Origin of the sequence: Streptomyces enissocaesilis, from assembly GCF_039533765.1 — a bacterium.
GTDB classification, from domain to species: domain Bacteria; phylum Actinomycetota; class Actinomycetes; order Streptomycetales; family Streptomycetaceae; genus Streptomyces; species Streptomyces enissocaesilis.
On sequence record NZ_BAAAUD010000041.1, the window covers coordinates 1 to 56,782 of the forward strand.

The 56,782-nt window shown below is 71.4% G+C and carries 52 protein-coding genes, 2 pseudogenes and 1 riboswitch (1 of these 55 cut by a window edge); of the genes and pseudogenes, 24 read left to right on the forward strand and 30 right to left on the reverse strand.

From position 1 onward, the window contains the following. Together ABD374_RS20335 and ABD374_RS20340 are read left to right on the forward strand one after the other, a co-directional pair. On the forward strand, positions 1–3,535 hold a 3,535-nt coding region (locus tag ABD374_RS20335; RefSeq protein WP_344497006.1), incomplete at its 5' end, for a multifunctional oxoglutarate decarboxylase/oxoglutarate dehydrogenase thiamine pyrophosphate-binding subunit/dihydrolipoyllysine-residue succinyltransferase subunit. 545 nt (positions 3,536–4,080) lie between these two features. Continuing rightward, positions 4,081–4,266 (forward strand): DUF6104 family protein, encoded by a 186-nt coding sequence (locus ABD374_RS20340; protein ID WP_010061466.1) that lies wholly within the window; start codon positions 4,081–4,083, stop codon positions 4,264–4,266. Positions 4,267–4,275: 9 nt separating this feature from the next. Here the strand turns inward: ABD374_RS20340 and ABD374_RS20345 are convergent, their stop codons facing one another. After that, a complete protein-coding gene (locus ABD374_RS20345) occupies positions 4,276–5,175 on the reverse strand; it encodes a hypothetical protein (protein ID WP_344497007.1) in 900 nt (299 codons plus the stop codon). Positions 5,176–5,325: 150 nt separating this feature from the next. On the opposite strand from ABD374_RS20345, the gene ABD374_RS20350 reads away from it, so the two are divergent. Both ABD374_RS20350 and ABD374_RS20355 read left to right on the forward strand, forming a co-directional pair. Next, positions 5,326–6,315 (forward strand): DUF4097 family beta strand repeat-containing protein, encoded by a 990-nt coding sequence (locus ABD374_RS20350; protein ID WP_344497008.1) that lies wholly within the window; start codon positions 5,326–5,328, stop codon positions 6,313–6,315. 1 nt (position 6,316) lies between these two features. Next, the gene (locus ABD374_RS20355) at positions 6,317–7,345 is read left to right on the forward strand and encodes a PadR family transcriptional regulator (RefSeq protein WP_344497009.1); all 1,029 of its coding nucleotides are present in this window, start codon (positions 6,317–6,319) and stop codon (positions 7,343–7,345) included. A gap of 243 nt (positions 7,346–7,588) precedes the next feature. On the opposite strand, the gene ABD374_RS20360 is transcribed toward ABD374_RS20355, so the two are convergent. From ABD374_RS20360 to ABD374_RS20380, 5 genes are all read right to left on the reverse strand, one after another. Next, complete coding sequence (locus ABD374_RS20360) at positions 7,589–8,155, reverse strand: Clp protease N-terminal domain-containing protein (RefSeq protein WP_344497010.1); 567 nt, start codon at positions 8,153–8,155, stop codon at positions 7,589–7,591. Then, complete coding sequence (locus tag ABD374_RS20365) at positions 8,155–8,364, reverse strand: RNA polymerase sigma factor sigma-70 region 4 domain-containing protein (RefSeq protein ID WP_344497011.1); 210 nt, start codon at positions 8,362–8,364, stop codon at positions 8,155–8,157. The genes ABD374_RS20360 and ABD374_RS20365 overlap by 1 nt, the downstream gene beginning before the upstream one ends. Positions 8,365–8,396: 32 nt before the next feature. Continuing rightward, positions 8,397–9,800, reverse strand: a complete 1,404-nt coding sequence (locus tag ABD374_RS20370) for a cellulase family glycosylhydrolase (RefSeq protein WP_344497214.1) — start codon at positions 9,798–9,800, stop codon at positions 8,397–8,399. A gap of 65 nt (positions 9,801–9,865) precedes the next feature. After that, positions 9,866–10,831 carry a zinc-binding dehydrogenase gene (locus tag ABD374_RS20375; protein ID WP_344497012.1) on the reverse strand — a complete coding sequence of 322 codons (966 nt, stop codon included), beginning with the start codon at positions 10,829–10,831 and terminating at the stop codon, positions 9,866–9,868. 161 nt (positions 10,832–10,992) lie between these two features. Next, entirely contained in the window at positions 10,993–12,216 is a 1,224-nt protein-coding gene (locus ABD374_RS20380) for an NAD(P)-dependent malic enzyme (RefSeq protein ID WP_344497013.1), read from the reverse strand. Between the two features lie 522 nt (positions 12,217–12,738). Here ABD374_RS20380 and ABD374_RS20385 point away from each other — a divergent pair. The 3 genes from ABD374_RS20385 to ABD374_RS20395 are packed head-to-tail and all read left to right on the forward strand — an operon-like array spanning position 12,739 to position 15,448. Beyond that, positions 12,739–13,716 carry an ABC transporter substrate-binding protein gene (locus ABD374_RS20385; protein ID WP_344497014.1) on the forward strand — a complete coding sequence of 326 codons (978 nt, stop codon included), beginning with the start codon at positions 12,739–12,741 and terminating at the stop codon, positions 13,714–13,716. 29 nt (positions 13,717–13,745) lie between these two features. Continuing rightward, positions 13,746–14,690 carry an amino acid ABC transporter permease gene (locus ABD374_RS20390; protein WP_344497015.1) on the forward strand — a complete coding sequence of 315 codons (945 nt, stop codon included), beginning with the start codon at positions 13,746–13,748 and terminating at the stop codon, positions 14,688–14,690. Continuing rightward, complete coding sequence (locus tag ABD374_RS20395) at positions 14,687–15,448, forward strand: amino acid ABC transporter ATP-binding protein (protein WP_344497016.1); 762 nt, start codon at positions 14,687–14,689, stop codon at positions 15,446–15,448. The genes ABD374_RS20390 and ABD374_RS20395 overlap by 4 nt, the downstream gene beginning before the upstream one ends. A 139-nt stretch (positions 15,449–15,587) precedes the next feature. Here the strand turns inward: ABD374_RS20395 and ABD374_RS20400 are convergent, their stop codons facing one another. Together ABD374_RS20400 and ABD374_RS20405 are read right to left on the reverse strand one after the other, a co-directional pair. Next, positions 15,588–16,085 carry a SigE family RNA polymerase sigma factor gene (locus ABD374_RS20400; RefSeq protein ID WP_425577285.1) on the reverse strand — a complete coding sequence of 166 codons (498 nt, stop codon included), beginning with the start codon at positions 16,083–16,085 and terminating at the stop codon, positions 15,588–15,590. Positions 16,086–16,148: 63 nt separating this feature from the next. Then, on the reverse strand, positions 16,149–16,931 hold the full coding sequence (locus ABD374_RS20405; RefSeq protein ID WP_344497017.1) for a class I SAM-dependent methyltransferase: 783 nt from the start codon (positions 16,929–16,931) through the stop codon (positions 16,149–16,151). Positions 16,932–17,017: 86 nt separating this feature from the next. Here ABD374_RS20405 and ABD374_RS20410 point away from each other — a divergent pair, with 86 nt between their 5' ends. Then, positions 17,018–17,647 carry a CGNR zinc finger domain-containing protein gene (locus tag ABD374_RS20410; protein WP_344497018.1) on the forward strand — a complete coding sequence of 210 codons (630 nt, stop codon included), beginning with the start codon at positions 17,018–17,020 and terminating at the stop codon, positions 17,645–17,647. Here ABD374_RS20410 and sodX read toward each other — a convergent pair. Further along, complete coding sequence (sodX, locus tag ABD374_RS20415) at positions 17,551–17,976, reverse strand: nickel-type superoxide dismutase maturation protease (RefSeq protein WP_344497019.1); 426 nt, start codon at positions 17,974–17,976, stop codon at positions 17,551–17,553. The genes ABD374_RS20410 and sodX overlap by 97 nt on opposite strands. Positions 17,977–18,120: 144 nt before the next feature. Between sodX and sodN the strand changes: the two genes are divergently transcribed. Beyond that, positions 18,121–18,516, forward strand: coding sequence for a superoxide dismutase, Ni (gene sodN / locus ABD374_RS20420; RefSeq protein WP_344497020.1), 396 nt, complete (start codon positions 18,121–18,123; stop codon positions 18,514–18,516). 278 nt (positions 18,517–18,794) lie between these two features. Continuing rightward, positions 18,795–19,472, forward strand: coding sequence for an HNH endonuclease family protein (locus ABD374_RS20425; RefSeq protein ID WP_344497021.1), 678 nt, complete (start codon positions 18,795–18,797; stop codon positions 19,470–19,472). 46 nt (positions 19,473–19,518) lie between these two features. On the opposite strand, the pseudogene ABD374_RS20430 reads toward ABD374_RS20425, so the two are convergent. The 7 genes and pseudogenes from ABD374_RS20430 to ABD374_RS20460 form a co-directional block, all read right to left on the reverse strand. After that, a pseudogene (locus tag ABD374_RS20430) lies at positions 19,519–20,723 on the reverse strand (winged helix DNA-binding domain-containing protein). Between the two features lie 30 nt (positions 20,724–20,753). Further along, positions 20,754–21,635: an SDR family oxidoreductase gene (locus ABD374_RS20435; RefSeq protein ID WP_344497022.1), complete on the reverse strand. Its 882-nt coding sequence runs from the start codon at positions 21,633–21,635 to the stop codon at positions 20,754–20,756. 330 nt (positions 21,636–21,965) lie between these two features. Continuing rightward, positions 21,966–22,715, reverse strand: a complete 750-nt coding sequence (locus ABD374_RS20440; protein WP_344497023.1) for a DUF6304 family protein — start codon at positions 22,713–22,715, stop codon at positions 21,966–21,968. A gap of 48 nt (positions 22,716–22,763) precedes the next feature. Further along, positions 22,764–23,342: a dihydrofolate reductase family protein gene (locus ABD374_RS20445; RefSeq protein WP_344497024.1), complete on the reverse strand. Its 579-nt coding sequence runs from the start codon at positions 23,340–23,342 to the stop codon at positions 22,764–22,766. A gap of 234 nt (positions 23,343–23,576) precedes the next feature. Then, complete coding sequence (locus ABD374_RS20450; protein ID WP_344497025.1) at positions 23,577–24,209, reverse strand: GNAT family N-acetyltransferase; 633 nt, start codon at positions 24,207–24,209, stop codon at positions 23,577–23,579. Between the two features lie 127 nt (positions 24,210–24,336). Then, the gene (locus ABD374_RS20455; protein ID WP_344497216.1) at positions 24,337–25,380 is read right to left on the reverse strand and encodes a family 2 encapsulin nanocompartment cargo protein polyprenyl transferase; all 1,044 of its coding nucleotides are present in this window, start codon (positions 25,378–25,380) and stop codon (positions 24,337–24,339) included. A gap of 85 nt (positions 25,381–25,465) precedes the next feature. Continuing rightward, a complete protein-coding gene (locus tag ABD374_RS20460) occupies positions 25,466–26,881 on the reverse strand; it encodes a family 2B encapsulin nanocompartment shell protein (RefSeq protein ID WP_344497026.1) in 1,416 nt (471 codons plus the stop codon). 252 nt (positions 26,882–27,133) lie between these two features. Here ABD374_RS20460 and ABD374_RS20465 point away from each other — a divergent pair, with 252 nt between their 5' ends. Further along, positions 27,134–27,724, forward strand: a complete 591-nt coding sequence (locus ABD374_RS20465) for an N-acetylmuramoyl-L-alanine amidase (RefSeq protein WP_344497027.1) — start codon at positions 27,134–27,136, stop codon at positions 27,722–27,724. A gap of 34 nt (positions 27,725–27,758) precedes the next feature. Continuing rightward, complete coding sequence (locus tag ABD374_RS20470) at positions 27,759–28,814, forward strand: 1-aminocyclopropane-1-carboxylate deaminase/D-cysteine desulfhydrase (RefSeq protein ID WP_344497028.1); 1,056 nt, start codon at positions 27,759–27,761, stop codon at positions 28,812–28,814. On the opposite strand, the gene ABD374_RS20475 is transcribed toward ABD374_RS20470, so the two are convergent. Next, the gene (locus ABD374_RS20475; protein ID WP_344497029.1) at positions 28,793–30,391 is read right to left on the reverse strand and encodes a Na+/H+ antiporter; all 1,599 of its coding nucleotides are present in this window, start codon (positions 30,389–30,391) and stop codon (positions 28,793–28,795) included. The genes ABD374_RS20470 and ABD374_RS20475 overlap by 22 nt on opposite strands. Before the next feature lie 47 nt (positions 30,392–30,438). Here ABD374_RS20475 and ABD374_RS20480 point away from each other — a divergent pair, with 47 nt between their 5' ends. The 3 genes from ABD374_RS20480 to ABD374_RS20490 all read left to right on the forward strand — a co-directional run bounded on the left by ABD374_RS20480 (position 30,439) and on the right by ABD374_RS20490 (position 32,359). Beyond that, positions 30,439–30,699, forward strand: a complete 261-nt coding sequence (locus ABD374_RS20480; RefSeq protein WP_344497030.1) for a UBP-type zinc finger domain-containing protein — start codon at positions 30,439–30,441, stop codon at positions 30,697–30,699. Between the two features lie 227 nt (positions 30,700–30,926). Next, positions 30,927–31,340: an ATP-binding protein gene (locus tag ABD374_RS20485; protein ID WP_028811722.1), complete on the forward strand. Its 414-nt coding sequence runs from the start codon at positions 30,927–30,929 to the stop codon at positions 31,338–31,340. Beyond that, positions 31,337–32,359: an RNA polymerase sigma factor SigF gene (locus ABD374_RS20490; RefSeq protein WP_425577287.1), complete on the forward strand. Its 1,023-nt coding sequence runs from the start codon at positions 31,337–31,339 to the stop codon at positions 32,357–32,359. The genes ABD374_RS20485 and ABD374_RS20490 overlap by 4 nt, the downstream gene beginning before the upstream one ends. A 54-nt stretch (positions 32,360–32,413) precedes the next feature. Here the strand turns inward: ABD374_RS20490 and ABD374_RS20495 are convergent, their stop codons facing one another. Further along, the gene (locus ABD374_RS20495) at positions 32,414–32,845 is read right to left on the reverse strand and encodes a hypothetical protein (protein ID WP_344497031.1); all 432 of its coding nucleotides are present in this window, start codon (positions 32,843–32,845) and stop codon (positions 32,414–32,416) included. 73 nt (positions 32,846–32,918) lie between these two features. On the opposite strand from ABD374_RS20495, the gene ABD374_RS20500 reads away from it, so the two are divergent. Continuing rightward, positions 32,919–33,887 carry a diacylglycerol/lipid kinase family protein gene (locus tag ABD374_RS20500; protein WP_344497032.1) on the forward strand — a complete coding sequence of 323 codons (969 nt, stop codon included), beginning with the start codon at positions 32,919–32,921 and terminating at the stop codon, positions 33,885–33,887. Between the two features lie 317 nt (positions 33,888–34,204). After that, a complete protein-coding gene (locus tag ABD374_RS20505) occupies positions 34,205–34,462 on the forward strand; it encodes a WhiB family transcriptional regulator (RefSeq protein WP_004937597.1) in 258 nt (85 codons plus the stop codon). A gap of 177 nt (positions 34,463–34,639) precedes the next feature. On the opposite strand, the gene ABD374_RS20510 is transcribed toward ABD374_RS20505, so the two are convergent. Continuing rightward, positions 34,640–36,106: a sensor histidine kinase gene (locus ABD374_RS20510; RefSeq protein ID WP_344497218.1), complete on the reverse strand. Its 1,467-nt coding sequence runs from the start codon at positions 36,104–36,106 to the stop codon at positions 34,640–34,642. Between the two features lie 276 nt (positions 36,107–36,382). Continuing rightward, on the reverse strand, positions 36,383–36,793 hold the full coding sequence (locus tag ABD374_RS20515) for a hypothetical protein (protein ID WP_344497231.1): 411 nt from the start codon (positions 36,791–36,793) through the stop codon (positions 36,383–36,385). Positions 36,794–37,177: 384 nt separating this feature from the next. On the opposite strand from ABD374_RS20515, the gene nagB reads away from it, so the two are divergent. Then, a complete protein-coding gene (nagB, locus tag ABD374_RS20520) occupies positions 37,178–37,963 on the forward strand; it encodes a glucosamine-6-phosphate deaminase (RefSeq protein ID WP_344497033.1) in 786 nt (261 codons plus the stop codon). Positions 37,964–38,054: 91 nt separating this feature from the next. Here the strand turns inward: nagB and ABD374_RS20525 are convergent, their stop codons facing one another. The 4 genes from ABD374_RS20525 to ABD374_RS20540 form a co-directional block, all read right to left on the reverse strand. Next, on the reverse strand, positions 38,055–39,581 hold the full coding sequence (locus ABD374_RS20525; RefSeq protein ID WP_344497034.1) for a glycoside hydrolase family 3 protein: 1,527 nt from the start codon (positions 39,579–39,581) through the stop codon (positions 38,055–38,057). Between the two features lie 9 nt (positions 39,582–39,590). Beyond that, a complete protein-coding gene (locus ABD374_RS20530) occupies positions 39,591–40,397 on the reverse strand; it encodes a carbohydrate ABC transporter permease (protein ID WP_344497219.1) in 807 nt (268 codons plus the stop codon). Positions 40,398–40,456: 59 nt separating this feature from the next. Beyond that, a complete protein-coding gene (locus tag ABD374_RS20535; protein WP_344497035.1) occupies positions 40,457–41,485 on the reverse strand; it encodes a carbohydrate ABC transporter permease in 1,029 nt (342 codons plus the stop codon). A 133-nt stretch (positions 41,486–41,618) separates the two neighbouring features. Continuing rightward, on the reverse strand, positions 41,619–42,905 hold the full coding sequence (locus ABD374_RS20540) for an extracellular solute-binding protein (protein ID WP_344497036.1): 1,287 nt from the start codon (positions 42,903–42,905) through the stop codon (positions 41,619–41,621). 284 nt (positions 42,906–43,189) lie between these two features. Here ABD374_RS20540 and ABD374_RS20545 point away from each other — a divergent pair, with 284 nt between their 5' ends. The 3 genes from ABD374_RS20545 (at position 43,190) to ABD374_RS20555 (ending at position 46,623) form a co-directional block, all read left to right on the forward strand. Continuing rightward, positions 43,190–43,954, forward strand: a complete 765-nt coding sequence (locus ABD374_RS20545) for a GntR family transcriptional regulator (RefSeq protein WP_344497037.1) — start codon at positions 43,190–43,192, stop codon at positions 43,952–43,954. 249 nt (positions 43,955–44,203) lie between these two features. Then, positions 44,204–46,423 carry a carbon starvation CstA family protein gene (locus ABD374_RS20550; protein ID WP_344497038.1) on the forward strand — a complete coding sequence of 740 codons (2,220 nt, stop codon included), beginning with the start codon at positions 44,204–44,206 and terminating at the stop codon, positions 46,421–46,423. Next, positions 46,420–46,623: a YbdD/YjiX family protein gene (locus ABD374_RS20555; protein ID WP_344497039.1), complete on the forward strand. Its 204-nt coding sequence runs from the start codon at positions 46,420–46,422 to the stop codon at positions 46,621–46,623. Before ABD374_RS20550 ends, ABD374_RS20555 begins: the two co-directional genes overlap by 4 nt. Before the next feature lie 56 nt (positions 46,624–46,679). Here the strand turns inward: ABD374_RS20555 and ABD374_RS20560 are convergent. Further along, positions 46,680–47,263, reverse strand: a pseudogene (locus ABD374_RS20560) (Uma2 family endonuclease). 112 nt (positions 47,264–47,375) lie between these two features. Then, positions 47,376–47,499: riboswitch (cobalamin riboswitch) on the forward strand. A gap of 143 nt (positions 47,500–47,642) precedes the next feature. Here ABD374_RS20560 and ABD374_RS20565 point away from each other — a divergent pair. The 3 genes from ABD374_RS20565 (at position 47,643) to ABD374_RS20580 (ending at position 51,885) form a co-directional block, all read left to right on the forward strand. Continuing rightward, positions 47,643–50,060, forward strand: coding sequence for a ribonucleoside-diphosphate reductase subunit alpha (locus ABD374_RS20565; RefSeq protein ID WP_344497040.1), 2,418 nt, complete (start codon positions 47,643–47,645; stop codon positions 50,058–50,060). Between the two features lie 2 nt (positions 50,061–50,062). Beyond that, positions 50,063–51,070 (forward strand): ribonucleotide-diphosphate reductase subunit beta, encoded by a 1,008-nt coding sequence (locus ABD374_RS20570; protein WP_344497041.1) that lies wholly within the window; start codon positions 50,063–50,065, stop codon positions 51,068–51,070. A gap of 362 nt (positions 51,071–51,432) precedes the next feature. Next, positions 51,433–51,885, forward strand: coding sequence for a hypothetical protein (locus tag ABD374_RS20580; RefSeq protein WP_425577289.1), 453 nt, complete (start codon positions 51,433–51,435; stop codon positions 51,883–51,885). Here ABD374_RS20580 and ABD374_RS20585 read toward each other — a convergent pair. The 5 genes from ABD374_RS20585 to ABD374_RS20605 all read right to left on the reverse strand — a co-directional run. Next, a complete protein-coding gene (locus ABD374_RS20585) occupies positions 51,804–52,544 on the reverse strand; it encodes a D-Ala-D-Ala carboxypeptidase family metallohydrolase (RefSeq protein ID WP_344497042.1) in 741 nt (246 codons plus the stop codon). The genes ABD374_RS20580 and ABD374_RS20585 overlap by 82 nt on opposite strands. Before the next feature lie 153 nt (positions 52,545–52,697). Beyond that, complete coding sequence (def, locus tag ABD374_RS20590; protein WP_344497043.1) at positions 52,698–53,330, reverse strand: peptide deformylase; 633 nt, start codon at positions 53,328–53,330, stop codon at positions 52,698–52,700. Between the two features lie 80 nt (positions 53,331–53,410). After that, on the reverse strand, positions 53,411–54,397 hold the full coding sequence (locus tag ABD374_RS20595) for a tetratricopeptide repeat protein (protein WP_344497221.1): 987 nt from the start codon (positions 54,395–54,397) through the stop codon (positions 53,411–53,413). A 117-nt stretch (positions 54,398–54,514) separates the two neighbouring features. Then, complete coding sequence (locus ABD374_RS20600; protein ID WP_344497044.1) at positions 54,515–55,807, reverse strand: HD domain-containing protein; 1,293 nt, start codon at positions 55,805–55,807, stop codon at positions 54,515–54,517. A 100-nt stretch (positions 55,808–55,907) separates the two neighbouring features. Continuing rightward, positions 55,908–56,782: the 3' portion of an HD-GYP domain-containing protein gene (locus tag ABD374_RS20605; protein WP_344497045.1), read on the reverse strand. The gene runs 556 nt beyond the window's last position; only the last 875 of its 1,431 coding nucleotides appear in the window; its start codon lies beyond the right edge, outside the window — the gene reads right to left on this strand; it ends in the stop codon at positions 55,908–55,910.

The window sequence follows — 56,782 nt, forward strand, 5'->3', positions numbered from 1 at the left end:
ACAGCCCGCCGCCCCGGCCCCGGCCCCGGCCGAGGCCGCTCCGGCCGCGGCCCCCGCCGCCCAGCCCGCCTCCGCCCCCGCACCGGCCGCCGCACAGCAGGCCGGCGCGAAGGCGAAGACCGAGCCCAAGGCCGAGCCCAAGGCGGAAGCCGCCAAGGAGGTCCCCGAGGGCCCCGAGTACGTGACGCTGCGCGGCCCGTCCGCGGCCGTCGCCAAGAACATGAACGCCTCGCTGGAACTGCCCACGGCCACGTCCGTGCGCGCCGTCCCGGTGAAGCTGCTGTTCGACAACCGCATCGTCATCAACAACCACCTCAAGCGCGCCCGGGGCGGGAAGGTCTCCTTCACGCACCTGATCGGGTTCGCGATGGTGCAGGCCCTCAAGGCCATGCCGTCGATGAACTACTCCTTCGCGGAGAAGGACGGCAAGCCGACCCTGGTCAAGCCCCCGCACGTCAACCTGGGCCTGGCCATCGACCTGGTCAAGCCCAACGGCGACCGCCAGCTCGTCGTTGCGGCCATCAAGAAGGCCGAGACGCTCAACTTCTTCGAGTTCTGGCAGGCGTACGAGGACATCGTCCGCCGCGCCCGCGCGAACAAGCTGACGATGGACGACTTCACCGGCGTCACCGCGTCGCTGACGAACCCCGGCGGCATCGGCACCGTCCACTCGGTGCCCCGCCTGATGCCCGGACAGGGCCTCATCATGGGTGTCGGTGCGATGGACTACCCGGCCGAGTTCCAGGGCACCTCCCAGGACACCCTGAACAAGCTGGGCATCTCCAAGGTCATGACCCTGACCTCGACGTACGACCACCGGGTCATCCAGGGCGCCGCCTCCGGCGAGTTCCTGCGCGTCCTCGCCAACCTGCTCCTCGGCGAGGAGGGCTTCTACGACGACATCTTCGAGGCCCTGCGGATCCCGTACGAGCCGGTCCGCTGGCTCAAGGACATCGACGTCTCGCACGACGACGACGTCACCAAGGCCGCCCGCGTCTTCGAGCTGATCCACTCCTACCGGGTCCGCGGCCACGTCATGGCCGACACCGACCCGCTGGAGTACAAGCAGCGCAAGCACCCCGACCTGGACATCAACGAGCACGGCCTCACGCTCTGGGACCTGGAGCGCGAGTTCGCCGTCGGCGGTTTCGCCGGCAAGTCGATGATGAAGCTGCGCGACATCCTCGGTGTGCTGCGCGACAGTTACGTCCGCACCGTCGGCGTCGAGTTCATGCACATCCAGGACCCGAAGCAGCGCAAGTGGATCCAGGACCGCGTGGAGCGCCCGCACGCCAAGCCGGAGCGCGAGGAGCAGCTGCGCATCCTGCGCCGCCTGAACGCCGCCGAGGCGTTCGAGACCTTCCTCCAGACGAAGTACGTCGGCCAGAAGCGCTTCTCCCTGGAGGGCGGCGAGTCCGTCATCCCGCTGCTCGACGCGGTCATCGACTCCGCCGCCGAGTCGCGCCTGGACGAAGTCGTCATCGGCATGGCCCACCGCGGCCGCCTGAACGTCCTGGCGAACATCGTCGGCAAGTCGTACGCGCAGATCTTCCGGGAGTTCGAGGGCAACCTCGACCCGAAGTCGATGCACGGCTCCGGCGACGTCAAGTACCACCTGGGCGCCGAGGGCACCTTCACCGGCCTGGACGGCGAGCAGATCAAGGTCTCGCTGGTCGCCAACCCCTCGCACCTGGAGGCGGTCGACCCGGTCCTGGAGGGTGTCGCCCGCGCCAAGCAGGACGTCATCAACAAGGGCGGCACGGACTTCACGGTCCTGCCCGTCGCCCTGCACGGCGACGCGGCCTTCGCCGGCCAGGGCGTCGTCGCGGAGACCCTCAACATGTCGCAGCTGCGGGGCTACCGCACCGGCGGCACGGTCCACATCGTCATCAACAACCAGGTCGGCTTCACCGCCGCCCCGGAGTCCTCGCGCTCCTCGATGTACGCGACCGACGTGGCCCGCATGATCGAGGCGCCGATCTTCCACGTGAACGGCGACGACCCGGAGGCCGTGGTCCGCGTCGCGCGCCTGGCCTTCGAGTTCCGCCAGACGTTCAACAAGGACGTCGTGATCGACCTCATCTGCTACCGCCGCCGCGGTCACAACGAGGGCGACAACCCGCAGTTCACCAACCCGCAGATGGTGACGCTGATCGACAAGAAGCGCTCGGTGCGCAAGCTCTACACCGAGTCGCTCATCGGTCGCGGCGACATCACGCTGGAAGAGGCGGAGCAGGCGCTCCAGGACTTCCAGGGCCAGCTGGAGAAGGTCTTCGCGGAGGTCCGCGAGGCCACCTCGAACCCGGCTCCGGCCCACGCCCCGGAGGTCCAGGCCGAGTTCCCGGTGGCCGTCGCCACGGCGGTCTCCCAGGAGGTCGTCAAGCGGATCGCCGAGTCCCAGGTCAACATCCCCGACCGGATCACCGTCCACCCCCGCCTGATGCCGCAGATGCAGCGCCGCGCGGCCTCGGTGGAGGACGGCACGATCGACTGGGGCATGGGCGAGACCCTCGCCATCGGCTCGCTGCTGATGGAGGGCGTCCCGGTCCGGCTGTCCGGCCAGGACACCCGCCGCGGTACGTTCGGCCAGCGCCACGCGGTGCTGGTCGACCAGAACACCGGCGAGGACCACACCCCGCTCCAGTACCTCTCCGAGGACCAGGCCCGCTACAACGTCTACGACTCGCTGCTCTCCGAGTACGCGTGCATGGGCTTCGAGTACGGCTACTCGCTCGCCCGGCCCGAGTCGCTGGTCATGTGGGAGGCCCAGTTCGGTGACTTCGTCAACGGCGCGCAGACCGTCGTCGACGAGTTCATCTCCTCGGCCGAGCAGAAGTGGGGCCAGACGTCCGGCGTCACGCTCCTGCTTCCGCACGGTTACGAGGGCCAGGGCCCGGACCACTCGTCCGCCCGTCCCGAGCGCTTCCTCCAGATGTGCGCGCAGGACAACATGACGGTCGCCATGCCGACCCTGCCGTCGAACTACTTCCACCTGCTGCGCTGGCAGGTCCACAACCCGCACCACAAGCCGCTCATCGTCTTCACCCCGAAGTCGATGCTGCGTCTGAAGGCGGCGGCGTCGAAGGCGGAGGAGTTCACCACCGGCGGCTTCCGCCCGGTGATCGGCGACACCGCCATGGACCCGGCGGCCGTCCGCAAGGTCGTCTTCTGCGCCGGCAAGGTCTACTACGACCTGGAGGCCGAGCGCCAGAAGCGCGGCACCACGGACACGGCGATCATCCGCCTGGAGCGCCTCTACCCGCTGCCGGGCAAGGAGCTCCAGCAGGAGATCGCCAAGTACCCGAACGCCGAGAAGTACCTGTGGGCGCAGGAGGAGCCGGCGAACCAGGGCGCGTGGCCGTTCATCGCGCTCAACCTGATCGACCACCTCGACCTGGCGGTCGGCGCCGACGTCCCGCACGGCGAGCGGCTGCGGCGCATCTCGCGCCCGCACGGCTCGTCCCCGGCGGTCGGCTCGGCCAAGCGCCACCAGGCCGAGCAGCAGCAGCTGCTCAACGAGGTCTTCGAGGCCTGAGCACCGCCCGTCCGATCACCGCCCGTACAGCCCGAGGGGCCCGGCACCGCAGCGCTGCGGTGCCGGGCCCCTCGGCGTACGGCGCGCGGGAACGGCTCGGGGCGGCTCAGCCGAGGTGGGCATCGAAGTCCCAGCAGGGACGGTTGTGTTGGCGCGCGGAGAGGGGGGCGGGTGCTGCGCGCCGAGCGTGCGCGTGAGGGTGAGCGGCGCGTCCGCCTCGACCGTGCCGGCCTCCTCGTACTCGCGCGGGGCCCGGCGGCCGGCGCGGTCCGGCGGGACAGGGTGGGCGGGTGTCCGTCCCCGAGGATCTGGCGGGACCTGCGCCGGGTGTCCCGGCTCAGCTCCGCGGCGTCCGCGACGCGGCCGTTGAAGTGGCGGCCGCCCGAGGCGTTGAGGGCGCAGCCCAGTACCCACGGGTGGTCGCCCACGCGATGGGGGGTGGAGGGTGATCACCGCAGGGTACGGGCGCGAGGTCTCGGGGATCAGTGCCTATCCTGGCCTGGAACGACCGCTGTCCACCCCTGTCCACCCCACGGAGCAACACCTTGTACTTCACCGACCGAGGCATCGAGGAACTGGAGAAGCGGCGCGGCGAGGAGGAAGTCACCTTCGAGTGGCTCGCTGAGCAGCTGCGTACGTTCGTCGACCTCAATCCGGACTTCGAGGTCCCCGTCGAGCGCCTGGCGACCTGGCTGGCCCGCCTGGACGACGAGGACGACGAGGACGAGTAGTACCTCGCCTCACCGGTGGCGGGCGCGCATCCGGACGGCGCACATCCGGTCGTACGCGAGACCCAGCGCGCCCTGCGCCACCAGCACCGCCCCCGCGAACGCCCAGCCGCCGCTGCGCCGCCGCAGACCCCACAGGGCGAGCGGGACACCGGCCGCCAGCTGGGCCGCGACCAGTACGCGGGCCCCGGGGCCGCGCGTCCAAGGGCCGGCGGGGCCCATGGAACCGCTGGGGCCGGCGGGGCGCCCCTCGGCCGTGCCCTGTTCCGTACGGACCGCGTCGCACCGCCCCTGCCACTCGACCGGTTCCGTGTCCGGCCGCGCCAGTGCCGCCTCCCGCAGCCGGGCGGCCGGTTCGCCGGGGGTCAGGCCCGCGGGGAGGGTGAGGCCCGAGCGGGACAGCACGGCGATCACACCGAGCAGGCGGGTCCTGGCCTCCGCCTCGGGGTCGGGCCGGGTGAGCGCCTCCAGGGCCTCCATGTCGAGCACCGGGTCGAGCCCGAGCCGCGCCGCGAACGTGCGCATCGCCTCGTCCTCGCCCGCCGGTGTGCCGTCCGCCAGCCATACGTAGCCGACCTGGCGCCGGAAACCCGAGGCGAGCGTGAAGCCGGCCCAGTCCGCGTCCCACCACAGGGCGAGAACCGGCCAGCTGACGCCGACGGCGAGCGCCGTGGCCCAGCCCGCCAGTACCCGGTCGACCGGCTCGCCGGCCTCCAGCCACGGCCTGCCCTCGGGTACGAGCACGCTCCACCGCTCCGTCGAGCCGCTCTTGCCACTCCTGCCGCTCCGGACACCGGCCGGGGCCAGCAGCAGCCGCTCGCGCAGCAGGGGGGCTGCGGGCCGTACCGCATCGGGCTCGGCCCCGCACAGCAGCAAGGCCCCTGCGGGCCCGGATCCGGATGTCGCGTCCATGCCCTCACGCTAGGGCACTTTGCCCGCATTCGGCGCATATGAGTGGGCTGCTCGCGTCCCTGCGCCTCTTGACTTCACAAGTCCGCGATATATCGTGTTTAACCGTAGACGCGATATGTTGCGTCTGCCCGGTCCGATGGGGAGAGCAGCATGACAGAGCCGACATGGACGGTCGCCGAGCCGCGGAAACTCGTCTTCGAGGACCCGGTGACGGCGCTCAGCGTGCGCATCGTCAACGGGGCGGTGAACGTCGTCGGCGTGGAGGAGGGCCCCGCCCGCCTGGAAGTCTCCGGGATCGAGGGCCCGCCGCTGACCGTGACCCACCGGGACGGCACCCTCACCGTCGCGTACGAGGACCTGCCCTGGCACGGCTTCCTCGAGTGGCTCGACCCCAAGAACCGGCAGCGCAGCGTGGTCGTCTCGCTCGCCGTCCCCGCCGGAGCCTCCGTCGAGGTCGGCGTGATCGGCGCCGGCGCCGTCGTCTCCGGGATCGGCGGACGTACGGCCGTGCGCGGCATCAGTGGCGACATCACCCTCGTCGGCCTCTCCGGCACCGTCCGCGCCGACACGGTCTCGGGCAGCCTGGAGGCCCAGGGCGTCACCGGCAGCCTCGGTTTCCACTCCGTCTCCGGGAACCTGACCGTCGTCGACGGCTCCGGTTCCTCCGTACGGGCCGACTCCGTCAAGGGCGACATGGTCGTCGACGTGGACCCCGCCGGAAAGCCCACCGACATCGCCCTGACGACGGTCTCGGGCGAGGTCGCCGTCCGCCTGCCGCACCCGGCCGACGCGACGGTCGAGGCGAACACGGTGAGCGGCTCCCTCTCCAGCGCCTTCGAGGACCTGCGGGTCAGCGGGACGGGTGCCTCCCCCGCTCCAGACGGTTCGAGGGCTTGGGGATGGGGCGCGAAGAGGATCACGGGGAGGCTGGGCGCGGGCAACGGCCGGCTGCGCGCGACGACCGTCTCCGGCGCCATCGCCCTGCTGCGCCGCCCGCCGGCCGGCCCGGACCCGTACGGCGCGGAGGCTGGCGGCGCCCCGCCCGCCGACGCCCCGCCCACGGACGGCTCCCCCACGGACGCCCCGCCCACCGACGACACCCCGCTCACCCACACCCCGGCCGACAAGAAGGTGCTCTGACATGCCTCCCGTCTTCGCCCACGGCCGTCTGCGCCTGTACCTCCTCAAGCTGCTCGACGAGGCGCCGCGCCACGGTTACGAAGTGATCCGCCTCCTGGAGGAGCGCTTCCAGGGCCTGTACGCCCCGTCCGCCGGCACCGTCTACCCGCGCCTCGCCAAGCTGGAGGCCGAGGGCCTGGTCACGCACGCCACCGAGGGCGGCCGCAAGGTCTACTCGATCACCGACGCCGGCCGCGCCGAACTGGCGGGCCGCGGCGGCGAACTGGCCGATCTGGAGCTGGAGATCCGCGAGTCGGTCTCCGAACTGGCCGCCGAGATCCGCGACGACGTACGCGGCGCGGCGGGCGACCTGCGCCGCGAGATGCGGGCCGCCGCGAGCGAGACCCTGCGCAACGCCGCGTCGCGGCCCGGGGGGAGCGGCCGCGAGGGTGCGTTCGGCGACGGGTTCGGCGACAGCGAGGCGTGGCGCGCGGCGAAGGAGGAACTGCGCAGGGCGAAGCAGGAGTGGAAGGAGCAGGCGCGCCGCGCGAAGGACGAGAGCCGCCGCGCCCGCGAGGACGCGCAGCAGGCGCGCCACCAGGCCCAGAAGGCCCAGGAGAAGGCGCAGGAGCAGATGCAGCGGATCGCGCAGCGGGTGCAGGAGCAGGTGCAGGACCACTTCGCGCGGGGCGACTGGCCGAAGGGGGTACGGGAGGGTCTCGCCGAGATCACCAAGGAGTTCGGGTTCTTCGGCGGCCGGCCGCAGCCCGGCACCGGGCGGGACGCGGCGCCGGACACCGGACCGGTCACGGAGCCCGCCGGGGCCGAGGGCGAGCGTACGGACGCGCCCGCGGAGCCCGAGTGGGCCCAGGAGCCCCCGTCCGGCGACCCGGCCCGCGACCTGGAGCGGCTCCTGGACCGCTTCCGCGACGACATCCGCGACGCGGCCCGCGACCGGGGCGTGACGGAGGACCAGCTCCGCGAGGCACGCCGCCACCTGTCCACGGCGGCGGCCCACATCGGCGCCGTCCTGCGGAACCCGGTGGTCTAGGGCGTTTCCTCCGGGCCGCGCGACGGCCCGGAGGAAGGGCCCCGGGCGGCCGGCACGGCTGAAGCGGCTCGATGGCGCCGACCAGCGGGACGGGCGCGGCGGCCGGGGTGAGGGCCGCCGTCGCGAGTCCCGGGCGGATGTCGCGCTCGGCGCGGAAGCCGGGGAACGCCGTGAGCGGCGGCAGGCCGGCCCGGACGCCTTCCCGGTGCGCCCTCCGGACGCGCCCCCGGCCGCCGGGCGGGCTCAGGGCGCTTCCGGGGCCGCCCCCGACGGCAGCGCACGCTCCACCGCGCCGTACGTCGCGCCGTACTCCGTCAGCACGTCGGCCACCGGGCCCGGCTGCGTGGTCAGTGCCAGCAGCAGGTGCTCGTCGCCGATGTACCGGTCGCCGCGGCCCAGCGCGACGCGCAGGGACTTCTCCAGTACGTCCTTCGCCCGCCGTGTGAAGGGACGGCGTCCCGTCAGCAGACCCCGCCGCGGACCGCTTCCGGACCGCATCGCGCCCTCGCCGTGCGTCGCCTCCACCTTCGAGACGATCTCCGTGACGTCGATGCCGATCCCGGCGAGCGCCTCCTGGTCGGCCTTCGAGAGGCCGCCCCGGCGCCGCGCCTCGGCCAGCGCCCGTGCCACCGCTTCCCGGCGCCCGGCGATCCCCAGCGAGGCGAGAGCGGAGGACGAGCGCGTGCCCTCCTGAGCCAGCAGGGCCAGCAGCAGGTGCTCCTCGGTGACCGAGTCGGCGCCCGTCCGTTCCGCCTCGGTCACCGCGCCCTTCACCACGTCCCGGGCACTCTTCGTGAACCGCTCGAACATCAACGCCTCCCGTGCTTCTTGTGGACGGCCTGCCGGCTGACGCCCAGCTCGGACGCGATCTCCTGCCACGACCAGCCCTGGGCGCGGGCGCTTCTCACCTGCACGGCTTCGAGCTGCTCCAGCAGCCGCCGCAGTGCGGCGACGGCGCGCAACCCGACCCGGGGGTCGTGGTCGCCCGCGCGCCCGGCGAGATCCGTTGCGTCGGTCATGCCTGTCAACTTACGTTGACACCATCCGAGTGTCAACCATGGTTGACACGGAGGGGCGGGCGGGGATCTGCCGGAGCGACCGTCACGGAGATCCCCGCGCCCGGCCGGGCGTGGACCCGCCCACCCCGCACCCACGCCGCCCCGGTCGCCTCCACCCGCCAGTCACGGGGGCGCGACGGCAGCGACAGCTCGGTGACGCCGCGCCCGGAGGCGACGTACGACAGGCGGTAGGTGCGGGTCGCGGGGTCGTACGACTCCCCGCGCACCCGGCCGGCGACGGCGGGCGCGTACGGCGCCGCCGTCTGTTCCTTGTGCGTACGGAACTTCCCCGCCTCGTCCACCGCGCAGTAGCCGCCGCCGTAACACCACACGTAACCCGCCCAGCCGGAGCCGTAGCGGTTCATGGACGCCAGCGCCTCACGGTAGAAGCGCCCCATGTTCGGGAGGGAGGTGTTGAGCGGGCCCCACTCCCCCACGATCACCGGGACGCGGTGCTCCTTCGGATACGCCGTCACCGCGGCCTCGTACGACTCGATCCAGCCGGCCGCCGGGTCGTAGTCGGCGCCCGCCTCCATCGCGGTGTTGTAGAAGTGCGGGGCGTACACGACCTTGGGGTCCTCGATCTTCCCGAGGCCGGTCTCCACCCCCTCGCCCACGATCGGCGTCGGCTCGACGAACACCCAGGTGTCACGGTCGACCGAACGCACCGCGTCCGCCAGCCGGTTGTGCATCGGGGTGATCTGGTCGCGCTCGATGCGGCGGGCTGCGGCGGGCAGGTCCTCGCCCTCCCGCAGCTCCCCCATCGGCTCGTTGATCAGGTCGTACCCGAGCACGGCCGGATGGTCCTCGAACCGGTCGGCGAGGACCCGCCACATGGCGGCCTGCGCGCGCTGGAGGTCCGGGTCCTCGTAGAGGTGGGTGAAGGCGCGCTGCACGGCCGGCTCGAAGTACTCGGAGAACCAGTCGCCGGGGCGCGGCGTGAACGGCAGCCCGTCGGTGCGCGTCGCCCACTCCGGGATGCCGCGATGGCCGAAGGCCGGTCCGAAGACGTCCTGGTGGGCGTCGATCAGCACCTGGACGCCGTACTTCCCGGCCCAGTCCAGGATCCGCTCGATCCTGCGGAGGTACGCCGCGCTGTACTGCCCGCGCCGGGGCTCCAGGTCGTCCCAGAAGACGAGGAGGCGGGCGAAGTTGAAGCCGCGGGCGTCCAGGTCGCGGAAGTGCTGCTCGGTGATGGCGGAGAGCGCCTTGTCGCCGCGGTTCGCCTTGTCCTCGACGTTCCAGCCGCGCAGGGTGAGGACGCGCCCGCGGTCGTCGGTGAGCCGTGGGATTCCGCCGCCGGGGTGACGTTCTCGCGCGCCGGCGGCCGGGGCGAGGACCCCGGCCGCCAGCGCGGCCGTACAGACAACTGCGGCTGTTTTCCGGCCGGTTCGCACAGACACCCCTCCAGCACACGTCGTCGTCGCGTGCCGCAGAGCACATCAGCAGAACCGGTGCCCCATCAAGGGGCCGTCAGCACGATCTTCCCGAAGAGGTCGCCGCCCGCCATCCGCTCGAAGCCCTCGCGGGCGCGGTCCAGGGGCAGCACCTCGTCGATGACCGGGCGTACGCCCGTCACCGCGCAGAAGGAGAGCAGGGCCTCCAGCTCGTCCTTGGAGCCCATCGTCGAACCGACGACCCTCAGCTCCAGGAAGAAGATCCGGTTGAGCTCGGCGGAGGGCGGGTTCGGGCCGCTCGTCGCGCCCGAGATGACCAGCGTGCCGCCGGGGCGCAGGGACTTCACCGAGTGCGACCAGGTGGCGGCGCCGACGGTCTCGATCACCGCGTCCACCCGCTGCGGCAGCCGCGCGCCCGGCTCGAACGCCTCCACCGCGCCCAGCTCGACGGCCCGCTTGCGCTTGGCCTCGTCGCGGCTGGTGGCGTACACCCGCAGCCCGGCCGCCTTGCCGAGCACGATCGCGGCGGTCGCGACACCGCCGCCGGCGCCCTGGACGAGGACGCTGTCGCCGGGGCGCACGCCGGCGTTGGTGAAGAGCATCCGGTACGCTGTGAGCCAGGCGGTCGGCAGGCAGGCGGCCTGTGCGAACGACAGCTCCCTGGGCTTGGGGAGCACGTTCCACGCCGGGACGGTGACCTGTTCGGCGAAGGTGCCCTGGTACTTCTCGGTCAGGATCGACCGCCTCTCGCGCGGGCCGACGCCGTGGCCGGTCTCGCCGATGACGGAGTGGACGACGACCTCGTTGCCGTCGGCGTCGATTCCGGCGGCGTCGCAGCCGAGGATCATCGGCAGCGCCTCCTCACCGAGGCCGACGCCGCGCAGGGACCAGAGGTCGTGGTGGTTGAGGGAGGCGGCCTTGACGGTGACGGTGGTCCAGCCGGGCTTCACCTCGGGCGCCGGGCGTTCGCCCAGTTCGAGGCCGTTCAGCGGCTGGTCGCGGTCGATGCGGGCGGCGTAGGCGGCGAACATGACCATGACGATAGGGCGGCGGGGTGCGTGGCGGAACCATGCTCCGGTGTGACGCGCGTCCCTCCCCGGCCCGCGCCACCCCACCGCGCCGGAAAGCGCGCGGGCCGTGCCGCCCACCCTCACCGGGGGAGCCGCACGGCCCGTGCAGGCGGAACCCGCGCCTACCGGCGCGCCACACCCTCCGCGCGCGCCGCCGCGGCCACGGCCGCCGTGACGGCCGGGGCGACCCGCTCGTCGAACGGGGACGGGATCACGTAGTCCGCCGCCAGCGCGTCGCCCACCACGTCCGCCAGCGCGTTCGCCGCCGCGATCTTCATGCCCTCGGTGATGCGGGAGGCCCGCACCTGGAGCGCGCCCGCGAAGATCCCCGGGAAGGCCAGGACGTTGTTGATCTGGTTCGGGTAGTCGCTGCGCCCGGTGGCGACGACCGCCGCGTACTTGTGCGCGACGTCCGGGTGGACCTCGGGGTTCGGGTTGGCCATGGCGAACACGAACGACCGCGGCGCCATCGACGCGACCGCGGGCTCCGGCACCGTACCGCCGGAGACGCCGATGAAGACGTCGGCGCCGGCCAGCGCGGACTCCAGCGAGCCGGTCAGCCCGGCCCGGTTCGTGATCTCGGCCAGCTCGCGCTTGACGTCCGTCAGGTCCTCGCGGTCCCGGCTGACGATGCCCTTGCGGTCCGCGACCGCCACGTCACCGAGCCCCGCCGCCAGCAGGAACTTCGCGATGGCGACCCCGGCCGCACCCGCGCCCGAGATCACGGCGCGCAGGTCGCCGAGCGTCCGGCCGGTGAGCCGGGCGGCATTGCGCAGCGCGGCCAGGGTGACCACGGCCGTACCGTGCTGGTCGTCGTGGAAGACCGGAATGTCCAGCTCCTCCTGGAGCCGGCGCTCGATCTCGAAGCAGCGCGGCGCCGAGATGTCCTCCAGGTTCACACCGCCGAAGGACGGGGCGAGCCGCACGACGGTCTCGATGATCTCGTCCGTGTCGGTCGTCGCGAGCGCGATCGGAACCGCGTCGACGCCGCCGAACTGCTTGAAGAGAATCGCCTTGCCCTCCATGACGGGGAGCGAGGCCTCGGGCCCGATGTCGCCGAGTCCGAGCACCGCCGTGCCGTCCGTCACGACGGCCACGACGTTCGACTTCCAGGTGTAGTCGTTCACGAGCTCGGGCTGCTCGGCGATCGCACTGCACACCTTGGCGACGCCCGGCGTGTACGCGAGGGACAGGTCGTCCCTGTCGCGCACCGGAACGGTCGCCTGAATGGCCATCTTGCCGCCCCGGTGCAGGGCGAAGGCCGGATCGAAGGGCTCCTCCGGAGCACCTTCCGCACTGTTGTCCGTGCTGCTGTCGCTGCGAGGATTGACGATCTCCGCTGCCATGTGTATGACCCCTTAAGTCTTCATCAATTGAGGGTGGCCGCTCCTGGTTGAGGAGGGGTGGGCGGGCACCGCGTCCGTTCCCTGCGCCGGCGGTTGGCCCGCCCTGACAGAGAGGAGGTACGTACGCGCGGGCGCGCCGCACACGCGCCCTGAGCCCCGGATGAGGGGTGTAAACGTCTTTTCTACCTGACCGACGGCACCGCCGACGAGCCCGTATCGCTCAAGTGTGACGACTCATACACGCATGTGCGGACAAGTCCGTTTGGCGGCATGATTGACATCCACATGGCGAGACGGACCGAAGATTCTCCGGCCGTAAGGGCAGTACCCAACAGATGATCCGGCCCTGATGTACCGGCCTGTTGGGATTCGGGGGTCACCCGTTACCCGATTTTGACATGACTCGGCACCTGAATGGGCTAGTCCGAATGGCAAGATGCCGGTAATCACACAAGGTCGAGACGCCCGAAGGTGCGTGCCCGACCGTTCGGCCACTCCCTTTTCCTGCCGGAGGAACCAACCATGACCGCAAGCTCCACCCGTCGCCCGACCGCCAGGAAGTCCCGGATTGTCGCGGTCGGCGCGATCGCGGTCGCCGGCACGATGCTGCTGACCGCCTGCGGTGATCAGACCGGCGGCACCAAGGAGGACGGGCCGACGAAGGCGAAGACGTCGTCCGCCCCCCTCGCCGGCAAACTGCCGAAGGCCATCCAGGACAAGGGTGTCATCAAGGTCGGATCGGACATCGCCTACCCGCCCGTCGAGTTCAAGGACAAGGGCAAGGTCGTCGGCATCGACCCCGACCTGGCCGCCGCGCTGGGCAAGCAGCTCGGAGTGGAGTTCGAGTTCGAGAACGGCACCTTCGACACCCTCCTCACCGGCCTGCGCTCGAAGCGCTACGACATCGCCATGTCGGCCATGACGGACTCGAAGGCCCGCCAGGAGGGCAAGGACCCCGACACCGGCAAGAAGGTGGGCGAGGGCGTCGACTTCGTCGACTACTTCATCGCCGGCGTCTCGATCTACACCCCGAAGGGCAAGACCCAGGGCATCGAGACCTGGTCCGACCTGTGCGGCAAGAAGCTGGTCGTCCAGCGCGGCACCGTCTCGCACGACATGGCCAAGTCCGAGTCGAAGAAGTGCGAGAAGGGCGGCAAGGGCAAGAAGGGCAAGAAGATCTCGGTCGAGGCGTTCGGCAACGACCTCGAGGCCCAGACCCGGCTGCGCAGCGGCGGCGCCGACGCCGGCTCCTCCGACTTCCCGGTCGCGGCGTACGCCGTGAAGACGTCGGGCGGCGGCAAGGACTTCGAGCTCGTCGGCGAGCAGGTGGAGGCCGCCCCGTACGGCATCGCGGTCGACAAGGACAACAAGGAGCTCACCGAGGCGCTGCGCCTGGCCCTCGACGCGATCATCAAGAACGGCGAGTACAAGAAGATCATCTCGAAGTGGGGCGTCGACGCCGGCGCGGTCACCGAGGCCAAGATCAACGGCGGATCCTGAGCCGGGCTCGGCACTGAAAGGCAACTCGCGTGACTGTTGACATCGAAAAGCCGGACTCCTCCGGCACGCCTCCACCGCCCGGAGGCCCGGAGGCCATCAAGGCCATCCCGGTCCGGCACTACGGACGGTACGCGTCCGGGGCCGTCGCCATCGCCCTGTTCGTGGCGGTCGTCTACGCCTTCTCGCAGGGCGACGTGAACTGGGACGCGGTCCCCGACTACTTCTTCGACGACCAGATCATGAAGGGCGTCGGGAACACCCTGCTCCTGACCATCACCTCGATGGTGATGGGCATCGTGCTCGGCATCGTCCTGGCGGTGATGCGCCAGTCGAAGAACCCCGTGACCTCGGCGGTCGCCTGGTTCTACATCTGGTTCTTCCGCGGCACGCCGGTCTACGTGCAGCTGCTGGTCTGGTTCAACCTGGGCCTGGTCTTCGAGTACATCAACCTCGGCCCGGTCTACCGGGACGAGTGGTCCGACTTCATGACGCCGTTCCTGACGGCGCTGCTGGGCCTCGGCCTCAACGAGGCCGCGTACATGGCGGAGATCTGCCGCGCCGGTCTGCTGGCCGTCGACGAGGGCCAGACCGAGGCGTCGCACGCGCTGGGCATGAGCCACGCCAAGACGCTGCGGCGGATCGTGATCCCGCAGGCGATGCGCGTGATCGTGCCGCCGACGGGCAACGAAGTCATCAACATGCTGAAGACGACTTCGCTGGTCTCGGCCGTGCAGTTCATGGAGCTGCTGCGGTCCACGTCCGACATCGCGCAGACCTCGGGCGCGACGGCCGAGATGCTGTTCCTCGCCGCCGCCTGGTACCTGGTCCTGACGACGGTCTTCAGCATCGGCCAGTACTACCTGGAGCGGTACTACGCACGGGGCTCCACCCGCACCCTGCCGCCCACTCCGCTCCAGCGCATCAGGACCAACCTGACGACGTTCCGCCGCAGCCCGTCGGGAGGCCAGGCATGACCGCGATGGTGAAGGCCGAGGGCGTACACAAGTCCTTCGGCGCCGCCCACATCCTCAAGGGCATCGACCTCGAAGTCGCGCCCCGCGAGGTGTTCTGCCTGATCGGCCCGTCCGGCTCCGGCAAGTCGACCTTCCTCCGGTGCATCAACCACTTGGAGCAGATCAACGCCGGCCGGCTCTACGTCGACGGCGAGCTGGTCGGCTACCGCCAGAAGGGCGACAAGCTGTACGAGCTCAAGGACAGCGAGGTCGCGCTGAAGCGCCGGGACATCGGCATGGTCTTCCAGCGCTTCAACCTCTTCCCGCACATGACGGCGCTCGAAAACGTCATGGAGGCCCCGATCCAGGTCAGGGGCGAGACGAAGGCCGTCGCCCGGGCCCGCGCCGAGCGCCTGCTCGACCGGGTCGGCCTGGGCGACAAGGCCGGGAACTACCCCTCGCAGCTCTCCGGCGGCCAGCAGCAGCGCGTGGCGATCGCCCGCGCGCTGGCGATGGAGCCGAAGCTGATGCTCTTCGACGAGCCGACCTCCGCGCTCGACCCCGAGCTGGTGGGCGACGTGCTCGACGTGATGCGCGGTCTCGCCGAGGACGGCATGACGATGATCGTCGTCACGCACGAGATGGGCTTCGCGCGTGAGGTCGGCGACGCGCTGGTCTTCATGGACGACGGTGTGGTGGTCGAGTCGGGCCACCCGCGCGACGTACTGACGAACCCGCAGCACGACCGGACGAAGTCGTTCCTGTCGAAGGTGCTGTAGCCGGACCCGGGAGGGCGGTACGGACCCTCGGTCCGTACCGCCCTCTTCCTTGCCCCGGCCGGTCGCGCGCTACTGCTCCGGCAGCGGCTCCGGCCGCAGCGACAGCTCGCGCAGCTGGTCGCGGGTGGGCGGCGGGGCTTCAGCAGCGGCCCGGCTGTCCCTTGCCCCGGAAGCCGGTGGAGTCCCGTACGGGCATCACCCGGCCGTCCGGAGGCGTCAAGCGAGCCCAGGGCCCCCGCATCAGCCCGGTGTCCGCGTCCCCGGCCTGCCGCCCCGCCCGGCCCGGCCCGGCAGTTCGCCGTACGCCTGCCCCCCGCCGCCAGACTCGGCGGCGGGACGCGACGAAGCTGCTCACCAGGGTCGTGCGCGCGTACGCCTCGATGGTGTCGATCCGCTGCGGCCGCCGCCCGCCGAGCACGGCCTTGACGAGCGTCGCCCGGACCAGGTCCTCGGCCTCGTGACGGTCCCCGCACAGCAGGCAGGCGCTGCGGTACAGCGCCGTACGCCTGCCCCCGGCGAAGGCGTGCAGGGCCTCTTCGTCCCTTCGCGCCGTCCCGCCCTCCCCGGCCCGCGCCCGCGGACCGTCTCCCCCTTCCAGTGCGGCGGGAGGGAGGAATCCCGCAGGAGAACCCGGCACGGGAGAAGGCGGTACGGACCGACCGGCCCGTACCGCCTTCCCGCGCCCCCGCCTCCGCGGGGATCACCTCACAGCCAGCACCAGCGCGTCCGAGGGCGAGCGCCACACGGTCCGCGCCTCCCCGAACCCGCCCGTCTCGCGCAGCGTCCGCGCGTGCCACTCGGCACTGGGCGTCTCCCCGTCCGCGTGTTCGCCGTAGATCTCGAACCGCCGGGCGGTCGGCTCCGCGAGTACGGGGTCCTTGGCGGCCAGGGCCCACCACTCGGCCCAGTCGAGCGCGCCCCCGGCCTTGGCCCGGTCCATGTGGGCGTGGCGGTGGGCGCGCTCGGCCGCGTCGATGCGCGGGGTGCCCTCGTCCTTCATGCGATCGGCGTTCATGAAGACGCCGCCGGCGCGCACGAGGTCGCCGAGCTGCCCGTACAGGGTGGTGAGCGCGTCGGTGCGCAGCCAGTGCAGGGCGGTGGCGGTGAGCACGGCGTCGTACGAGCCGTACGGCAGCGCACGGGTCCATTCGGGGTCCTTCAGGTCGGCGGTCACGAACACCACCCGCTCGTCCCCGTCGAAGTACCCCCGCGCGATGGCGAGCAGCGCCGGGTCGAGGTCGACACCCGTGCTGGTGGCCTTCGGGAACCGCTTGAGCAGCCGGTCCGTGATACTTCCCGTACCGCACGCCAGATCCAGCACCCGCGGCTCGGGGCCGACCAGCGCCTCGACCATGTCCAGCATCACCCGCAGCCGCTCCTCGCGGTCGGGCATGTACCACTCCTGCTGCCGGTCCCAGCTCTCCTGCCAGGCCGCCCAGTCGGTTCCCGTACCGGCCCCCGCCGCCCTGTCCGTCTCCGTCATCAGAACCCCTCCACTCCATTCCGTAATACCCTCGAAGCAGAACCACCCATTACGCAGACTTTAGACCGCCCCCGTAAGGACTACAAGTGGAACTGGCCTATTACTCGGACTACGCCGTGCGCCTGGTCAACAGCGAGGAGCCGGCCCGCAACAAGGACACCCTCACGTCGGTGGAGGCGGTCCGATCCCTCTTCGGCGGCAACGCGTCGGCGGGCCGCCGCGCCACGGACGCGGACGTCACCCGCTTCCGTTCCGTACGGGCCCGCCTGCGCGCGGTCTTCGAGGCGGCGGACACGGGCGACGAGACGCTCGCCGTCGACCTGCTGAACTCACTCCTGCTGGAGTTCCCGGTCAGCCCGCAGATCTCCGGCCACGGGACGCTCAAGGAGGACGGCCGCCCCGACTGGCACATGCACCTCGCCGACCACCCGTCCAACGTGACCGCCGGCTACGCCGCCATCGCCTCGATGGGCCTCGCCTTCCACCTCACCGAGCACGGCGCGGACCGCCTCGGCCTGTGCCAGGCGGCCCCGTGCCGCAACGCCTATCTGGACACGTCCACCAACCGCTCGCGCCGCTACTGCTCCGACCGCTGCGCGACCCGCGCCAACGTCGCCGCCTACCGCGCGCGCAAGCGCCTGGAGACGGAGCGGTCGGCGAGCACGGGGCGCACGGCCGACACCAGCCAGGACAGCACCACCCCGACCGACCTCTGACGCCCGGCCCGGACCGGCCGGTACCGCGCCCGCACCCGCCCCAGCACCAGCTCGGCCGGCACCGCGCCGAAGGCCCGGCTGTCCACGACCTCGGCGTCCGGATTGTCGCCGAGCACCCACCAGCCGGCGTCACGCCGCTCGGCCAGCCGCTTCACGATCAGCAGGTCCTGCTGGAGGGGGTGGCGCAGTACGGCCACATCGCCCGGCCGCAGCGCCGCTCCGTAGTGCACGAGCAGCTGATCGCGGTGCAGCAGCGTCGGCACCATGGAAAGCCCCGTCACCTCCGCGACCCCGAACATCGCGGTCGGTTCCTGACCTTGATCCACCATTCGGCACCTCCCGGTCCGATCCTCCACCAGTCCCATACTGACCCTGGACTTTTGACCTAAGCCCATGGGGGCACCCGCGAAAAGCCGTCTCTCACGGAGTAATGTCGCCCCTGAGAAGACGATCACGAGGAAGGAAGCTCTTACATGCTCTCCCGCCTGTTTGCCCCCAAGGTGAAGGTCAGCGCACACTGCGACCTGCCCTGCGGCGTGTACGACCCGGCCCAGGCCCGCATCGAGGCCGAGTCGGTCAAGGCCACGCAGGAAAAGATGCAGGCCAACGACGACGCGCACTTCCAGACGCGCGCCACGGTCATCAAGGAGCAGCGCGCGGAGCTCGCCAAGCACCACGTCTCGGTGCTGTGGAGCGACTACTTCAAGCCCCCGCACTTCGAGAAGTACCCGGAGCTGCACCAGCTCGTCAACGACGCCCTCAAGGCACTCAGCGCCGCCAAGGCCTCGACCGACCCGGCGACGGGCCAGAAGGCGCTGGACTACATCGCCGAGATCGACAAGATCTTCTGGGAGACCAAGAAGGCTTGACCGGGTCCGGGCCGCCCGACCCGCGCCCGCGCGGGCCTCGGCGCCCACCACCTGTCCGCACCCGTTCCGCGGGCCGCCTTCCACGGCGGTCATGGCGGAGCGGGTGCGGTCTTCTTTTTCCCGGCCCTTCCCGGTCCTTCCCGGCTCTTCCCGGCGCTCCCGGCCGCCGCCCCGAACCCGAAGAGGCCCCGTACGGGTGGTTTGCGCGGGTTCTCCGGCGTGTCCGGGTGACAGGGCTCGCTACTACTGGTGCGTCCGTACGAGAGGGAGGGATCGGTATGCGCAAGCCCAGTTCCCTGGTTTCCACGCTCCTCGCCGCGGCCGCGGTAGCGGTAGCAGTCGTCGCCGGCGCGGCGCCGGGCGCGGTGGCCGCGCCCGGCGACACGGTCAGTACGACGGTCGAGAAAGCCGTCGGAAACCTGCCCGTCGTCGCCGAGGACAGCACCGGGTACAGCAGCGACAGGTTCGCCCACTGGACCGACCCGGACCAGGACGGCTGCAACACGCGGGCGGAGGTGGTCGTCGCGGAGGCGACCACGCCGCCCGCCGTCGACGGGCGGTGCACCATCACGGGTGGGGCGTGGCACTCGTACTACGACAAGAGGGACCACTCCGGCGCCGGAGCCCTCGACGTCGACCACCTGGTGCCGGTCGCTGAGGCGTGGCGCAGCGGGGCGTCGGGGTGGAGCGACGAGGAGCGGCAGCAGTACGCGAACGACATGGCCGACCCGAGGGTGCTCGTCGCCGTGACCGCCTCGGTGAAGCGGGCCAAGGGGGACAAGGACCCGGCGCGGTGGGAGCCGGCGGACGACAGCGCGGACTGCCGGTACATCGCCGAGTGGGCGGCGGTGAAGGGGCGCTGGGGGCTGGCCGTGGACGCGGACGAACTGGCGGCGCTGCAGAATCTGGTCGCGGAGTGCCCGACCGAGGAGATCACCTACCAGCTGGCCCGCTGATGCCGCTTGGCCGCGCCTGACGCCCCTGAACGCCGCGGCCGGTGGTTCAGGCGGTCAGTTCCTCCTCCAGCCACGTCCTGCCCCGCGTGCGCGCCGCCAGGCGTACGCCCGTCAGCAGCGGGGCGAGGCGCTCGGCCTCCGCGCGTACGGCGGCCTCGGCGTCCCGGCCCACGTCCTCCAGGTAGCGGCAGACGATCTCGCCTGCCTTGTCCTGCGCCCAGCCGCCGACGATCCGGCCGTTCCACCACACGGAGGGGCCGATGTTGCCCGCGCGGTCGAAGAGGCGGGGGGCGTGCTCGCCGAGGTACCAGTCGCGTGCGTGCCAGCCCATCGGGGTCGAGTCGAGGGCGGGCAGCAGCGCGGCCCACGGCGCGGGGGCGGGCGTCGGTTCGAGGTCGTCGGGGAGCAGCAGGCCGGTGCCGCCGCCCTCCAGGTCGGCCTCGACCGGGCGCAGTTCGGCCAGGACCCGCTTGACCTGAGTCTTGGTCCACCCGGTCCACCAGCGCAGATCGTCGGCCCTGCCCGGTCCGAAGGCGCACAGCCGGCGCCCGGCCAGCTCGGTCTCGGCCTTCCGGGTGTCCAGTTCGGCCAGGCCGTCCGGACACCACCGGGTCAGCGGCGACCAACGGTACTGGTGGGACGTCCATGATCCGCGCGGCCGGCCCCGTACCACCAGACCTTCGGCGGCGAGCAGGAGCAGCAGACGGCTGGCGACCTTCTGACGGCCCTCGTACGCCTTGCCCTTCGACAGTACGATCTCGGTGGCCAGCCGGGGGTCGGCCGCCGCCAGTTCCGCGGCCGTGAGCTCGCCCCCGGCCTCCAGCGCCTCCAGCGCCGCCCGCTCGGCTCCCGCCAGCCACGCCTCGGTGCCGGCCGCGTCGGCGGCGACACCCGTGGCGGCCAGGAACTCCAGCAGCGTGCGGCGCTCGCGCGCGCGGCCACCGCGCGCGAGCAGGCCGCCTGGACGACCGGGGCGACGTCGAGGGAGGTGACGAACACCGTGCGGCGCATGCCGAGCAGCCGCAGCAGCGAGCGGTCCTCGTACAGCGCGCGTTCGACGTCCGCGACACCGCCCGCCCTCATCCGTACCAGTGCGCCGAGATGGACGGACGACGGGTCGGTGCCGTGCAGTGCCACCAGGTCGCGCGCGACCTCCACCGGGTCGTCCGACCTGGCTTCCGCCGCCAGCCGGTGCCGCCGCGCCAGACGTGCCCTGCGTTCGGCCGTGTCCACCCGCATCCGCGTTCGCATGGCACCGGACCCTAACGGGCCCGGCCGCCCCTAACCGAGCAAGTGCCGGTAGCTGCCGGGGTTTTCGCGGAGGAACTCGGCGAATCCGGTGGCCGGGCGGCCGGTCAGGCGGGGCACGGCGTCGGAGACGGTCTCCGCCTCGCCGTTCGCGACGGCCTCGTACGACGAGACCCAGCCCGCGACCTCCCATGGCTCGGCGTCGTACACCGCCCGTGAGGCGTACGCCTCCTCACGCGTCTCGGGTACGTAGACGACCGGGCGCCCGGCGGCCCGGCTCAGCTCCGCCGCGATCTCGGCGAGCGACAGGGCCCGGGGGCCGGTCAGGTCGTACGTGGCGCCTTCGTGACCGCCGCGGCCCTCGGCCTCGGCGAGGAGTACGGCGGTCGCCGCGTCCGCGACGTCCTCGTGCGCGACGGCCGAGACGCGGCCTTCGCCGCCCGGACCGCGGATCACTCCGTCCCTGCCGGCCATGGCGGGGAAGGCGGCCTGGTAGAAGCTGTCGCGCAGGAAGGTGTGGGGCACGCCCGTGGCGCGGATGTGCTGCTCGGTGTGCCAATGGTCGCGGGCGAAGGTGAACGTCGCGTCCGGCGCCGCTCCCAGGAACGACACGTACACGATCCGTTCGACGCCCGCGGCGACGGCCGCGTCCACGGCGGTCCTGTGCTCGCGGACGCGGCCGGCGCTCTCGTGCGCGGAGACGAGGAAGAGCGTGCGGGCACCGTCCACGGCGGCGCGCATCGCCCGGGCGTCGCCGTAGGAGGCGGGCGGCGCCTTGACCGCGCCGGGCAGGTCGGGCAGCCGGGCGGGGTCACGGCCGAGGAGCCGCTGGGAGATGCCTGCGCCGGCGAGACGGCGTGCGACACGGCCGCCGATCTGGCCGCTCGCTCCGGTGACGGCGATGGCTGGAATCATGAGGGTGTCCTTTGCTGCTGATTGCGCTGCCGCCGGTACGGCGGCGAACCGCCGGGTGCGCCGGGCGGCGGTGGCGGCCGCCCCCTACAACGTCAATGGACTTCGGCCGGGGAGCATTCCTCCGCACGGCCGCGAGCACCCTTCGCACGGCCGCCCGCACCCTTCGTACGGCCGCGGGCACCTGCCCGGCCACCGCGACGGGGGCGTCCTCCTCGTGCGTACGCCCGGCGCCGCCGCCCGCGGGCCCACCCGGGACGACACCGACGGGCCACTGCCGCGCGTACGGCCGGAAGGGCGGTGGCGGAGCCCCCGGGGGGGTACCCGAACCCGCTAGCCGGCCGCCTCCGCGGCCAAGGGCCCCGACGGCCCACCCCCGGGCGCCGCCCCCGCGACTTCCTCCCGCACGTACGGGAACGCACCGCGGTACCCCGTTCCGGGCCCCTGGGCCGGCCTGCGCTCGAAGTCCGGGCACGCCCACGTCTCCTGCACGAAACCGGAGCGCAGGTCCCACAGCTCGAGCAGCTCCCGCTCGCCCCCGACCGCCCGGTACTCGTCCTTCGTCCTGCGGAAGCAGGCGAGGTTGCCGAACAGCCCGCTCCCCGAGGGGTGGTAGTCGGAGAAGGCACAGGAGATGCAGGACCGCAGGTACGCACCGGGCGGCAGGCGCCGCTGGATCACCGTCAGAGCGTGCTCGAAGTCGTTCTCGGCACGTTCGGACGCGTAGACCGCACCGTCGAAGTGCAGCGCCAGCGCGAGGTGTTCGCGGTCGACGCCGCCCGAGGGGAGCGGCCGCCCGAGGGTGAGCAGACAGCTGAGGACGGCGCGGTGGACCCGCCCGTCGGCGTACACCGGCAGCGGGATGTCCCACTCGAACACGCAGTCGCACAGCGAGCCGCCCGACAGCGTGAATCCCGCGCCGCCCGCCGGCAGTGCGGCCACCGGGTCGAGCGCCTCGAAGCTGTCACCCTCGAAGCCGACTCCCCTGATGCGGGTGCGCAGCCGCTGTCCGTCCGCCGTGAAGGTGATGGCGGCCGAACCCTCGCGGTCGCGGTACCAGCCGGCCCATGGCTCTCCTGTCATGGTCCGGACTTTAACCCGTTCGTGCGCGGTCCCCGAACAGCCCTGCGCTCAACGCTTCTTGCTGTACGTCAGGACAATCGTGCCGTTGTCGAAGGTACGGGTCGATTCGAGCGCGAAGTCGAACACGCGGAACTCGGCGGAGAACACCGGGACGCCCGATCCGGTCACGACCGGATAGACCTTGAGGACCAGTTCGTCGATCTCCTCCAGCAGCTGCGCGGCCAGATCCGCCCCGCCCACGAGGTAGATGCCGAGTCCGTCCTCCCGCTTGAGCTCCCGCACCTTGGCGGCGACATCGCCGGAGAGGATCTCGACGTCGGGGTCGGGCGACGTGGCGATGCTGCGCGACACGACGTACTGGCGCAGGTGCTTGTACGGACTGGTGATCCCGAGTTCCAGGGCCGCGTCGTACGTGGCGCGCCCCTGGAGCATGGTGTCGAAGTGCCTGTTCTCCAGTTCGTCGACACCGAGGTGCCGGCGCGCGTGGGTCGGAAGGCAGTCGGGGTACTCGCCGATCAGGAAGTCCTTCAGGAAGGACTCGCTCACCGGATAGAAGTCGTAGGCACCGTCGGGCGCCGCGATGAAGCCGTCGATGGACATACCGACGTAGTACGTGAGCTTGCGCAAACTGATCCTCTGATCGGAAGGCATGAAGGGCGCGGGGCGAGAGGCGGGTGCAGTACCTCCCGCCCAAAACCACTATGAATAGAGTGCTCCACCCATAGTGGTTACGCAAGACCTTTTTTCGAAAAGGGAGCGGAGAAGCGCCCGACGGCCCTCGATCCGGCCCGGACCGCCGAAGCCAGGCGCCGCGCGGGGTGCTCACGGAGGACGGACTGAGCACACCGGTGGAGAAGAACGTCAGCCGTTCACTGCCACCGGAGCGAGGCCGGGGAGCCGCTGGGCGACCGGCTCGCGCCACATGGGCCACATATGAGGGCCGTCGGGCAGGTCGACCCTACGGTCGGTGAAGGCGAAACCGAGACGCTCGTACAGCTTGCCGCTGCGCGCGCTGCTCGCCTCCAGATAGGCGGGTACGCCGTCGCGGTCGCAGCGGTCGAGGACGGGCTGGATCAGCGCGGTGCCGAGCCCCTCCCCCTGGCGGTCGGGGGAGACGGCGATGAGCAGCAGGTACTCGTGCGCCCGGTCGTGCGGGTGCACCTCGCCGGTCAGCCGGCCGACGAGCTCGGCGCGTTCGTTGTCCGGGTCGGCGGCCTCCCGCATCCGTGCGGGCGTGTCGTCCTCCTCCTCCGGCAGGCCGGCCGGCACCTGGAGCCAGAGGGCCGTGGCGGATCCGTCCCCGGTGACGTCGACCCGCCCCTCGCGCAGTGCCACATCGAGGAAGACGCCGAGGAACGCGCCGTGCACGCGACCGCGGTGGACACGGTCGGGGAAGACCCAGCTGCTCACCGGATCGTCCATGAAGGCCGCGTCCAGCAGCCGTACGAGCGCCTCACGGTCGCTCTCCCCCGCCTGTCGTATCTCCACGCCCACGGTCCGGCCTCTCTTCTCCAGGATCAGGATCTGAACTGACGCGATTACCCTGGCAGATCCTGGAGTTGAAGCAGACAGGCGCCCGCGGTTCCCCGCGGGCGCCCGCACCGTCCGGCGGCGTCGCCGGTCAGCGTGTTCTGCGGGTGACGAACTCGGCGAGCGCGAGCAGGTCCCCCGCCGCCCCCAGATCGGGCACCGCGCACGACAGGTGGTGCACGGCCAGGCCCATCCGGTCCGCCGCCTGGACCTGCGCCCAGTCCCGGCCGCCCGCCCGGTCGACGGCGTCCGCCGCCCGCCGCACGGCGTCCCCGTCCAGCGGCCCCGCGTAGAGACCGGCGAGCTCGGCGGCGGCCTCGGTGCCCGAGGTCAGCGCCGCCACCACCGGCAGCGACTTCTTGTGGGCGGCCAGATCGGCGCCCGCCGGTTTGCCCGTGTGGGAGGGGTCGCCCCAGATCCCGATCAGGTCGTCGATGAGCTGGAAGGCCAGGCCCGCCTCACGCCCGAAGGCGTCCATGGCCGCGACCTCCTCCTCGCCGGCGCCCGCGTAGAGGGCGCCGAGCGCGCACGCGCAGCCGAGCAGGGCTCCGGTCTTGGCCTCGGCCATGGTGAGGCACTCTTCGAGCGACACCTCCCGGGGCCCGCGCCGTTCGAATTCGCAGTCGGCCTGCTGTCCCGCGCACAGTTCGATGACGCAGGCGGCGAGCCGCGCCGACGCCCTGGCCGCCGCCGGGTGCGAATCCTCGGCGAGCAGCCGCAGCGCGAGGGCGCACATCGCGTCCCCGGCGACGATCGCGTCCGGTACGCCGAACACCTTCCAGGCGGTGGGCCGGTTCCTCCGGGTCTGGTCCTCGTCGATGACGTCGTCGTGGAGCAGCGTGAAGTTGTGCGCGAGCTCCACGGCCGCCGCCGCCCGCACGGCCCGGCGCGGGTCCCCGCCGAACGCCTGTGTGGCGGCGAGGACGAGAGCGGGCCTGATCGCCTTGCCCGCCTGCCCCGCGGCCGGGGTGCCGTCGGCCTGTTCCCAGCCGAAGTGGTACATCGCGATCCGGCGCATGGACGCGGGCAGACTCTCCACGCCTGTGCGCAGTTGGGGGTTGACGGTGCTGCGGGTCCGTTCGAGAAGGGCCGCCGCATCGTGCCCCTCGGTGGCGGCCGCCTCCGCTCCGGTCATGGTCACGGTCACTTCCTCCAGCAGTGCTTGCACGGTGCCCCCCCGGCCGGGGGGCACCGGACCGCCGCCCGGCCGAATGCCGGGCTCAGTGCCACCTGCCGATCTCGACGTTCTCCAGGATGCCCAGCGCGTCCGGCACCAGCACCGCCGCCGAGTAGTACGCCGTGACCAGGTACGAGATGATCGCCTGCTCGTCGATGCCCATGAAGCGCACCGACAGGCTCGGTTCGATCTCGTCGGGGATGCCGCTCTGCTGGAGTCCGACGACACCCTGCTCGGCCTCGCCCGTACGCATGCAGATGATCGAGGTCGTACGGGCGTCGCTCACCGGGATCTTGTTGCACGGGAAGATGGGGACCCCGCGCCAGGTGGGCACCCGGCTGCCGCCGATCTCGATGCTCTCCGGGTTCAGACCCCGCTTGTTGCACTCACGCCCGAAGGCGGCGATGGCGCGCGGGTGGGCGAGGAAGAGCTTGGAGCCGCGCCGCCGCGACAGCAGTTCGTCCATGTCGTCCGGGCTGGGCACGCCGTCGTGCGGCTGGAGGCGCTGCCCGTAGTCGCAGTTGTGGAGCAGCCCGAACTCGCGGTGGTTGATCAGCTCGTGCTCCTGGCGCTCGCGCAGCGCCTCGACCGTGAGCCGCAGCTGCTGCTCGGTCTGGTTCATCGGCTGGTTGTAGAGGTCCGCGACCCGGCTGTGGACCTTCAGCACGGTCTGCGCGACGCTCAGCTCGTACTCGCGCGGCGCCGCGTCGTAGTCGACGTACGTGTGCGGGACGACGGCCTCGCCGACATGGCCCGCCGACAGGTCGATGGGCGCCTCGCCGTACCTGTTGGTGCGCTGGCGGGGCAGCGACCGTACCCGCGTGAGGTGGTCGCGCAGCGAATCCGCGCGGTCGGCCAGCGTCAGCACGTCCTGCCGGGAGAGCGCCAGCACGGTGCACGCGGTCGCGGCGCGGACCGTGCACCCCCAGGTGCCTTCCTGCTCGACGAGCGCCTGGTCGCCGAAGTACGCCCCGTCCGCGAGGACGCCGAGCACCGCCTCGTCGTCGTACGCCCCCGGCGCGATCTTCTCGGCCCTGCCGTGCGCCAGCAGGTAGACCGTGTCCGCGGCGTCCCCGGAGGCGGCGATCACGTCACCGGCCGCGAACTCCCGCTGCTCGCACCGCTGCGCCAGCTCGCCGAGCACCGCCTCGTCGCCGAAGGTGCGCAGCGCGGGCAGCTCGCAGAGCTCGGCCGGGATGACCTGGACGCGCTCCCCCGTCTGCACGAACGTCACCCGTCCGTCGCCGACCGCGTAGCTGAGCCGGCGGTTCACCCGGTACGTACCGCCCTGGACCTGGACCCACGGCAGCATCCGCAGCAGCCACCGCGAGGTGATCTCCTGCATCTGCGGGACGGTCTTGGTGGTGGTGGCCAAGTTCCGCGCGGCGGCCGTACCGAGACTCTGTTGCTGCGGTTGTGCCTGCTCTTCTCGGATCCCGGAACTTGCCTCGACCGACATCTGACTCCCTCTCGATCATGAACTGGCCTGCGCGCACAAGCCTTTCAGGACACGGAGTCACAGCACCATCACACAAACGGATGTGACTAGATCACCGGAGGGCGGGGCATGTGACACGGCGCCGAGACGGCCGCCCTGCGCCAAAACTGACCGAATCGGCTCGTACGCGGTCCGAAAACATAGCCGTGGCAGCCGAGTTCGGGTACAAGCAAGCGGTACGAGACGATCCGCATCTCACATAAGGAGGCGGTCATGGCCACACCCATGTCCGCGAGCAGGTTCCTCGACGTACTGAGAGACGAGGGCATCACCGTCGTCCAGGTCGGCGACTGGCGTACGCACAACCGCAACCACAAAGGCCCCTGGGGACCGGTTCACGGCGTGATGATCCACCACACCGTCACCTCGGGCACCTCCAAGACCGTCCGTATCTGCCGCGACGGCTACCCGGGCCTCCCGGGCCCGCTCTGCCACGGCGTGATCGCCAAGAGCGGCACCATCCACCTGGTCGGGTACGGCCGCGCCAACCACGCGGGCATGGGCGACGACGACGTACTGCGCGCCGTCATCGCCGAGCGGGCACTGCCGCGCGACAACGAGGCCAACACCGACGGAAACCGGCACTTCTACGGCTTCGAGTGCGAGAACCTCGGCGACGGCGAGGACCCGTGGCCCAAGGCACAGCTCGAAGCCATCGAGCGGGCGTCGGCGGCGATCTGCCGGCACCACGGGTGGAACTCCCGTTCCGTCATCGGTCACCTCGAATGGCAGCCGGGCAAGATCGACCCGCGCGGCTTCTCGATGAACACGATGCGCGCGCGCATCCACGAGCGCCTCCAGTGACGCCGGTGGCGACACCGGTGGCGACAATGGGGGCATGACCCCGGAAGCGCTCGATCTCTCCCGCCTGCGGCCGCGGCTTCCGTCGCCGCTGCGGCAGGCCGAGGACGAGCGCTTCACTCGTCGCGGCGTACGGCTGCTGCTCAAGCGCGACGACCTGATCCACCCGGACCTGCCGGGCAACAAGTGGCGCAAGCTGGACCTGAACCTGCGCGCGGCGGCGGGCCGTACGGTGCTGACTTTCGGTGGCGCGTACTCGAACCATCTGCGGGCCACGGCCGCGGCCGGCCGCCTGCTGGGCTTCCCGACGATCGGCGTCGTACGGGGCGAGGAACTGGCCGGCCGCCCCCTGAACCCCTCCCTGGCCCGCTGCGCGGCGGACGGCATGCGGCTGCACTTCGTGGACCGGGCGACGTACCGCGCGAAGAACGACCCCGAGGTGCTCGCCGCCCTCGTGGCCGAGGCCACTACGACCGCTGCGCGGGACCTCTTCCCCGGTCCGCCCCTCCCGGGCCCGCCCCTGCCCGCTGTGGCACCAGCCCGTCCGGCGTGCGAGGACACACCCGAAGGGCGTCCGGGGCCCGAGGCTCGCCCCGGCCCGGGAGGCGGCGGGACGGAGAGCGTCTACGTCGTCCCCGAAGGCGGCAGCAACGCCCTCGCCGCGCAGGGGTGCACCGCACTCGGGCAGGAGCTGCGCGGCGTCGCCGACGTCGTCGGGGTCGCCTGCGGCACCGGCGGGACCGTGGCCGGCCTCGCCGCCGGCCTCGGCCCCGGGCAGCGCGTCATCGGGTTCCCGGTCCTCAAGGGCGGCTTCCTCGGCGAGGAGATACGGGCGCTCCAGGACACGGCCTTCGGTGCCCCGGCCGGCGACTGGACGCTGGACGACCGCTTCCACTGCGGCGGCTACGCCCGTACCACTCCGGCACTCGAAGCGTTCGCCGCGGACTTCGAGGACCGGCACGAGCTCCCCGTGGAGCGGCTCTACGTCGCCAAGATGCTGCACGGACTGACCACGCTCGCCGCCGAGGGTGCCTTCCCGCCCGGCACCACCGTCGCAGCCGTGATCACGGGTCAGCCGGACTCCGCCCGGTAGGCCGCCGCCTCCTCCAGGTCCAGTCTGCGCATCAGGCTGCGCAGCATCTCGTCGTCGATGCGCCGCCGGTCGCGCAGTTCCACGAAGACCGCCCGCTCGGCCGCGATCATCTCCCCGGCGAGACGCCGGTACGTGGCGTCCGCCGATTCCCCGGTCTCCTCGTTGACCGCGCCCAGCCGTTCCCAGACGGCGTTGCGACGCCTCTCCAGAACGGTCCGGAGCCGGTCCGCGAGCGGCTGCGGCAGTGCGTTGCGCCGGTCGGCGAGCAGTTCCTCCAGCCGCGCCTCGGCGGCCGAGGACGCCTCGCTCTGTGCCTGCGCCTCGGCGAGTGTCTCGGCGTACACGTCGCGCGGGGGAAGCTTCAGCAGGCGGATCAGCGGCGTGAGAGTGAGCCCCTGGACGACCAGTGTGGCGATCACAGTCGTAAAGGTCAGGAAGAGGACGAGGTTCCGCGCGGGGAACGGTTCGCCGTGGTCGGCGGTCAGCGGGATCGAGAAGGCGATCGCGAGGGACACGACGCCGCGCATGCCGGCCCACCCGACGATCACGGGTGAGGTCCAGGTGACGCCCGGCTCGCGTGTGCGGACGCGCTCGGAGAGGATCCGCGGAAGGTACGTCGCCGGGAAGACCCACACGAAGCGCGCCACGACGACCGCCACGAACACGGCGAACGCGTACCAGAAGGCCCGGCCGCCCCCGTAGGGGCCGAGCTCGCGCAGGACGTACGGCAGCTGGAGCCCGATGAGCGCGAACACCACCGATTCGAGGATGAAGGACACCATCCTCCAGACGGCGTGTTCCTGGATCCTGGTCGCGAAGTCGACCTGCCAGGAGCGATGCCCCAGGTAGAGGGCGACGACCACGACGGCGAGCACCCCGGAGGCGTGGACGTGCTCGGCCGCGGCGTAGGCCACGAAGGGGATCAGCAGGGACAGCGTGTTCTGCAACAGCGGCTCCTCGAGGTGCGTACGCAGCCAGTGCAGCGGCACCATCAGCAGCAGCCCGACCCCCACCCCGCCGACCGCCGCGACCGCGAATTCCCCGATCCCGCCGGCCCAGCTCGCCCCCTCCCCCACCGCGGCCGCCAGCGCGACCTTGAAGGCGGTGATGGCGGTGGCGTCGTTCACCAGGGACTCGCCCTGGAGGATCGCGGTGATGCGCGGCGGCAGCCCGACCCGGCGGGCGACGGCGGTCGCGGCCACCGCGTCGGGCGGAGCGATCACGGCCCCCAGGACCAGCGCGGACGTCAGCGGAAGCCCGGGAACGACGAGGTACGCGAAGTAGCCGACGGTCACGGTCGCGAACAGCACATAACCGACCGACAGGAGGGCGACGGGTCTGACGTTCGCCCGCAGGTCGAGGTACGAACTGTCCACCGCGGCCGTGTACAGGAGCGGCGGCAGCAGGAGCGGCAGCACGATGTCCGGGCTCAGCGTGTAGTCCGGCACTCCGGGGACGTACGCCGCCACGAGCCCCGCCGCGACCAGCAGCAACGGCGCCGGCACGGGCGTCCTGCGGGCGGCCCCCGCGATCACCGCGCTTCCCGCGATCAGCACCAGCAGTGGCAATGCGTCCATCGGTTCCCACCCGCCCTCGTCCGCCTCGGCGTCGTAACCTGGCCATCATGGACGAGTGCTCGCACGTCGCCGCGCTGCCGGTCCCCGAGCCGGCCCCGCTGAGCGACACCTGCCCGGAGTGCCTGGCGGCCGGCAGCCACCCCGTACAGCTGCGGCTGTGCCTGGTGTGCGGCCACGTGGGGTGCTGCGACTCGTCGCCGCACCGGCACGCGTCCGGCCACTTCGGCGAGACGGGCCATCCGGTGCTGCGCAGCTTCGAGCCCGGCGAGAACTGGCGTTGGTGCTTCGTGGACGGTTCGATCGTCTGACGTGTGGGTACGTCAACCCGGCGCCGGTACTTTCCAATTGGGCGCCGCACACCCCTAGCCACTGTACGTACTCGTGTGTTTACTATGAGTGACGAGGCCGGGCGGGGGTCCGGCGACACGGCAGAATGGATCGCGATAGCGTCACCGGCGAACGACGTACCGCGTGGCTCCGGGGGGACGCTCCCTCCCGGGCCCCCGAAAGAGCTTGTGCCACCTTGGAGGTGAGGGTGTCCCAGATCGCAGGCGAGCCCGGGACCCAGGACTTCGTGGAAGTCCGGCTGCCCGCTGCAGGTGCCTACCTGTCCGTGCTGCGTACGGCCACGGCCGGACTCGCGGCGCGCTTGGACTTCACCCTCGACGAGATCGAGGATCTGCGCATCGCGGTCGACGAAGCCTGCGCGATCCTGCTCCAGCAGGCCGTGCCGGGCTCCGTCCTCAGCTGCGTCTTCCGGCTCGTCGAAGACTCACTCGACGTCACGGTCTCGGCCCCCACCACCGACGGACGCGCACCGGAGCGCGACACCTTCGCCTGGACGGTGCTCTCGGCACTGGCGGGCAAGGTCGACTCCACGGTCGCCGAGGACCGTACGGTCACCATCAGCCTGTACAAACAGCGCGGCGCGGGACCCGGGCCGGCGTGAGGAACGGGGACGGGCCGGTGTGGAACGAGGAGCGCAGCCCGCAGGCGCCGACGGGAGGGCGCGCGGCCGCGGCCGGACAGGCCGGGTCCGCGCCCGGACCTGCGGGCATCCCTGAACAGCAGGCCCGGCCCCATCCGGTCGACGGACCGGTGGCCGACGGGCCGGCGGACGGCCCGGTGGGCACGGTGGCGGCGGAGCAGGCAGAGCGGGCGGGCCATATGAGCGAGCACGGACAGCACTCCACGGAGCACGGACGCCACGATCCGAAGGACCGCAGTGGTGCGCGCGCGCTGTTCATCGAGTTGCGCGAGCTGCCGGACGGATCGGCCGAGAAGGCGGAGCTGCGCAACAGGCTGGTGCGCATGCACCTCCCCCTGGTCGAGCACCTGGCGCGCCGCTTCCGCAACCGCGGCGAGCCGCTCGACGACCTCACCCAGGTCGCCACGATCGGCCTGATCAAATCGGTGGACCGGTTCGATCCGGAGCGCGGCGTCGAGTTCTCGACGTACGCCACCCCGACCGTCGTCGGCGAGATCAAGCGGCACTTCCGTGACAAGGGCTGGGCCGTCCGGGTGCCCCGGCGCCTCCAGGAGCTGCGTCTGTCGCTGACGACGGCCACGGCCGAGCTCTCCCAGCAGCACGGCCGGTCCCCGACCGTGCACGAGCTGGCCGAGCGCCTGGGCATCTCGGAGGAAGAGGTCCTGGAGGGCCTGGAGTCCGCCAACGCGTACAGCACGCTGTCGCTGGACGTCCCCGACACCGACGACGACTCCCCTGCGGTCGCGGACACCCTGGGCGCCGAGGACGAGGCGCTGGAGGGCGTCGAGTACCGGGAGTCGCTGAAGCCGCTCCTCGAGGGCCTCCCACCGCGCGAGAAGCGCATCCTGCTGCTGCGTTTCTTCGGCAACATGACGCAGTCGCAGATCGCCACGGAGGTCGGCATCTCCCAGATGCACGTCTCCCGGCTGCTCGCCCGCACGCTGGCCCAGCTCCGCGAAAGGCTGCTGGTCGAGGAGTAGTCCCCGCGGCCGTGCGCTCGCACGACCGTACGGCCGACCGGGCGTCCCGCGGCGTTACGCGTCGCGGGGGCCGCGGATGCCCAGCGCCCGGTTCGTCTCGGGGTTGACCAGCAGGACCAGCGACGCGACGGCCACCACCGCGAGGGCGATGCCGGCCGGGATCAGCAGGGAGCCCTCGGAGCGCAGCAGCGTCCAGGCCACCGGCAGCGCCATGAGCTGCGTGATGATGGCGGGCCCGCGGCTCCACGCGCGGCGCTTGAGCAGTCCGCGCGCGGCCAGCAGGGGCAGCAGCGCCAGGACGATCAGCGTCACGCCGCCCATCTCCGCCTGCTCGGGCCTGTCGGGGCTGCCGAGCAGCCCCATCACGAGCATGTACACGCCACCAGCGACCAGCGCCAGGCCCTCCAGCGCGGCGAGCGCCGCCGCTGCGGTCAGCCGGGTGGGGCGGGGGCCGGCGACGGATCCGGGAGTCTGCTCATTGCTCACCCCCGCAGCGTAACCGCCCGCCTCGGCGGACCAGGTCGGGGCCGGGTTTCCCCCACTGGGTAGTCTGGCGCGCATGCGTGCACTCCTCGTGGTCAATCCGGCAGCTACCACCACCAGCGCGCGCACCCGTGATGTCCTGATTCACGCCCTGGCCAGCGAGATGAAGCTGGAAGCCGTGACGACCGAGTACCGCGGGCACGCCCGCGACCTGGGCCGTCGGGCCGCGCAGAGCGAGGACATCGAGCTGGTCGTGGCGCTCGGCGGCGACGGCACCGTGAACGAGGTCGTCAACGGCCTCCTGCACGAGGGCCCGGACCCGCAGCGCCTGCCGCGCCTGGCCGTCGTCCCCGGCGGCTCCACGAATGTCTTCGCCCGCGCCCTCGGTCTGCCCAACGACGCCGTCGAGGCGACCGGCGCCATCCTGGACGCACTGCGCACCCGCAGCGAGCGCACGGTCGGCCTCGGTCTCGCAGCGGGTACCCCGGGGACCGAGGACGAATCAGTGCCGGCCCGCTGGTTCACGTTCTGCGCGGGCCTCGGTTTCGACGCGGGAGTGATCGGCAGGGTCGAGCAGCACAGGGAGCGCGGAAAGCGCTCGACGCACGCCCTTTACGTGCGCCAGGTGGTACGCCAGTTCCTGGTGGAACCGCACCGCCGGCAGGGTCTGATCACCCTGGAGCGCCCCGGCCACGCCCCGGTGGAAGACCTCGTGCTGTCCATAGTCTGCAACACCGCCCCCTGGACCTACCTGGGCAATCGTCCGATGTACGCGTCCCCGGAGGCCTCCTTCGACACGGCGCTCGACGTGCTCGGACTGAGCAAGCTGTCCACCCCCGCCGTGGCCCGTTACGCGACCCAGTTGCTGACCTCGTCGCCCGAGCGCGGACCCCACGGCAAGCACGCGCTGACGCTGCACGACCTGACCGACTTCACCTTGCATTCGAAGGCACCTCTCCCCTTCCAGATGGACGGTGACCACCTGGGGCTGCGTACGAGCGTGACGTTCACAGGCGTACGCCGTGCACTGCGTGTGATTGTGTGAGCGGAAGGCGCAAAAGTCCTTTAACTCGAACGTACGGGCTGGGTTACACCCCTTAGAAGTACGGCTGTGACCTACCCGACACCGAGGAATCAAAAAAAACTTCTCGGAAGGGGTTGTATCCGCCGCCGAGGTTTGGGAATCTCTACATGGCGATCGGGACGGCCCGCAACACCAGCCTCCACTGAAAGCCAGAACCCCTCCTTGCACACAGGACCCACACCAGGTAACTGGCAGTCGGCCCTTCACTTGCGGAGGGATTCGTGAAAGCGTTCACATTCACAAGCACCAGCACGTAATACCAAGGAGAGGTAGCAGCCATGGACTGGCGTCACAACGCCGTTTGTCGTGAGGAAGACCCGGAGCTGTTCTTCCCCATCGGCAACACCGGTCCTGCGCTGCTGCAGATCGAGGAAGCCAAGGCCGTCTGCCGCCGCTGCCCCGTCATGGAGCAGTGCCTGCAGTGGGCGCTCGAGTCCGGCCAGGACTCCGGCGTCTGGGGTGGCCTCAGCGAGGATGAGCGCCGCGCGATGAAGCGCCGTGCCGCCCGCAACCGGGCGCGTAACGCGACCGCCTGAGCCACCACCCCGCACGAGCCTCAGCTTGGCGGCGCGTACAGCGCGTACGTACCACCCGCCCCGAGCCGCAGCGCGCAGTACCCCCCGATGCGCATAGCAACGTGAGCTTTGAGCCCCGGACCGTTCTTCGGTCCGGGGCTCGCCGCTTTTCCGCCCGGTCCGGCGCCCGGCCCGGCGTTACTTGTCGGCGCGTACGGGTACGTCGAGTACGACCCGGGTGCCGCGCCCGGGGGCCGGGACCATGTCGAAGGTCCCGCCCAGCTCGCCCTCGACCAGCGTCCGTACGATCTGCAGGCCCAGGTTGCCGGTCCGCTGGGGGTCGAACCCCTCGGGCAGACCGCGGCCGTCGTCCTGAACGGTGATCAGCAGCCGGGCGTCCTTGCGGTCGCTGCCGCGCACGGCGGCCACCTCGACCGTCCCCCGCTCCCCCGGTGCGAAGGCGTGCTCCAGCGCGTTCTGGAGAACCTCGGTGAGGACCATCGCCAGCGGCGTCGCCACTTCGGCGTCGAGTATGCCGAAGCGGCCCGTGCGGCGGCAGTCGACCTTGCCCGGCGAGATCTCGGCGACCATCGCGATCACCCGGTCGGCGATCTCGTCGAACTGGACGCGCTCGTCGAGGTTCTGCGAGAGCGTCTCGTGGACGATCGCGATCGAGCCGACGCGGCGCACCGCCTCGTTGAGCGCCTCGCGGCCCTGCTCGGAGTCCATCCGGCGCGCCTGGAGCCGCAACAGGGCCGCCACCGTCTGGAGGTTGTTCTTCACCCGGTGGTGGATCTCCCGGATGGTGGCGTCCTTGGTGATCAACTCCCGCTCGCGCCGGCGGAGTTCCGTGACGTCACGGCACAGGACGAGCGAACCGATCCGCGTCCCCTTGGGCTTGAGCGGGATCGCTCGCAGCTGGATCACCCCGCTGTCCCCCTCGACCTCGGTCTCGCGCGGGGCGTAGCCGCTGGCCAGCTTGACCAGGGCTTCGTCCACCGGACCGCGGGACGGGGCGAGTTCGGCGGTGGCCTGGCCGAGGTGGTTTCCGACGAGATCGGAGGCGAGGCCGAGCCGGTGGTACGCGGAGAGGGCGTTCGGCGACGCGTACTGGACGATGCCGTCCGCGTCGAGCCGGATCAGCCCGTCGCCGGCGCGCGGCGAGGCGTCCATGTCGACCTGCTGGCCGGGGAAGGGAAAGGCCCCGGCGGCGATCATCTGGGCCAGGTCGGAGGCGCTCTGGAGGTACGTCAGCTCCAGGCGGCTGGGGGTGCGTACGGTCAGCAGGTTCGTATTGCGGGCGATGACGCCGAGGACGCGCCCTTCGCGGCGTACGGGAATCGACTCGACCCGGACCGGGACCTCCTCCCGCCACTCGGGGTCGCCCTCGCGCACGATCCGGCCCTCGTCGAGGGCCGCGTCGAGGAGGGGGCGGCGGCCGCGCGGGACGAGGTGGCCGACCATGTCGTCCTGGTAGGAGGTGGGGCCGGTGTTGGGCCGCATCTGCGCGACGGAGACGTAGCGCGTCCCGTCGAGGGTGGGAACCCACAGGACGAGGTCGGCGAAGGAGAGATCGGAGAGCAGCTGCCACTCCGAGACCAGCAGATGGAGCCACTCGAGGTCGGTCTCACTCAGAGCGGTGTGCTGGCGGACGAGGTCGTTCATGGAGGGCACGTGTGCGAGCGTACCTTCGCTCGGGCGACCCCATGGCCACGGCGCCGGCCGGGACCCTCAGCCCGTCCGGCACCGCAGCCCGGAGCTGCTCCGGCCAAGCGGCGGGTGTGCGGTCCCGCGCGGCCGGTGGAGGCCACGGCGCAGTCAGGGCAGAGAGCGCCGGTGCCTCGTTCCACCCTCCTGTGCGGGGAGGGAGGAGGCTTTACCTGTGCATTGTGGACTAGACCATTACCTTATGTCTATGACCGTGCCCAGTAAGATTAACGGTCAGTTGTCGCCTCGGACGACCAGGCACGCATGGCGTGCTCGGCGACCGCCTCGAGTCCCCCCGCGTGGCGCCGTCGCGTGCGTGCCGCGACAGCCCCCGGAGCACGCGCCGCCGAAGCGCGCGAGGGCGCGGGCGTCGGCGCCACGCGGCAGCTCGCCCGTGCCGGTGTCCGCCGCGACGAGGGCCTCGATCGCGGCGAGGCCGGCGTCGCGCTGATCGCGCAGGGCGGATTCGGCCTCCGGCGTCGTGCAGTCGATGGCCGGGGAAATCACCAGACAGCCGCGCGGACGGGACGGGCCGGTGAACTCCGCCGCCTCGTGGAGCATCCGGGCGACGCCGGCGCGGACGGTGGGCTCCTCGCGCAGGGCGCGCGACGCGAAGCCCCCGTACCGCTCGCCGTACAAGCTCACGGCATCGTCGACACGGACATCAACGCGGCCGGCTGCGCACGAGCGGCGAGGCGTGGGCCGGGGCGGCGGCGATGCCGGGTCGGGTCGGGTCGGGTCGGGGAACCCTCCGGCATCACGGACGTCGTGGCGTTCCTGGCGTCCGACGACGCCCGCCGGATCACGGGCCGGTGGCTGGACGCGACGGGCGGCCCACTCGCCCGAGAGGGGGCGGAGGGGGACGGAGGGGGACGGAGGGGGACGGCGAAAAGGTGACGACCGGCGGGTCCCGGCCGACCATGGAAATACGGGCACCCGCTTGGCGAAGACCCCCGGGCACACGGCACGGCCTCTGCTAGATTGGTCTATACCACAATACGGTCCCCCACTCAGATCGGCAGGCTCAGCGTGGAAGTTGTCATCGTTCCGGACGCCAGGACCGGCGGCGAGCTCATCGCGGCGAGCATCGGCCGGCTGCTGGGCCACAAGCCCGACGCGCTGCTCGGCGTGGCCACCGGTTCGTCCCCGCTGCCCATCTACGAGGCCCTGACGGCCAAGGTCCGCGCGGGCGAGGTCGACGCGTCGCGCGCGCGGATCTGCCAGCTCGACGAGTACGTCGGGCTGCCCGCCGGGCACCCCGAGTCGTACCGCTCGGTCGTGCTGCGCGAGGTCGTCGAGCCGCTCGGCCTGACCGAGGCCTCCTTCATGGGCCCCGACGGCTCCGCCGAGGACATCCAGGCCGCGTGCGAGGCGTACGACCGCTCCCTCGCCGAGGCCGGCGGCGTGGACCTCCAGCTGCTCGGCATAGGCACCGACGGGCACATCGGCTTCAACGAGCCGTGCTCCTCGCTGGCCTCCCGCACCCGGATCAAGACCCTGACCGAGCAGACCCGCGTCGACAACGCGCGTTTCTTCGAGGGCGACATCGACCAGGTGCCCCACCACGTCATCACGCAGGGCATCGGCACCATCCTGGAGGCCCGCCACCTGGTGCTGCTCGCCACCGGCGAGGGCAAGGCCGAGGCCGTGGCGCAGACCGTCGAGGGCCCGGTCGCCGCGCTGGTGCCGGCCTCCGCGCTCCAGCTTCACCCGCACGCGACGGTCGTCGTCGACGAGGCGGCGGCGTCCAAGCTGAAGCTCGCCGACTACTTCCGCGCGACGTACGCGGCCAAGCCGGTCTGGCAGGGTCTGTAGGGCCCTCCCGGGGCCCCCGGGGTTCCCGGGACACGGCTGGACACGACGGAGTGCCGGGATCCCCCCGGATCCCGGCACTCCGTCGTACCGGTCAGGCGCCGGCGACGACCTCGGCGGCGGCCCGGCCGCACACCCGCGCGGCGCCGTGCGTCGCGACGTACAGGCCCCCGCGCGGCTGCGCCTGCGGCACGCCCATCTCCACCACGACCGTGTCGGGCCTGGCGGCGGTCAGCGCCTCCAGCGCGGCCGCCATCCACGGGTGGCGGTGGGCATCGCGTACGACCGCGACGATCCGGCGGCCTTCCGCGGCCCCGACCACCTGCTCCGGCGCGGAGTTCCCGCTGTGGTACGTGCCCGTCGTGGTGCCCGGCAGCAGGCGCGCCAGCTCGGCGGCGATCCCCCACGGCGTCTCGTCGCCGACGGCGATGTTGGCGACGGGGGTGAAGGCAGCGACGTACGGGGCGGAAGTGACGGGAGCGAAACCGGCGCTCCGGGTGACCCGCAGCGCCCTGCGCGCGGCCACCAGGCCGATCTCGGTGCCGGTGCCGGGCGCGGTCCCCTCCTGTGAAGCCGCGCCCGGCCCCGAAGCCCCCAGGGCCCCCCTGCTCTGCCGCGTCCAGCCCGCGAGCGCGCGCACGCGCGCCGCCGCGTCGGCCAGCCGCTCCTCCGGCAGTACGCCGTCCCGCACGGCCGCGACCAGCGCGTCGCGCAGCCTCAGCACGGTCCCGTCGTCCGCCAGCCCACCACCGACGCAGATCGCGTCGGCGCCGGCGGCGATCGCCATGACGCTGCCCAGCTCGATGCCGTACGTCGAGGAGATGGCCTGCATCTCCATGCCGTCGGTGATGATCAGCCCGTCGTAGCCGAGCCCCTCGCGCAGCAGACCGGTGAGGATCTGCGGGCTCAGAGTGGCCGGGCGGGCCGGGTCGAGCGCGGGGAGCAGGATATGCGCGCTCATGACGGATTTGGAACCCGCGGCGATCGCCGCCCGGAAAGGCACCAGCTCACGGGCGTGCAGTGTGTCCAAGTCCACGTCGATGCGGGGCACCGCGTGGTGGGAGTCGACGGCGGTGTCGCCGTGGCCCGGGAAGTGCTTGGTGCAGGCGGCGACGCCGGCGGCCTGGAGGCCCTCGACGTACGCCGCGGTGTGCCGCGCCACGAGCTGCGGGTCGGCGCCGAAGGAACGTACGCCGATGACCGGATTGCCCGGGTCGGAGTTCACGTCGGCGGACGGCGCCCAGTTGAGGTTGACACCGCACTCGGCCAGCCGGTGGCCGAGTGCGCGGGCGACGTCCCGGGTGAGACCGGTGTCGTCGACGGCGCCGAGGGCAAGGTTGCCGGGGAACGAGGAACCGTGGCGGACCTCCAGGCGGGTGACGTCGCCGCCCTCCTCGTCGATCGCGACGAGCACGTCGTCGCGTTCGGCGCGCAGCTGCGCGGTGAGCGCGGCCAGTTGCGCCGGGGAGGCGATGTTGCGCCCGAAGAGACCGACGGAGGTCAGGCCCTCGCCGACCCGGCGCAGCAGCCAGTCGGGGGCGGTGGTGCCCCGGAAACCGGGCTGGAGGACGGCGAGGGCGTCGCGGGTGAGGGTGTCGGTGCGGGGAGCGAGAGTGGTCATGGTCGCGTGTTATCCCTTCACTGCACCGGCGGTCATGCCGCCGACGGCCCGGCGTTGGAGGAAGAGGAAGACCACGAGGACGGGGAGGGCGAACAGGGAGGAGGCCGCCATCGTCGCGCCCCAGTCGTTGCCGAACGCCGTCTGGAACTGCGTCAGCCAGAGCGTCAGCGTCTGGGCTTCCTTGTCCTTGTTGAGGACAAGGACCATGGCGAATTCGTTCCAGGCCGTGATGAATCCGAACAGCGAGGTGGACATCAGACCCGGCGCCAGCAGGGGGAAGACCACCTTGATGAAGGCCTGGCCGCGGTTACAGCCGTCGATCAGCGCGGCCTCCTCCAGTTCCACCGGGACGGCGGCGATGAAACCGCGCAGGGTCCAGATGGTGAAGGGCAGGACCATGACGAAGTAGATCGCGGTGAGGAGCGGGATGCTGTTCAGCATGTCGCCGTCCCGGGCGATCAGGTACATCACGATGACCATGATTTCCCAGGGCGCCATCTGGGCCATCATCACGGCCAGGATCAGGCCCTTGCGGCCCCGGAACTTCATCCGGGCGATGGCGAAGCTGGCGGCCAGGGCGACGACGAGGGCCAGGAGGACCGCGCCGACGGTGACGGTGACGCTGTTGAGGACGTACGTCCAGAACAGGTCGATGCCCGTCGCCTTCGTGTAGTTGTCGAGGGTCGGCGTGAAGAGGAAGGCCGGGTCCTTGGAGAGGATCTCGCCCTGGGGCTTCAGGGAGGACGAGAACATCCAGTAGACCGGGAAGAGGAAGACCGCCGCCAGGGCGAGCGCGAGGAGGTTCTTGCCGATCACGGCCGGCCGGACGGGCCGTCTGCTGCGGCGCGGCGCACGGAGACCAGAGGACACGTTGCTCACTGCTCCTCCTCCTGCTTCAGGATCAGGCGGAAGTAGAAGGACATGATGGCGGCCAGCATCACGATGGTCAGCACCGAGATCGCCGCGGCGAGGCCGTAGTGGAACTGGCCCTGGCCCTCGATGTAGGCGAAGACCGGCAGGGTCTCGGACTCCCGGTCGGGGCCGCCGGAGTTCATCGCGTACACCTGCGTGAACGCCTTGAAGACCCAGATGATCTCCAGGAAGGTGGTGATCAGGAAGAACGGCTTCAAGCTGGGGAAGACGACCGCCCAGAAGGTCTGCCAGCCGGTCGCGCCGTCCATCCGGGCCGCCTCGTACAGCTCGTTGCCGATGGTCGTCAGGCCCGCGTACATGTTGAGCGCGACGAACGGGATCGAGCCCCAGACCACGAGCACGGTGACGATGGTGAGGGTCGCCATTCCGGTCTCGAACCAGTTGTGCTGCTCGTAGCCGGAGACGCCCAGGGTGCGCATGATCCAGTTGGCGATGCCGAACTGCTCGTCGAAGAGCCACCTGAAGACCGTGACGGAGGCGACGATCGGCATGGCCCAGGCGGTGACCAGGGCCACCGACAGCACCAGCCTCATCTTCTTGCCGAGGCGGTTGAGCAGGATGCCGATGAGCGAGCCGATGCCCATGATCAGTACGACGTTGGCCGCGGTGAACAGGAGGGACCGGCCCGCCACGGTCCAGAAATCGGAATCCGTGAGCAGGTCCGTGTAGTTGGAGAAGCCCGTCCACACGGTCTCCCGGGTGATCAGCTCCCTGCGGCCGACCTCCTGGAAGGAGAGGATCAGGTTGCGGACCAGGGGATAGAGCAGCAGCACGGCGCCGCAGACGACCGCCGGTGCCAGCAGCAGGTACGGGATCAGCCCGGCGGGCAGCGATCGTCTGCCTCTGCCACGAGGAGGCTGAGGGACTTTCCTGGATCCGGAGGCGGGCGGTGGAGTCTGTGACTTCCCGGCCGCCTTTCCGGGGGCGTCCTCCAGTGCGGAGGCCGCCACTCCCTGGGAGTGCACGGTCATGGTCTTCTTCCTCGCGGTTCTGGGCACCCGCGCCCAACGGGTCTGCGGCCCCCGCGGGACCGCCGCCACTGCATGCCCGGGTGGTGCGGCCGGCGACGGGGGGAAGGGTCACCGGCCGCACCACGGAATACGGCTACTCCTGGCCGAGACGCTCGGTGATGACCTTGTCGGCCGCTTCACCGGCCTTCTTGACGTCCTCGCCCTTCAGGACCTTCGTCATGTAGTCCTTGATCGGGTTCGGCTCGGTCTCGACGTTCGCCCAGCCCGGCGTGACGGGCGTGACCTCGCCGACGGACGCGGACTTCGCCATGGCCTCGGCGAAGGAACCGGCCTCCGGCTCGAACTGGGCCGCGTCGTTGTTCGGCAGCAGCGCGCCGGCGGTGGCCTTCGCGTACTTCGTCATCTGGTCCTTGCCGGCGGCGAGGGCCAGCCACTCCTTGGCCAGGTCCTTGTTCTGCGAGCGCTCGGCGACGGCCAGGTTCGAACCGCCGAGGAAGACGCTGCCCGGCTTGTCGGCGGTCTTGCCCGGGACCGGGAAGTAGCCGAAGTCGGCCTTGTCGCCCGCCTTCTCGATGGCGGCGATCGCGCCGCCGGCCTCCCAGCCGAGACCGATCCAGGACGCGACACCGCCCTTGGGGACGATGTCGGTCGACTGCTGCGGCGTCGCCTCGTCCTTGTCCTTGGGAGCCGAGGAGAACGACTGGAGCTTCTTGTAGAAGTTCATGGCGGTGACCGCCTCGGGGGAGGACAGGGAGCCCTTCCACTGCTCGCCGTCCCGGGCCGCCAGGTCGCCGCCCTCGTCCCACACGAAGCCGGCGTAGACGTACCAGCTCTGGCCCGGCAGGTAGAGCGGCTGGATCTTGCTGTCGGACTTCTTGATCTTCTCCAGGCCGGCGACCCACTCGTCGCGCGTCTGCGGCGGCTTGACGCCCGCCTTCTTGAAGATCTTCTTGTCGTAGACGACCACGCGGCTGGCGGCGTACCACGGGGCGGCGTAGAGCTTGCCGTCCAGCTCGGCCGCGGGGACCATTCCCTTGTTCCAGGCGTCGTAGCCGAGGTCGGCCTTGTCACCGGAGAGGTCGGCGAGGCCGCCGGTGACCGCGTAACCGGCGGTCTGGGTGTTGCCGAGCTCCACGACGTCCGGCGGGGTGTCCTCGGAGAGGGCCGTGGTCAGCTTCTCCTGGATGCCGTTCCACTGCTGCTTCTCGACCTTGACCTTGACACCCGGGTGCTTGGCCTCGAACTCCTTGTTGACGCCGGCCATCCAGTCTTCGGGAGCCGAACCGTCCATCACCCAGACCGTGACCGACTTGCCGTCTCCGGAGGACTTGCCGCCGGAGCCGCCGTCGCCCGAACCACACGCGGCGATGCCGACCATCATGCCCGCGACGCCTATTGCCGCGATGAGCTTGCGCTTCACGCCATCACTCCTCAGGGATGCCTGCAACCCCCTGCCCACCGCGAAGACTTACGCCGATGTACTGCCCGGGGCCGGGTTCTGGTCTTTAATGGTTTAGACCAGTACCGGGAGCTTGGCCTAGACCTTTAGGGGTGTCAAGGGTGTATAAGAAGGGCTCTCGCGTCCGTTATCGGACCGACACCTGAGGAAGGGCGTCGCCCCATGACGAGGCCGTGCCACCATGTGAGCCGCGACAGTCGGAGGAGCCGGTGACGGCAGCAGCACAGAAGTCGGGAAGGCGGGGCATGGCCACGGACGGGGGCGGTACGGAGACCGAGGGCGCGGCACCGGCACGTACCGCGCGCGTGCCCAAGTACTACCGGCTCAAGCGCCATTTGCTGGACATGACCGAGACCCTGCCGCCCGGGACCCCGGTACCGCCGGAACGGACCCTGGCCGCCGAGTTCGACACGTCGCGCACGACGGTGCGCCAGGCGCTCCAGGAGCTGGTCGTCGAGGGCCGTCTGGAGCGGATCCAGGGCAAGGGCACATTCGTGGCCAAGCCGAAGGTCTCGCAGGCGCTGCAACTCACTTCGTACACCGAGGACATGCGGGCGCAGGGCCTGGAACCCACCTCCCAGCTCCTCGACATCGGTTACGTCACCGCCGACGACACCCTCGCCGGGCTGCTCGACATCTCGGCAGGCGGGCGGGTCCTGCGGATCGAGCGGCTGCGGCTCGCGAGCGGTGAGCCGATGGCGATCGAGACGACGCACCTGTCGGCGAAGCGCTTCCCGGCGCTGCGCCGCTCGCTCGTCAAGTACACGTCGCTCTACACGGCGCTGGCGGAGGTGTACGGCGTCCATCTCGCCGAGGCCGAGGAGACGATCGAGACCTCGCTGGCCACCCCGCGCGAGGCCGGGCTGCTCGGTACGGACGTGGGCCTGCCGATGCTGATGCTGTCCCGGCACTCGATCGACGGGAACGGCGAGCCGGTGGAGTGGGTGCGCTCGGTCTACCGCGGCGACCGCTACAAGTTCGTCGCCAACCTGAAGCGGCCGACGGACTGACGCGACGGCGAACCACGGAGCGGCCGGGGGTCCGGGGGCCGCCCCCGGGACAGCACAGCGTCGCCCACCTGAAGCGGCCGACGGACTGACGCGACGGCCGCCGGACAGGCAGCACTCCGGTACGGCTCTGACCTGCAGTGGTCGGGCCGTGTCCGTACCGATATGCGGACAGGGGGTTACGGACGGCGGTCGCAGCACCTAGATTTCGCGCACGTTACGAGTAAAGATCGCGCGAGGGGACGGATCGTCATGCCGCAGTCGCAGTCGACAACGCCAGCCCAGAGACAACGGGCCCTGTCCCCGAAGTCCATAGCCGTATGGGCCTCGGTGGCCCTCGTGGGCGCCATCGCCTGGGCGGTGCTCGCCCTCTCGCGCGGTGAAGAGGTCTCCGCCGCCTGGATGCTGGCGGCGGCTCTCGGCTCGTACGCCATCGCGTACCGCTTCTACTCGCGCTTCATCGCCCACCGCGTCCTGAAGGTCGACAAGAACCGGGCCACCCCCGCCGAGCGGCTCGACAACGGTGTCGACTTCCACCCCACCGACCGCCGCGTGCTGTTCGGGCACCACTTCGCCGCCATCGCGGGCGCGGGCCCGCTGGTCGGTCCCGTACTCGCCGCGCAGATGGGCTACCTGCCCGGCACGATATGGATCATCGTCGGCGTCATCCTCGCCGGCGCCGTCCAGGACATGGTGACGCTCTTCTTCTCCACCCGCCGCGACGGCCGTTCGCTCGGCCAGATGGCGCGCGACGAGATCGGGCCGTTCGGCGGCGCGGCCGCCCTGGTCGCGGTCTTCGCCATCATGATCATCCTGCTCGCGGTGCTCGCCCTGGTCATCGTGAACGCCCTCGCGCACTCCCCGTGGGGCGTCTTCTCCATCGGCATGACGATCCCGATCGCCCTCTTCATGGGTGTCTATCTGCGCATCCTGCGTCCGGGCCGGGTCAGCGAGGTCTCGATCATCGGCGTCGCGCTGCTGCTGCTCGCGATCGTCTCGGGCGGCTGGGTCGCGGAGTCCTCGTGGGCGGACACGTTCACGCTGGAGCCGGGCACGCTGGTCATCTGGATGATCGTGTACGGCTTCCTCGCCTCGGTCCTCCCGGTGTGGCTGCTGCTCGCCCCGCGCGACTACCTCTCCACCTTCATGAAGGTCGGCACGATCGGGCTGCTCGCGCTCGGCGTCTTCATCGCCCTGCCGACGATGAAGATGCCCGCGGTGACGGACTTCGCGACCAGCGGCACGGGCCCCGTCTTCGCCGGCTCGATGTTCCCCTTCGTCTTCATCACCATCGCCTGCGGCGCGCTCTCCGGCTTCCACTCCCTGGTCTCCTCGGGCACCACCCCGAAGATGGTCCAGAAGGAGACGCAGATCCGGATGATCGGTTACGGCGCGATGCTGACCGAGTCGTTCGTCGCGGTGATGGCGATGATCACGGCGTGCATCATCGACCCGGGTCTGTACTTCGCCATCAACTCGCCCGTGGGTGTGGTGGGAGACAGCGTCCAGGCCGCGTCCCAAGCGGTGACCAACCTGGGCTTCTCCATCTCTCCGGAGGCGCTGGCCCAGGCGGCGAAGGACGTCGAGGAGCAGAGCCTGCTCTCGCGCACCGGCGGCGCGCCGACCTTCGCGCTCGGCATGTCGGAGATCTTCTCCGCGGTCGTCGGCGGCACCACGATGAAGGCGTTCTGGTACCACTTCGCGATCATGTTCGAGGCGCTGTTCATCCTCACCACGGTGGACGCGGGCACCCGCGTCGGGCGCTTCATGCTCCAGGACATGCTGGGCAACGTCTACAAGCCGTTCCGCCAGGTCAGCTGGAAGCCGGGCGTCTGGTTCGCCAGTGCGGTCGTGGTCGGCGGCTGGGGCTACTTCCTGTGGGTCGGCGTGCACGACCCGCTGGGCGGCATCAACCAGCTCTTCCCGCTCTTCGGCATCGCCAACCAGCTGCTGGCCGCCGTCGCCCTCGCCGTCTGCACCACGCTGCTCGTGAAGTCCGGCCGCCTGAAGTGGGCGTGGGTCACCGCGGTGCCGCTCGCCTGGGACGTGGCGGTCACGCTCACCGCCAGCTGGCAGAAGATCTTCTCGGACGACGTGAAGGTCGGCTTCTTCGCCCAGCGCGACAAGTACCAGGCGGGCATCGACGCGGGCCAGGTGCTGCCGCCCGCCAAGAACATGGACCAGATGCACACCGTCGTCACCAACTCGACGGTCGACGGCGTGCTGTGCGCGCTCTTCGCGGTCCTCATCGTGGTGGTACTGGCCGACGCCGGCCGGGTCTGCCTCAAGGCGATCCGCGACCCGCAGAGCGTGAAGCTGCACGAGGCTCCGTACGTCGAGTCCAGGCTGGTCGCCCCCGCCTCGATCATCGCGACCAAGGAGGAGAAGGCCGAGCTGGTCGCGGCGGGCGCCGGCCCCGAGGGCGGCACCCGCAAGGAGACCGCGCCGGCCGGCCCGGGGGCCTCCGAATGACCCTGACGGACGTGCGCCGCGCGGCGGGCCGGATCCGCTGGTACGTCCGCGAGCTGACGGGCGAGTCGGCGTACGACCGGTACGTCGCCCACGCACGGTCGTGCGACCCCGAAGCACCGGTGATGACCCGCCGTCAGTTCGAGCGCGGCCGCACGGACGCCCGCGAGGCGGACCCCCGCGAGGGCTTCCGCTGCTGCTGAGCGGTCCCACAACGGGCCGCCGCGCCCCCTTACGGGGATGCGGCGGCCCGTCGGCGTCAGCGCACCCACTCCTTCAGCGCTTCGGTCTCCAGGGTGATCTCCACCGGGCCCGGCAGCGCCACCTGCTTGCCGAACGGGACCGTGTGCGCGTTCTCGTACCGGACGCCGTCGGGCTCGCTGCAGACGGTCACCTCGCGGGTGTCGCGGTCGATCAGCAGGTAGACCGGGATGCCGGTCTCGGCGTAGGCACGCGGCTTTTCCACCCGGTCGCGCTGGTCGGTGGCGGTGTCGTACGACGTGACCTCGACGACCATCAGCACGGAGTCGGGATCGGCTCACTCGCCCTGCCCCACGAAGGCATCACCGGGTGCGAGTGAGCCGTCGGGGCGCGCACGGCCCTTCCGGCATGCCTGCACCTTCAGTCCCTGGTCGGGGTGGAGCCACAGCTCGGGACGGGACTGCATACAGATGCGTGTCAGCCACTGAATGATTCGCCCGTGGTCCCCGTCCGGCACAACCCTCCCCTCAGCCTCCCGTCGATGAGTTCCCGCCGCACGCCCTCGGTCGTGCGGGCCAGTGTGCGCGTGGCCTCGTCGAATTCTTCGGGGAGCGGGTGGGGCCGGTCGGCGACAGCTGACATGGGGCGTACCTCCGTGTGCTCACGACGATAGCGGAGCGCTGTGACAACCACCTTCGCTCTTCCCGTGTGACACAACATGTGGGGGCCGCTTCACCCAACCGCCCCCACATGTATGCTCATGCTCGCTGTCGCCGCAGGGGAATCCGGTGTGAATCCGGAACTGTCCCGCAACGGTGTGATCGGTGCGCTTCTGCGCACCCAGGAGTCCGAAGACCTGCCGACGGTGTGTCCGGCTCGACCGAACCGGACACCGACACGTCCGGGCCTCGCGGTTGGGCCGGTGGACGCTACGCGGTATGCCGCCCTTCCCGGGGTGACGTGTGCCCGTACGCCCCCCCCGTTCCCCGCCGGCCCCGAGCCGAGCGAGGGAGAGCACCCCGTGACCATCGCGTCAGCCGATCCGGCAACTGCCACGGAGCCGACGGATCCAGCGGAGTCGACGGAGCCGTCCGACGGGCCCGGAGCCGGGACCGCACTGCTGCGGACCCTCACCGACCTGACCGCCGACCTTCCCGACACCGACCCGGGCAGGGTCGCCGCGGCCGCCCTGCGCGGCCGCAACGCGGCGTCGGACGCGGCCGAGCTCCGGGGCCTCGCCACCGACGCCGCCGCCGGGCTGATCTCCGAGGACCCGGCGTACTCCCGGCTCGCGGCACGCCTCCTGACCCGGACGATCCGCGACGAGGCGGCGACGCAGGGCGTCCGCACCTTCTCCGAGTCGGTGTCCGTCGGCCACCGCGAGGGCCTGATCGCCGACCGTACGGCCGGCTTCGTGACCGCCCACGCGGCCCGCCTCGACGCGCTGGTCGACCCGGCCGCCGACGACCGCTTCGGCTACTTCGGCCTGCGCACGGTCTACAGCCGCTACCTCCTGCGCCACCCGATCACCCGTCAGGTGATCGAGACCCCGCAGCACTTCATGCTGCGCGTGGCGTCCGGTCTGGCCAAGGACGACTCCCCCGCGGCCGCCGACGAGGTCGCCGCGCTGTACCGCCTGATGAGCCGCCTGGACTACCTGCCGTCCTCGCCGACGCTCTTCAACTCCGGTACGCGTCACCCGCAGATGTCCTCCTGCTACCTGCTGGACTCGCCGCTCGACGAGCTCGACTCGATCTACGGCCGCTACCACGAGGTCGCGCGCCTCTCCAAGCACGCGGGCGGCATCGGCCTCTCGTACTCCCGCATCCGCGCCCGCGGCTCCCTGATCCGCGGCACCAACGGTCACTCGAACGGCATCGTCCCCTTCCTGCGCACCCTCGACTCGTCGGTCGCCGCCGTCAACCAGGGCGGCCGGCGCAAGGGCGCGGCCTGCGTCTACCTGGAAACCTGGCACGCGGACATCGAGGAGTTCCTGGAACTGCGCGACAACACGGGCGAGGAGGCGCGGCGTACGCACAACCTGAACCTCGCGCACTGGATCCCCGACGAGTTCATGCGCCGCGTCGACGCGGACACCGACTGGTCGCTGTTCTCGCCCGCGGACGTTCCCGAGCTCGTCGACCTGTGGGGCGACGCGTTCGACCGGGCGTACCGCAAGGCGGAGGCGGACGGTCTGGCCCGTACGACGATTCCCGCGCGCCAGCTGTACGGCCGGATGATGCGTACCCTCGCGCAGACCGGGAACGGCTGGATGACGTTCAAGGACGCGTCGAACCGTACGGCGAACCAGACCGCCGAGCCGGGCTCCGTCGTCCACTCCTCGAACCTGTGCACCGAGATCCTGGAGGTCACGGACGACGGTGAGACGGCCGTCTGCAACCTCGGTTCCGTCAACCTCGGTTCGTTCGTGTCCCGGAACGGCGAGATCGACTGGGAGCGGCTGGACGAGACCGTCCGTACCGCCGTCACCTTCCTCGACCGCGTCGTCGACATCAACTTCTACCCGACCGAGCAGGCCGGCCGCTCCAACGCCAAGTGGCGCCCGGTGGGTCTGGGCGCGATGGGTCTCCAGGACGTCTTCTTCAAGCTGCGCCTGCCCTTCGACTCCCCCGAGGCGCTCGCCCTCTCCACGCGGATCGCCGAGCGCATCATGCTCGCCGCGTACGAGGCGTCCTGCGACCTCGCCGAGGTCAGCGGCCCGCTCCCGGCCTGGGAGAAGACCCGCGCGGCGCGCGGCGTCCTGCACCCCGACCACTACGGCGTCGAGGTCACCTGGCCGGAGCGGTGGGACGCGCTGCGCGCCCGTGTCGCGAAGACCGGAATGCGCAACTCCCTGCTCCTCGCGATCGCGCCGACCGCGACCATCGCGTCGATCGCGGGCGTGTACGAGTGCATCGAGCCGCAGGTCTCCAACCTCTTCAAGCGCGAGACGCTCAGCGGTGAGTTCCTCCAGGTCAACGCCTACCTGGTGGAGGACCTGAAGAAGCTCGGCGTCTGGGACGCCCAGTCCCGCGAGGCGCTGCGCGAGTCCAGCGGCTCGGTGCAGGGCTTCAGCTGGATCCCCGAGGAGGTACGGGCCCTCTACCGCACCGCCTGGGAGATCCCGCAGCGCGGACTGATCGACATGGCGGCGGCCCGTACGCCGTACCTCGACCAGTCGCAGTCCCTGAACCTCTTCCTGGAGACGCCGACCATCGGGAAGCTCTCCTCGATGTACGCGTACGCGTGGAAGAAGGGGCTGAAGACGACGTACTACCTGCGCTCGCGCCCCGCGACCCGCATCGCCCGGGCCGCGGGCTCCGGCGCGGCGGCCGCGGCCCCCGTCCCCGTCCCCGTACAGCAGGCCCCCGCCGCTCCCGACGCGGACGCGATCGCCTGCTCCCTTGAGAACCCCGAGTCCTGCGAGGCGTGCCAGTAATCATGAGTGACAAGAACCTTCTCGACCCGGGCTTCGAGCTGACCCTGCGCCCCATGCGCTACCCGGACTTCTACGAGCGCTACCGGGACGCGATCAAGAACACATGGACGGTGGAGGAGGTCGACCTCCACTCGGACGTCGCCGATCTCGCGAAGCTCTCGCCCGGTGAGCAGCACATGATCGGCCGGCTGGTCGCGTTCTTCGCGACGGGCGACTCGATCGTCTCCAACAACCTGGTGCTGACGCTCTACAAGCACATCAACTCCCCCGAAGCGCGCCTCTACCTCTCGCGCCAGCTCTTCGAGGAGGCCGTCCACGTCCAGTTCTACTTGACGCTGCTGGACACCTACCTCCCCGACCCGGACGACCGCGCGGCGGCGTTCGACGCGGTGGAGGAGATCCCCTCGATCCGTGAGAAGGCGCAGTTCTGCTTCACGTGGATGGACTCGGTCGAGAAGATCGACCGCCTGGAGACGAAGGCCGACCGCCGCCGCTTCCTGCTGAACCTGATCTGCTTCGCGGCGTGCATCGAGGGGCTGTTCTTCTACGGCGCGTTCGCGTACGTCTACTGGTTCCGCTCGCGCGGCCTGCTGCACGGCCTGGCGACCGGCACCAACTGGGTGTTCCGCGACGAGACGATGCACATGAACTTCGCGTTCGAGGTCGTGGACACCGTCCGCAAGGAGGAGCCGGACCTCTTCGACGACGCCCTGCAGCAGCAGGTCACGGACATGCTGAAGGAAGCCGTCGAGGCGGAGCTCCAGTTCGGCCGCGACCTGTGCGGTGACGGCCTGCCCGGAATGAACACCGAGTCGATGCGCGAGTACCTCCAGTGCGTCGCCGACCAGCGCCTGGAGCGCCTCGGTTTCGCCCCGGTGTACGGCTCGCAGAACCCGTTCTCCTTCATGGAGCTCCAGGGCGTGCAGGAGCTGACGAACTTCTTCGAGCGCCGTCCGTCGGCGTACCAGGTCGCGGTCGAGGGCTCGGTCGCCTTCGACGACGACTTCTAGACCGCGGGTCCCGGACCGCGCGTTCCGGACCGCGAGCGGGCGGTCGCGCCTGGCGTCGCGGAGGATCGTGCCCCACCAGAGAAGCTGGTCGAGCATGGCCTCCGCGGCGCCGTTGGGCCCTTCCGGGTCCTTCAAGGTCCCGTGGGGGCCGAAGAGCTCGTAGTAACGGGGGAACGAGACGCAGTCGCGGACCGTGTGGGCGTGGAGCCCGTTGAAGACCTGGCGGAGTTGTCCGATCGCCAGGAGACCGCCGCTGCAGCCGACGAGCCGCCCTCGAGCAGGGCCCCTTCCGGCCGGACGGCCATGCCGCCCTGCTCGCGGACGAGTCGGCCGTCACCGGCGGCCCCGGATTCACCGGGCGGGTGGACACCCTGCCGGGCCTTCCCCAGTCCAGCGGCATCACGCGCCTGGTCCACCCCGAGGCGGGCGAGCCGAGGCCGGCGTACGAGGCGCTCGAACTGCCCGCCGCCGACGACCAGCGCCTCCTCGCCCACCTGCCCGCCGACGACAGCACGTCCGCCGCCCTCGACCGCCTCACCGCCGCCGGTCCCGGGGGCACTGCGCGCGGTCCCGGGCCGACGCGGACCGCGCGGGACCGTTCAGGCGGCAGCGCGGTCCGCGGGCGGCCGACGGCGGCCGGCGGCGTCGAGCACCGGCGACGCCTTCGTCCGAGTGCGGTGCGGACCGACCGCACTCCAGGGGCTGGGGCGGACCCCGGGGCGGGCCCGTCCGGTCAGGAGACGCCGCAGCTGGACGCGGACCAGAAGCGGCTCGCGCGGTGGTCCAGGTGGGTGTGGTCGCCGTGGCCCGGGTAGCCGGGGCCGAGGATGCCGTTGAAGCCGTGGTGACGGGCCTGCTTGGCCAGCGTGCACAGGGAGTGCGGGCCGGAGCCGAGGTCGGCGGCGTCGCCGTACAGGTGGCGGCTGCTCGACGCCCCGCCCACCGCGTCGTTGCAGGCGTGGGAGCGGAAGCCGCTGGTGACCCGGATGGACTGGTCCCCGAGGGCGTGCCGGAGTGCTTCCAGCTTCCACATGGTGCGCAGGGCGTTCGACTTGGCGGTGGCGGCGCTCACCGCCCCGCCGGACCAGGTGCTGTTGCAGGTGTTGAGCTCGGCGTACGAGAAGTGGACGGGCGTGCAGTCGTCGTCCTGGAGGTCGTAGAGCTTGCTGAAGGTGGCGGGGCCCGCGACGCCGTCCGAGGAGAGCCCGTACGCGGACTGGAAGCGCTTGACGGCGGCGGTGGTGGCGGGGCCGTACTCGCCGTCGACGGCGAGCACCGCGCCGTAGCCCGGGTAGCCGCCGAGCCGGATCTGGAGCTGGGTGACGTCGGCTCCGGTGGCGCCCTGGGAGAGGGTGCGGGACCAGGTGTAGCAGCCGTCGGCGTGCGCGGTGCCCGCGGTGGCGACCGCCCCGCCCAACGTTGCGACCATGAGCATGACAAAACAGAGGACGGATCTCGCCGTACGCCGGAACATGGGGCCTCCATACCGAGGAGCAGAGGGGCACAGGAGCGGGGGGCACGCCCGAGACTGGCGCCTCCGCGCACACACGTCAACAGGGCGACTGCCAGGGTCATTTGTCCGACCAATGGCAGTCGCCCGGCGGCCCCGCGGCGACGGCGGAGAGGATCAGTCGTTCGGGACGGTCTCGTAGCGCGGCGTGCCCTCCGCCATCTGCTTCAGCGCGTCCTTGCGGTCGCGCTTCGACAGGCGGTCGATGTAGAGGCGGCCGTACAGGTGGTCCGTCTCGTGCTGGAGGCACCGCGCGAAGTAACCGGTGCCGCGCACCTTGACGGGGTTGCCCTCGGCGTCCTGGCCGCGCACCACCGCGTAGTCGGGACGGGCCAGTTCGGCGTACGCCGTCGGGACGGACAGGCAGCCCTCGTTGGCCTCGTCGAGCATGCGCTGCTCCTGCGGGAGCTCCTCCAGGACCGGGTTGCAGACCACACCGACGTGGCGCACGCCGTCGTCGTCCGGGCAGTCGTACACGAAGACCTTGAGGTCGACGCCGATCTGGTTGGCGGCCAGGCCGACCCCCTCGGCGGCGCGCTGGCTGGCGAACATGTCGTCGATCAGCGCCGCGAGCTTGTCGTCGAACTCGGTGACGTCCTTGCACTCCTGGTGGAGGACCGGGTTCCCGACGACGGTGATGGGGCGGGCGGTACCGCGCTCGCGGTACGCCCGCTCGCGCTCCTCGGTGTTCTCCGTGTCCACGACGAACCCGTCGTTGATGTCCTGCTGGTCCGTCTCGTGCTGCGCCATGTCCGCCGTACGCCTTCCTCAAAACCCCGAATACCGAATCCGATGCCCGTACAGCCTACGGGCAGGCTCCGGCGGACCCCTCAGCAGACTTCTTCGAGATCCCGCCACTCGCGGCTGTCGGGGTTGTCGGCGACCCATCCGTCGAGCAGCCCGCGCACCAGTCCGGCCGGCGCCGCGATGCCGCACTCGCGCTCCGGCAGCCAGAGCTCACCGGCACCGGCCGTGCGGTGGCCCAGCGGCCCCGGGTGACCGGGCTCGCTGTGGTCGTGCGGGTCGAGGTGCTCGCCGTCGCCCTCGTCGCTGGGCATCTGGGACTCGGAGCAGGCCCGGCAGAGCAGCCGTACGGACGACGACCAGTCCTCGGCGGCGAACCCCGCGTCGGCGGCGAGGCGCTCCAGGGCGTCCCGGTCCGACTCGGTGGCGGCCTCCAGGAGGACCACCCAGGTGGGTACGGGCGAGGGCGCCCACAGCTCGATCTCGTCGAAGACGGGGAAGGACGGACCCGCGGCGGTGACGCGCTCGCCGTGCGGTACGCCGTCGTGCAGGACGACCTCGCCCCAGCGGCGCCCGGAGGACGGCAGCGGGATCGAGAGCACCTCTATCCGGGCCGGGTCGAGCCTGCGGCCCCACACCACCTCGGCCTCGCCCTCCGGCGAGAGGCGGACGGCGGCGCTGCCCAGCTCCATGCCGTGGGGCTCGCCGCTCTCGGTGGGCTCGCCGGGCACCTTCAGGCCGTACGCCTGCCAGGCACGGCGGGCCAGCGGCCAGTCCTGGAGGGCGGTGGCCGCGATGCCGACGTTCCACCAGTCGGGAGCGCCGGTCTCCCGGTCGAGGAGCGCGACGGCGCGCAGGCCGGCGGCGCGGGCCTGCTCCCAGTCGTGCCGGAACTTGTGCAGCAGCGCGAGGTTGAACCAGGACTCCGACAACCAGGGTTCGAGGTCCGCCGCGCGTGTCAGCAGCGCTCCCGCGTCCTCGTACCGACCGTCGCCGATCAGCGTGAACGCGCGGTCGGTGGCCTGCCGCCACGAGGCGGACGGCCTGTGCCGTACCTTCCCGAAGATCTTCACGATTCCCGCCTGTCCCGCCTGCCGGTCGTTGAAGGTCCAGTGCCCCCCGGACACCCTCTTCTTCCTCTTCTTGGCATCCAACCATGCCGGGTCACAGGGCCGCTCATTACCCATGGGTTACCCCGGTGGGGACGGGGCCGCACCACCCCGGGACAGAACACGCGCCAGGGATTCCACGACCTCGGGCTGGTAGTCGCGGCAGGTGCCGAGACGCAGCTGTTCCAGGGCGCTGAGCGGCCCGCCCAGTCCCCCTCCGCTTTCCCCCGAGAAATCGTCGTATGCATTGACGGCGCGGACGATCCGGGCAGGCAGCGGCTGCTCACGGTACGGGTCGGCCTGCCGCTCGACGACCACCGCGACCTCGGCGGGGACCCCCGTCTGGCGTACGACGGCTCCGCCCAGGAGCGCGATGCGGCGCTGTTCGGCGAGCGGGAGGGATGCGGTGGCCCCGGCCGGGACCGGGTCGAGGAGGGAGAGCTGTCCGATGTCGTGCATCAGGGCGGCGTACTCCAGGACGGTGAGGTCGGGCTCGGCGAGCCCCAGCTCGCGCCCCACCGCACGGCTGAGCAGCGCGACGCGGTGGGCGTGGCCCTGCGGGGTGTGGCCGGCGATCTCGGTGGCGCGGGCGAGCGAGGCGATGGTCTGGCGGTACGTCGTGCGGACGGCGGCGTACCGGCGGAAGGACAGCTGGGTGAGCAGCAGGGGCACGCAGAAGACGGGCAGGGCCCACAGCCCGGTGACGGCGACGGCGAGCGCCATGACGGCGCCTGTGGCGCAGACGGCCGAGCCGATCCCGAGGAGCGCCCGCAGCTCGTCGCGCAGGAGCGGACCGTACGGGTAACCGGTGCGGGCGCGGGCCATGACGGCGGCGAGGACGGCGTCGCAGAGGGCGGTGAGGACGAGGAGCAGCAGGAGGAGGAGCGCGTGGTACGGGCCGTGGCCGACCCATTGTTCCCACAGGCCGCAGTTGTAGAGCGGCTGGAAGCAGACGGCGGCGAACGCGACGGTGAGGACGCGGCGGACGACGTGGTCGAGAGCGGACCCGTGGCCTGCGGCGACGTGCGGCACCGCGCCGGCGAGGGCGGCCGCGACCACGACGGCGACGACCTGGAGGACGCCGTGGACGGTGGGCTGTCCGGCGTTCTGTCCGAGCAGGGCGTAGGCGAGGGCTCCGGCGGCGCCGAGCGGGGCGGGTTCGCGCTCGGCGGGCAGGGCGCGGGGGCCGCCCCGTACGCCCCAGCGGGAGAGCTCCCCGACGGTGACGAGCGCGCCGAAGGCGAGGGCGACGCCGGGTTCGGCGACGCCGTACCAGAGGGTGTCGCCGAGGGCGTAGACGGTGAGCACGGCGGCGGCGCCGTACACGAGCCCGAGGGCGAGCGCAGGCCGCGCGGCCTTTCCGCCCCGCTTCATGCGGCACGCTCCGCGCGCGTACGGGCCCGGCAGTGCCGCTTGCGGCGCATCTCGGCCCCTGCGGCGTCCGAGGAGCGGGGCCCGCCGGCCGGGGCGGCGCTCACGCGGGCCGGCCCGGGTCGCGGCGGGGCGCGGCGGCGACAGCGGCCGCCGGATCCCCGTCCGGGGCAGGGGCGGGGGGCGCGTCGCCCGCGAGGGGTGGCGGGACGTTTCCTCCGGGGCCGGACTGCTCGTCCGAAGTGACCCGGTGGTGCCAGCCGTGGCGGGCCACCGCCCGGATCAGGGCAGCCACCATCAGCGGGTCGAACTGCGTGCCCGCGCACCGGTCGAGTTCCCGCAGGGCGGTCCCCACCGGCCGCGCCCGCCGGTACGAACGCGTCGACGTCATCGCGTCGAAGGCGTCCGCGACGGCGACGATCCGCGCGAACTCCGGGATCCGGCCGCCCTCGAGACCGTAGGGGTAGCCGCTGCCGTCGAGCCGCTCGTGATGGTGCAGGATCGCCGCCCGCGCCTCCCCGAGGAAGCCGATGCCGCGGACCATCTCGTGCCCGTACTCGGGATGCAGCTCGATGACACGGCGTTCCTCGGGGGTGAGCGGCCCGTCCTTGCGGAGCAGCCGCGTCGGGACGCCGAGCTTGCCGACGTCGTGCAGGATGCCGGCGAAGCGCAGGCCCTCGACGCGGTCCTCCTCCATGCCGAGTTCGCGGGCGATCATCACGGACGCGCGGCCGACGCGTTCGCTGTGCCCGCGCGTGTACGTGTCCTTGATGTCGACCGCCTGCACGAGGGCGCGGATGGTGGCCTGGTGGGCGGCGCGCTCGCGGTGGTACTGCGCGAAGGCCCAGCAGGAGATGTACATCGGCAGCAGCACGAAGAGCGCGGCGACCGGGCCGTACGGGCTGCGCCAGAGCACCGCCGTCATCAGCCCCGCCAGTCCCTGTACACCGTGCGGCGCGACGGACCGCAGCAGCAGCC

Coding starts and splice junctions, on each gene's coding strand:
- ABD374_RS20375 (WP_344497012.1), bottom strand. CDS start 10,831: ATGTTCGCCGCCTACGCCGCCCGCATCGACCGCGACCAGCCGCTGAAC.
- ABD374_RS20475 (WP_344497029.1), bottom strand. CDS start 30,391: ATGGACGCATTGCCACTGCTGGTGCTGATCGCGGGAAGCGCGGTGATC.
- ABD374_RS20500 (WP_344497032.1), top strand. CDS start 32,919: ATGCGTGCACTCCTCGTGGTCAATCCGGCAGCTACCACCACCAGCGCG.
- ABD374_RS20570 (WP_344497041.1), top strand. CDS start 50,063: ATGAGTGACAAGAACCTTCTCGACCCGGGCTTCGAGCTGACCCTGCGC.
- ABD374_RS20480 (WP_344497030.1), top strand. CDS start 30,439: ATGGACGAGTGCTCGCACGTCGCCGCGCTGCCGGTCCCCGAGCCGGCC.
- ABD374_RS20345 (WP_344497007.1), bottom strand. CDS start 5,175: ATGGACGCGACATCCGGATCCGGGCCCGCAGGGGCCTTGCTGCTGTGC.
- sodX (WP_344497019.1), bottom strand. CDS start 17,976: ATGGTGGATCAAGGTCAGGAACCGACCGCGATGTTCGGGGTCGCGGAG.
- ABD374_RS20505 (WP_004937597.1), top strand. CDS start 34,205: ATGGACTGGCGTCACAACGCCGTTTGTCGTGAGGAAGACCCGGAGCTG.
- ABD374_RS20350 (WP_344497008.1), top strand. CDS start 5,326: ATGACAGAGCCGACATGGACGGTCGCCGAGCCGCGGAAACTCGTCTTC.
- ABD374_RS20585 (WP_344497042.1), bottom strand. CDS start 52,544: ATGTTCCGGCGTACGGCGAGATCCGTCCTCTGTTTTGTCATGCTCATG.
- ABD374_RS20525 (WP_344497034.1), bottom strand. CDS start 39,581: ATGACCACTCTCGCTCCCCGCACCGACACCCTCACCCGCGACGCCCTC.
- ABD374_RS20510 (WP_344497218.1), bottom strand. CDS start 36,106: ATGAACGACCTCGTCCGCCAGCACACCGCTCTGAGTGAGACCGACCTC.
- ABD374_RS20600 (WP_344497044.1), bottom strand. CDS start 55,807: ATGAAGCGGGGCGGAAAGGCCGCGCGGCCTGCGCTCGCCCTCGGGCTC.
- ABD374_RS20455 (WP_344497216.1), bottom strand. CDS start 25,380: ATGACCGGAGCGGAGGCGGCCGCCACCGAGGGGCACGATGCGGCGGCC.
- ABD374_RS20435 (WP_344497022.1), bottom strand. CDS start 21,635: ATGATTCCAGCCATCGCCGTCACCGGAGCGAGCGGCCAGATCGGCGGC.
- ABD374_RS20385 (WP_344497014.1), top strand. CDS start 12,739: ATGACCGCAAGCTCCACCCGTCGCCCGACCGCCAGGAAGTCCCGGATT.
- ABD374_RS20465 (WP_344497027.1), top strand. CDS start 27,134: ATGGCCACACCCATGTCCGCGAGCAGGTTCCTCGACGTACTGAGAGAC.
- ABD374_RS20365 (WP_344497011.1), bottom strand. CDS start 8,364: ATGACCGACGCAACGGATCTCGCCGGGCGCGCGGGCGACCACGACCCC.
- ABD374_RS20440 (WP_344497023.1), bottom strand. CDS start 22,715: ATGACAGGAGAGCCATGGGCCGGCTGGTACCGCGACCGCGAGGGTTCG.
- ABD374_RS20380 (WP_344497013.1), bottom strand. CDS start 12,216: ATGGCAGCGGAGATCGTCAATCCTCGCAGCGACAGCAGCACGGACAAC.
- ABD374_RS20425 (WP_344497021.1), top strand. CDS start 18,795: ATGCGCAAGCCCAGTTCCCTGGTTTCCACGCTCCTCGCCGCGGCCGCG.
- ABD374_RS20555 (WP_344497039.1), top strand. CDS start 46,420: ATGACCCTGACGGACGTGCGCCGCGCGGCGGGCCGGATCCGCTGGTAC.
- ABD374_RS20545 (WP_344497037.1), top strand. CDS start 43,190: ATGGCCACGGACGGGGGCGGTACGGAGACCGAGGGCGCGGCACCGGCA.
- ABD374_RS20535 (WP_344497035.1), bottom strand. CDS start 41,485: ATGACCGTGCACTCCCAGGGAGTGGCGGCCTCCGCACTGGAGGACGCC.
- ABD374_RS20550 (WP_344497038.1), top strand. CDS start 44,204: ATGCCGCAGTCGCAGTCGACAACGCCAGCCCAGAGACAACGGGCCCTG.
- ABD374_RS20395 (WP_344497016.1), top strand. CDS start 14,687: ATGACCGCGATGGTGAAGGCCGAGGGCGTACACAAGTCCTTCGGCGCC.
- ABD374_RS20470 (WP_344497028.1), top strand. CDS start 27,759: ATGACCCCGGAAGCGCTCGATCTCTCCCGCCTGCGGCCGCGGCTTCCG.
- ABD374_RS20360 (WP_344497010.1), bottom strand. CDS start 8,155: ATGTTCGAGCGGTTCACGAAGAGTGCCCGGGACGTGGTGAAGGGCGCG.
- ABD374_RS20355 (WP_344497009.1), top strand. CDS start 6,317: ATGCCTCCCGTCTTCGCCCACGGCCGTCTGCGCCTGTACCTCCTCAAG.
- ABD374_RS20460 (WP_344497026.1), bottom strand. CDS start 26,881: ATGTCGGTCGAGGCAAGTTCCGGGATCCGAGAAGAGCAGGCACAACCG.
- def (WP_344497043.1), bottom strand. CDS start 53,330: ATGGCGCAGCACGAGACGGACCAGCAGGACATCAACGACGGGTTCGTC.
- ABD374_RS20405 (WP_344497017.1), bottom strand. CDS start 16,931: ATGACGGAGACGGACAGGGCGGCGGGGGCCGGTACGGGAACCGACTGG.
- sodN (WP_344497020.1), top strand. CDS start 18,121: ATGCTCTCCCGCCTGTTTGCCCCCAAGGTGAAGGTCAGCGCACACTGC.